This window comes from Microvirgula curvata (assembly GCF_054781615.1).
Map to the genome: position 1 here is coordinate 1 of NZ_BAAGUB010000041.1, position 57,671 is coordinate 57,671.

General features: G+C 61.4%; 48 protein-coding genes, 2 rRNA genes, 1 pseudogene and 1 riboswitch. Of the genes and pseudogenes, 27 read left to right on the plus strand and 24 right to left on the minus strand.

Annotation, left to right across the window (positions count from 1 at the left end; genetic code table 11):
* From rrf (ACYVG8_RS18995) to ACYVG8_RS19035, 9 genes are all read left to right on the plus strand, one after another.
* A 5S ribosomal RNA gene (gene rrf / locus ACYVG8_RS18995) occupies positions 1-102 on the plus strand; the annotation flags it as partial.
* Between the two features lie 94 nt (positions 103-196).
* Positions 197-312 (plus strand): 5S ribosomal RNA (gene rrf, locus ACYVG8_RS19000).
* Between the two features lie 120 nt (positions 313-432).
* Positions 433-1,197: a class I SAM-dependent methyltransferase gene (locus ACYVG8_RS19005; RefSeq protein ID WP_028500270.1), complete on the plus strand. Its 765-nt coding sequence runs from the start codon at positions 433-435 to the stop codon at positions 1,195-1,197.
* 65 nt (positions 1,198-1,262) lie between these two features.
* A complete protein-coding gene (locus tag ACYVG8_RS19010) occupies positions 1,263-2,099 on the plus strand; it encodes a ferritin family protein (protein WP_028500269.1) in 837 nt (278 codons plus the stop codon).
* Positions 2,096-2,593, plus strand: coding sequence for a D-glycero-beta-D-manno-heptose 1-phosphate adenylyltransferase (gene rfaE2, locus ACYVG8_RS19015; protein WP_028500268.1), 498 nt, complete (start codon positions 2,096-2,098; stop codon positions 2,591-2,593). Before ACYVG8_RS19010 ends, rfaE2 begins: the two co-directional genes overlap by 4 nt.
* A gap of 1 nt (position 2,594) precedes the next feature.
* Positions 2,595-3,533, plus strand: coding sequence for a biotin--[acetyl-CoA-carboxylase] ligase (locus ACYVG8_RS19020; protein ID WP_028500267.1), 939 nt, complete (start codon positions 2,595-2,597; stop codon positions 3,531-3,533).
* Positions 3,530-4,252, plus strand: coding sequence for a type III pantothenate kinase (locus tag ACYVG8_RS19025; protein WP_460746597.1), 723 nt, complete (start codon positions 3,530-3,532; stop codon positions 4,250-4,252). The genes ACYVG8_RS19020 and ACYVG8_RS19025 overlap by 4 nt, the downstream gene beginning before the upstream one ends.
* Positions 4,246-5,109, plus strand: coding sequence for an SPOR domain-containing protein (locus ACYVG8_RS19030; protein WP_460746598.1), 864 nt, complete (start codon positions 4,246-4,248; stop codon positions 5,107-5,109). Before ACYVG8_RS19025 ends, ACYVG8_RS19030 begins: the two co-directional genes overlap by 7 nt.
* Before the next feature lie 131 nt (positions 5,110-5,240).
* Complete coding sequence (locus ACYVG8_RS19035) at positions 5,241-7,193, plus strand: PhoX family protein (RefSeq protein ID WP_107888974.1); 1,953 nt, start codon at positions 5,241-5,243, stop codon at positions 7,191-7,193.
* A 24-nt stretch (positions 7,194-7,217) separates the two neighbouring features.
* Here the strand turns inward: ACYVG8_RS19035 and ACYVG8_RS19040 are convergent, their stop codons facing one another.
* Positions 7,218-7,940 (minus strand): hypothetical protein, encoded by a 723-nt coding sequence (locus tag ACYVG8_RS19040; protein WP_156952580.1) that lies wholly within the window; start codon positions 7,938-7,940, stop codon positions 7,218-7,220.
* A 380-nt stretch (positions 7,941-8,320) separates the two neighbouring features.
* Here ACYVG8_RS19040 and ACYVG8_RS19045 point away from each other — a divergent pair, with 380 nt between their 5' ends.
* From ACYVG8_RS19045 to ACYVG8_RS19055, 3 genes are all read left to right on the plus strand, one after another.
* Positions 8,321-9,514: an amino acid aminotransferase gene (locus ACYVG8_RS19045; protein WP_460746600.1), complete on the plus strand. Its 1,194-nt coding sequence runs from the start codon at positions 8,321-8,323 to the stop codon at positions 9,512-9,514.
* A gap of 336 nt (positions 9,515-9,850) precedes the next feature.
* Complete coding sequence (locus tag ACYVG8_RS19050; RefSeq protein ID WP_460746601.1) at positions 9,851-10,885, plus strand: RHS repeat-associated core domain-containing protein; 1,035 nt, start codon at positions 9,851-9,853, stop codon at positions 10,883-10,885.
* A 16-nt stretch (positions 10,886-10,901) separates the two neighbouring features.
* The gene (locus ACYVG8_RS19055; protein ID WP_460746603.1) at positions 10,902-15,086 is read left to right on the plus strand and encodes an RHS repeat domain-containing protein; all 4,185 of its coding nucleotides are present in this window, start codon (positions 10,902-10,904) and stop codon (positions 15,084-15,086) included.
* Between the two features lie 18 nt (positions 15,087-15,104).
* Here ACYVG8_RS19055 and ACYVG8_RS19060 read toward each other — a convergent pair whose 3' ends face one another.
* Together ACYVG8_RS19060 and ACYVG8_RS19065 are read right to left on the minus strand one after the other, a co-directional pair.
* A complete protein-coding gene (locus tag ACYVG8_RS19060) occupies positions 15,105-15,677 on the minus strand; it encodes a hypothetical protein (protein ID WP_460746604.1) in 573 nt (190 codons plus the stop codon).
* Between the two features lie 118 nt (positions 15,678-15,795).
* Positions 15,796-16,995: an MFS transporter gene (locus ACYVG8_RS19065; protein ID WP_460746606.1), complete on the minus strand. Its 1,200-nt coding sequence runs from the start codon at positions 16,993-16,995 to the stop codon at positions 15,796-15,798.
* Positions 16,996-17,099: 104 nt separating this feature from the next.
* On the opposite strand from ACYVG8_RS19065, the gene ACYVG8_RS19070 reads away from it, so the two are divergent.
* Entirely contained in the window at positions 17,100-17,987 is an 888-nt protein-coding gene (locus tag ACYVG8_RS19070; RefSeq protein ID WP_028500260.1) for a LysR family transcriptional regulator, read from the plus strand.
* Between the two features lie 71 nt (positions 17,988-18,058).
* Positions 18,059-18,222: riboswitch (FMN riboswitch) on the plus strand.
* Between the two features lie 158 nt (positions 18,223-18,380).
* Positions 18,381-19,043 (plus strand): 3,4-dihydroxy-2-butanone-4-phosphate synthase, encoded by a 663-nt coding sequence (ribB, locus tag ACYVG8_RS19075; protein WP_028500259.1) that lies wholly within the window; start codon positions 18,381-18,383, stop codon positions 19,041-19,043.
* Positions 19,044-19,074: 31 nt separating this feature from the next.
* Here ribB and ACYVG8_RS19080 read toward each other — a convergent pair whose 3' ends face one another.
* Complete coding sequence (locus tag ACYVG8_RS19080; RefSeq protein ID WP_028500258.1) at positions 19,075-19,638, minus strand: YIP1 family protein; 564 nt, start codon at positions 19,636-19,638, stop codon at positions 19,075-19,077.
* Between the two features lie 250 nt (positions 19,639-19,888).
* Here ACYVG8_RS19080 and ACYVG8_RS19085 point away from each other — a divergent pair, with 250 nt between their 5' ends.
* Positions 19,889-20,467, plus strand: a complete 579-nt coding sequence (locus ACYVG8_RS19085; RefSeq protein ID WP_028500257.1) for a HupE/UreJ family protein — start codon at positions 19,889-19,891, stop codon at positions 20,465-20,467.
* 30 nt (positions 20,468-20,497) lie between these two features.
* Here ACYVG8_RS19085 and ACYVG8_RS19090 read toward each other — a convergent pair whose 3' ends face one another.
* The 8 genes from ACYVG8_RS19090 to ACYVG8_RS19125 form a co-directional block, all read right to left on the minus strand.
* The gene (locus ACYVG8_RS19090; RefSeq protein ID WP_051529039.1) at positions 20,498-21,517 is read right to left on the minus strand and encodes a diguanylate cyclase; all 1,020 of its coding nucleotides are present in this window, start codon (positions 21,515-21,517) and stop codon (positions 20,498-20,500) included.
* The gene (cheB, locus tag ACYVG8_RS19095) at positions 21,514-22,575 is read right to left on the minus strand and encodes a chemotaxis-specific protein-glutamate methyltransferase CheB (protein ID WP_460746608.1); all 1,062 of its coding nucleotides are present in this window, start codon (positions 22,573-22,575) and stop codon (positions 21,514-21,516) included. Before cheB ends, ACYVG8_RS19090 begins: the two co-directional genes overlap by 4 nt.
* Positions 22,572-24,812, minus strand: coding sequence for a hybrid sensor histidine kinase/response regulator (locus ACYVG8_RS19100; protein ID WP_460746609.1), 2,241 nt, complete (start codon positions 24,810-24,812; stop codon positions 22,572-22,574). The genes cheB and ACYVG8_RS19100 overlap by 4 nt, the downstream gene beginning before the upstream one ends.
* The gene (locus ACYVG8_RS19105; RefSeq protein WP_460746611.1) at positions 24,812-25,486 is read right to left on the minus strand and encodes a chemotaxis protein CheW; all 675 of its coding nucleotides are present in this window, start codon (positions 25,484-25,486) and stop codon (positions 24,812-24,814) included. Before ACYVG8_RS19105 ends, ACYVG8_RS19100 begins: the two co-directional genes overlap by 1 nt.
* Positions 25,479-26,714: a CheR family methyltransferase gene (locus ACYVG8_RS19110; protein WP_460746612.1), complete on the minus strand. Its 1,236-nt coding sequence runs from the start codon at positions 26,712-26,714 to the stop codon at positions 25,479-25,481. The genes ACYVG8_RS19105 and ACYVG8_RS19110 overlap by 8 nt, the downstream gene beginning before the upstream one ends.
* Entirely contained in the window at positions 26,711-27,175 is a 465-nt protein-coding gene (locus ACYVG8_RS19115; RefSeq protein ID WP_460746614.1) for a chemotaxis protein CheW, read from the minus strand. Before ACYVG8_RS19115 ends, ACYVG8_RS19110 begins: the two co-directional genes overlap by 4 nt.
* An 11-nt stretch (positions 27,176-27,186) precedes the next feature.
* A complete protein-coding gene (locus ACYVG8_RS19120) occupies positions 27,187-28,812 on the minus strand; it encodes a methyl-accepting chemotaxis protein (protein ID WP_460746615.1) in 1,626 nt (541 codons plus the stop codon).
* Between the two features lie 189 nt (positions 28,813-29,001).
* Complete coding sequence (locus ACYVG8_RS19125) at positions 29,002-31,863, minus strand: RHS repeat-associated core domain-containing protein (RefSeq protein WP_051529037.1); 2,862 nt, start codon at positions 31,861-31,863, stop codon at positions 29,002-29,004.
* A gap of 224 nt (positions 31,864-32,087) precedes the next feature.
* Here ACYVG8_RS19125 and ACYVG8_RS19130 point away from each other — a divergent pair, with 224 nt between their 5' ends.
* From ACYVG8_RS19130 to ACYVG8_RS19140, 3 genes are read left to right on the plus strand one after another with little or no spacing between them, the layout of a single operon-like run.
* On the plus strand, positions 32,088-34,145 hold the full coding sequence (locus tag ACYVG8_RS19130; RefSeq protein WP_460746617.1) for a ferritin-like domain-containing protein: 2,058 nt from the start codon (positions 32,088-32,090) through the stop codon (positions 34,143-34,145).
* A 13-nt stretch (positions 34,146-34,158) separates the two neighbouring features.
* Positions 34,159-35,028 carry an MNIO family bufferin maturase gene (bufB, locus tag ACYVG8_RS19135; RefSeq protein ID WP_107888983.1) on the plus strand — a complete coding sequence of 290 codons (870 nt, stop codon included), beginning with the start codon at positions 34,159-34,161 and terminating at the stop codon, positions 35,026-35,028.
* Positions 35,025-35,870 carry an HvfC/BufC family peptide modification chaperone gene (locus ACYVG8_RS19140; protein WP_460746618.1) on the plus strand — a complete coding sequence of 282 codons (846 nt, stop codon included), beginning with the start codon at positions 35,025-35,027 and terminating at the stop codon, positions 35,868-35,870. The genes bufB and ACYVG8_RS19140 overlap by 4 nt, the downstream gene beginning before the upstream one ends.
* Positions 35,871-35,875: 5 nt before the next feature.
* Here the strand turns inward: ACYVG8_RS19140 and ACYVG8_RS19145 are convergent, their stop codons facing one another.
* The 12 genes and pseudogenes from ACYVG8_RS19145 to dnaA form a co-directional block, all read right to left on the minus strand.
* Positions 35,876-36,412 carry a flavin reductase family protein gene (locus ACYVG8_RS19145; protein WP_028500248.1) on the minus strand — a complete coding sequence of 179 codons (537 nt, stop codon included), beginning with the start codon at positions 36,410-36,412 and terminating at the stop codon, positions 35,876-35,878.
* A gap of 42 nt (positions 36,413-36,454) precedes the next feature.
* Entirely contained in the window at positions 36,455-37,075 is a 621-nt protein-coding gene (prfH, locus tag ACYVG8_RS19150) for a peptide chain release factor H (protein ID WP_460746620.1), read from the minus strand.
* Positions 37,075-38,211, minus strand: a complete 1,137-nt coding sequence (locus tag ACYVG8_RS19155; RefSeq protein ID WP_460746622.1) for an RNA ligase RtcB family protein — start codon at positions 38,209-38,211, stop codon at positions 37,075-37,077. The genes prfH and ACYVG8_RS19155 overlap by 1 nt, the downstream gene beginning before the upstream one ends.
* 360 nt (positions 38,212-38,571) lie before the next feature.
* Positions 38,572-38,802 (minus strand): hypothetical protein, encoded by a 231-nt coding sequence (locus ACYVG8_RS19160; protein WP_028500245.1) that lies wholly within the window; start codon positions 38,800-38,802, stop codon positions 38,572-38,574.
* A 66-nt stretch (positions 38,803-38,868) separates the two neighbouring features.
* Positions 38,869-39,684, minus strand: coding sequence for a type II toxin-antitoxin system HipA family toxin (locus ACYVG8_RS19165; protein ID WP_460746623.1), 816 nt, complete (start codon positions 39,682-39,684; stop codon positions 38,869-38,871).
* Positions 39,685-39,690: 6 nt separating this feature from the next.
* Positions 39,691-40,068, minus strand: a complete 378-nt coding sequence (locus tag ACYVG8_RS19170; protein ID WP_315385506.1) for a helix-turn-helix domain-containing protein — start codon at positions 40,066-40,068, stop codon at positions 39,691-39,693.
* 252 nt (positions 40,069-40,320) lie between these two features.
* Entirely contained in the window at positions 40,321-40,785 is a 465-nt protein-coding gene (locus ACYVG8_RS19175) for a cupin domain-containing protein (protein WP_460746625.1), read from the minus strand.
* Between the two features lie 50 nt (positions 40,786-40,835).
* Entirely contained in the window at positions 40,836-41,261 is a 426-nt protein-coding gene (locus ACYVG8_RS19180; protein ID WP_158537466.1) for a MarR family winged helix-turn-helix transcriptional regulator, read from the minus strand.
* Between the two features lie 456 nt (positions 41,262-41,717).
* Positions 41,718-41,843: pseudogene (locus ACYVG8_RS19185) on the minus strand (transposase); the annotation flags it as partial.
* Between the two features lie 200 nt (positions 41,844-42,043).
* Complete coding sequence (gyrB, locus tag ACYVG8_RS19190) at positions 42,044-44,437, minus strand: DNA topoisomerase (ATP-hydrolyzing) subunit B (protein ID WP_028500699.1); 2,394 nt, start codon at positions 44,435-44,437, stop codon at positions 42,044-42,046.
* A 282-nt stretch (positions 44,438-44,719) separates the two neighbouring features.
* A complete protein-coding gene (dnaN, locus tag ACYVG8_RS19195) occupies positions 44,720-45,826 on the minus strand; it encodes a DNA polymerase III subunit beta (RefSeq protein WP_028500700.1) in 1,107 nt (368 codons plus the stop codon).
* Between the two features lie 39 nt (positions 45,827-45,865).
* Complete coding sequence (gene dnaA / locus ACYVG8_RS19200) at positions 45,866-47,281, minus strand: chromosomal replication initiator protein DnaA (protein WP_107888997.1); 1,416 nt, start codon at positions 47,279-47,281, stop codon at positions 45,866-45,868.
* Between the two features lie 193 nt (positions 47,282-47,474).
* Here dnaA and rpmH point away from each other — a divergent pair, with 193 nt between their 5' ends.
* From rpmH to ACYVG8_RS19245, 9 genes are all read left to right on the plus strand, one after another.
* On the plus strand, positions 47,475-47,609 hold the full coding sequence (gene rpmH / locus ACYVG8_RS19205; RefSeq protein WP_028500702.1) for a 50S ribosomal protein L34: 135 nt from the start codon (positions 47,475-47,477) through the stop codon (positions 47,607-47,609).
* A 13-nt stretch (positions 47,610-47,622) separates the two neighbouring features.
* A complete protein-coding gene (gene rnpA / locus ACYVG8_RS19210) occupies positions 47,623-47,985 on the plus strand; it encodes a ribonuclease P protein component (RefSeq protein ID WP_028500703.1) in 363 nt (120 codons plus the stop codon).
* Positions 47,961-48,170 (plus strand): membrane protein insertion efficiency factor YidD, encoded by a 210-nt coding sequence (gene yidD, locus ACYVG8_RS19215; protein ID WP_028500704.1) that lies wholly within the window; start codon positions 47,961-47,963, stop codon positions 48,168-48,170. Before rnpA ends, yidD begins: the two co-directional genes overlap by 25 nt.
* A gap of 20 nt (positions 48,171-48,190) precedes the next feature.
* Entirely contained in the window at positions 48,191-49,846 is a 1,656-nt protein-coding gene (gene yidC / locus ACYVG8_RS19220; RefSeq protein ID WP_028500705.1) for a membrane protein insertase YidC, read from the plus strand.
* Positions 49,847-49,967: 121 nt separating this feature from the next.
* Positions 49,968-51,326: a tRNA uridine-5-carboxymethylaminomethyl(34) synthesis GTPase MnmE gene (gene mnmE / locus ACYVG8_RS19225; protein WP_028500706.1), complete on the plus strand. Its 1,359-nt coding sequence runs from the start codon at positions 49,968-49,970 to the stop codon at positions 51,324-51,326.
* A 185-nt stretch (positions 51,327-51,511) separates the two neighbouring features.
* Positions 51,512-52,714 carry a tyrosine-type recombinase/integrase gene (locus tag ACYVG8_RS19230; RefSeq protein ID WP_460746627.1) on the plus strand — a complete coding sequence of 401 codons (1,203 nt, stop codon included), beginning with the start codon at positions 51,512-51,514 and terminating at the stop codon, positions 52,712-52,714.
* Positions 52,715-53,191: 477 nt separating this feature from the next.
* Positions 53,192-54,451, plus strand: a complete 1,260-nt coding sequence (locus ACYVG8_RS19235; RefSeq protein ID WP_460746629.1) for an N-6 DNA methylase — start codon at positions 53,192-53,194, stop codon at positions 54,449-54,451.
* Between the two features lie 297 nt (positions 54,452-54,748).
* Complete coding sequence (locus ACYVG8_RS19240) at positions 54,749-56,482, plus strand: zinc ribbon domain-containing protein (RefSeq protein ID WP_460746630.1); 1,734 nt, start codon at positions 54,749-54,751, stop codon at positions 56,480-56,482.
* Positions 56,479-57,432: a hypothetical protein gene (locus ACYVG8_RS19245; protein WP_460746632.1), complete on the plus strand. Its 954-nt coding sequence runs from the start codon at positions 56,479-56,481 to the stop codon at positions 57,430-57,432. Before ACYVG8_RS19240 ends, ACYVG8_RS19245 begins: the two co-directional genes overlap by 4 nt.
* Positions 57,433-57,671: the final 239 nt, after the last annotated feature.

Sequence of the window (57,671 nt, forward strand, 5' to 3'; positions counted from 1 at the left end):
CGAGCGGGAACCACCCCTTCCCATCCCGAACAGGACCGTGAAACTGCTTTGCGCCGATGATAGTGTGGCACTTGCCCATGCGAAAGTAGGTCACCGCCAGGTCCTATACTGAACCCCTCCGTGCCATGCACGGAGGGCTTCTTTTATCCAGCATGATTCAGGCTGTGGGGACATGTCCCGGCAGCCAACCGTCTTTTCCGGCGGCCATAGCGAGCGGGCACCACCCCTTCCCATCCCGAACAGGACCGTGAAACTGCTTTGCGCCGATGATAGTGTGGCACTTGCCCATGCGAAAGTAGGTCACCGCCGGACCCCCTGCCGAACCCCTTCGTACCGAGTACGAAGGGGTTTCTTCATTTGTGGCCCCGTTCACGGGACCGACATCGGGACTATGCTAGTGTCCGGGCGTATGCCTGACAGGAGGCGGTACCGATGAGCTCATCCTTTCCCGATCATTTCTCTGCCGTGGCCGATGCCTATGCCGACTTCCGGCCGCGCTATCCGGATGCCCTGTTCGACTGGCTGGCGGCGGCGGTCGACTCTCGCCGGCTGGCGCTCGATGTGGCGACCGGCAACGGCCAGGCGGTGGCCGGGCTGGTGGACCGCTTCGAGCGGGTACTGGCCAGTGATGCCAGCGCCGGGCAACTGGCCCGCATGCCGGCGTGGACAAATGTGGAAACGCGCTGCGAACCGGCCGAACAGCTGTCGGCGGCGGACGACTGCGTGGATCTGCTGACCGTGGCCCAGGCCCTGCACTGGTTCGACCATCCGCGCTTCTTTGCCGAAGCCTGGCGCGTGCTGCGGCCTGGCGGGCTGATCGCTGCCTGGTGCTACCAGCAGTTCGCCAGCGACGATGCCGCGCTCGATCTGGTGCTGGAGACTTATTATCACGATGTGGTCGGCGCCTACTGGCCACCGCAGCGGGCCTGGGTCGAACAGGGCTATGCCACGCTGGACTGGCCGTTTGCCGAGCTGCCGGCACCCGCATTCACGCTGGAGGCCGACTGGAGCCGCGCCCAGCTGCTCGGTTACCTGGGCAGCTGGTCTGCCACCCGTCTGGCCGGGGAAGCGACCGGCCGCGATCCGCGCGCAGCGATCGTCCCGGCGCTGGAACGGTTATGGCCGGACGACGAAACGCGCCGCCTGCGCTGGCCGCTGAAGTTGCGGGTCGGGCGAAAGGGAATGAACCTTGTTTGATGTAAGTCAAATAATGTCTCATGTCCGGTAGAATAGAGCGAATACTCGACTATATGGAGTCTCAGATGCTGTACCCCGAGCTGTATGCCCAGTTGGAAAAAGCACGCTGGAACATGGCGACCGACATTCCGTGGGAGGAATTCGACGCCGACAAGCTGACCGACGAGCAGGCGCAGACCGTCCGGATGAATGCCATCACCGAATGGTCGGCGCTGCCGGCGACCGAGATGTTCCTGCGCGACAACAAGGATGACAGCGACTTTTCCGCTTTCATGTCGATCTGGTTCTACGAGGAACAGAAGCACTCGCTGGTGCTGATGGAGTACCTGCGTCGCTTCCGTCCCGAACTGGTGCCGACCGAGGCCGAACTGCATGCGGTGCGCTTCGAGTTCGATCCGGCCCCGAAGCTGGAGACGCTGATGCTGCACTTCTGCGGCGAACTCCGGCTGACCCAGTGGTACCGCTGTGCATCCGAATGGCACTCGGAACCGGTGATCAAGCATATCTACCGCACCCTGTCACATGACGAAGCGCGCCATGGCGGCGCCTATCTGAAATACATGAAGCGGGCGATCGAGCAGCATGGTGACGAAGCCCGTACTGCCTTTGCCAAAATCGGCATGCTGATGGCTGCCTCGGCCCGTGCCGGCAAGCCGCTGCACCCGACCAACCTGCACGTGAACCAGTCGCTGTTCCCGAACGATACGGTGCAGAGCCGGCTGCCGGACCCGGACTGGCTCGAAGACTGGCTGACGCAGAAGATCCGTTTCGGCAGCGAATGGGAGCAGCGCGTGGTCGGTGGTATCCTGCGCAACTTGTCGAGTCTATTCGGCGTCGAGCTGGACACGGTGCAGGCCCTCAATCGCTACCGCAAAACGCTCGGCGCAAGCCCAGCCGCATGAACTATCCATTACCTGATTTCGAGCAGAAAATCTGTCCGCCGGAGGCGCTTGCCGCCCGGCTGGACACCATGCCGAGGCCGCTGGTCTTTACCAACGGCTGTTTCGACATTCTTCACCGCGGCCATGTGACCTACCTGGCCCAGGCGCGTGCGCTTGGGCAGGCACTGATTGTCGCGCTGAATACCGATGCCTCGGTGCGACGGCAGGGCAAGGGCGACGACCGCCCGGTCAATGCACTGGAGAACCGCGCGGCAGTAATGGCCGCGCTGGCCTGCGTCGACCTGGTGACCTGGTTCGACAGCGACACGCCGGCCGATCTGATCGGGCTGGTCCGCCCGGACGTGCTGGTCAAGGGCGGCGACTGGACTCCTGACCGCATTGTCGGCAGCCGCGAGGTGCTTGCCCGTGGCGGACAGGTGCACTCGATACCGTTCCTGCACGCCACTTCCACCACGGCCACCCTCGCCCGCATTCGCGATACGCAGGGACGCTGACATGTTTGCATTGCTGCGCACGCTCGGCGACGGGCAATTCCATTCCGGCGAAGTGCTGGCCACGCAACTGGGTCGCTCGCGTTCGCACGTGTGGCAACTGGTGCAGACCCTGGAACGTGACTACGGGCTGACGCTGCAGCATGTACGCGGCCGTGGCTACCGGCTGACGCCGGCGATCGAATGGTGCGATGCCCGCACCATCTCCGCGCTGGCCGGCGGTGGCTGGAATGTCGAGATTGCCGACGAAATCGATTCGACCAATACCGCCCTGCTGACCCGGGCCGGCAACGGCTGCCCGGGCGGGCTGGCGCTGTTTGCCGAAGTCCAGACTGCCGGCCGTGGCCGCCGCGGCCGTCGCTGGCAGGCGCGGGTCGGCGAGTCGCTGACCTTTTCCGCCCTGTGGCGCTTCGAGGGCGGCATAGGTCGCCTGTCCGGCCTGTCGCTGGCGGTCGGGGTGGCCATCGTGCGGGCACTGGCCCATTTCGGGCTGCCGGTGGCGCTCAAGTGGCCGAACGACGTGCTGATGGACGGGCGAAAGCTGGCCGGCATCCTGATCGAACTGGCCGGCGACAGTCTGGGCCCGACGGCGGTGGTGATCGGCATCGGCATCAATCTGACGCCGCCGGCCGTCGTCGACCAGCCGGTGACCGGCACGCGCAGCATCCGGCCGGAACTTGGCCGCAACGCGATCGCCGGACGGCTGCTGGCCGAACTCGGTGACGTGCTGGACCTGTTCGCCCGCGAAGGCTTCGATGCGCTGCGCGACGAATGGCAGCGGCTGTTCGCCTGGCAGGGACAGGCAATTGCCGTGCATCAGCCGGACGGGAATATCGTGCATGGCATCGCGATCGGCGTCGACGCAACCGGTGCGCTGCGGGTACGCACCGCCAGCGGAGACATTGTGGTGCATGCCGGCGATGTCAGCCTGAGGATGGCATGAGCACGCTGCTGATCGATGCCGGCAATACCCGGGTCAAATGGGCCTGGCTCGGTGCTGACGGACGTCCCGGGCCGGTACACGCCTGCCCGCATGACGATCTGACCCCGCTGGGGCTGGCGGTGGCGCAGACACCGCCGCAACGGGTCGTCGGCGCCAGCGTGGCCTCGCCGGCCGACAACCGCGCCATCGCCGCGCTGGTCGGACTGCCGGTCGAGTGGCTGCAGCCGACGGCGGAGCGGGCCGGCGTGCGCAATGGCTACCGTGATCCGGCCCGGCTGGGCGCGGACCGCTGGGCAGCACTGATCGGTGCCCACCATGAGCCCGGCGGTGACCTGCTGGTGGTCAGTGCCGGCACCGCGCTGACCCTCGACTGCCTGGACCGCGACGGCATGTTTCGCGGCGGCACCATTGCCCCCGGATTTGCGCTGATGCGGCAGAGCCTGGCACGGGGAACTGCCCGGCTCGGCTACCCGGAAGGGGACTATGCCGCTTATCCGCAGCAGACCGCCGACGCAATCCTGTCCGGCTGCATCGATGCGCTGGTGGCGCCGGTGGAGCGCCGCGCCGCACGCTTTTCCGCCGACCTTGGCCGCCCGGTCCGCATCCTGATTGGCGGGGGGGATGGCATGATGCTGATGTCTCATCTCGCCGTACCGGCGGCGATTGTGGATAATCTGGTTCTTTCCGGACTGGCACTGGTCGCCCAACCGCTATGTTGAAATGGATTTTTGCCTCACTGGTCGTGGCCAACCTGGTCGCGGCGACGGTGATTTCGCTCGAAATGCCGCACGAGGTGTATACCGCCCCGTACGAATTCAATGCCCATCAGGCGAGCCGGCTCGCGCCCAGCGAGGCCGAGGCCGTGCTGGCCAGCGCGAAACCGACGGCCGATGCCGGCCCGGCACCGGCCGATACGGCGAAGACGGGTGAGGCCGCCGCAGCGAAACCGGCGGATACCCCGGCCGGGAAAGCTGCCGACAAACCGGCTGACGCCCCTGTCGCCAGCGGGACTGACAAGCCGGCAGACAAACCGGCAGACAAACCGGCAGACAAACCGGCAGACAAACCGGCCACGAAGGCGGAGAAAACCGCCGACAGCAAGCCGGCCGTTCCCCGGGTGTGTCTGGCGCTGGGTGCCTTCGGTGAGCAGGATGTGGCATCGGTACGCGCCGCACTCGGCAAGCAGGGCCTGAAGGCGAAGGAAAGCGTCAGCGAGACCGGGGGCCGTCCGACCGGCAAGCACTGGGTGTACCTGCCGCCGGCTGCCGATCGCGCCGCCGCCAATTCCCGCTCGCTCGAACTGAAGGGCAAGGGTTTCGACAATTACGTCGTTGCCAACGAACCGAACAAGAACGCGCTGTCGCTCGGGCTGTTCAGCCAGGAAAGCGCGGCCAGGGCCTTTGTCGCCAAGCTGAGCGCTGCCGGCATTACCGGTGCCGACATCGAGTCGCGCGGCAAGGGCATCAAGCAGACCCGATTCCTGTTCGACGGGCTGGAACCGGCCGAAGCCGGCGCGGTGCGCAAGATCGCCGGGCAGTGGCCGAAGGCCAGCCTGCAGACGCGTCGCTGCCAGTAGAACCGCGATTGCGGTTTCGCCCAACGGCCGGTCAATGACCGGCCGTCATCATTTGTTCATCGGTTTTTCACTGTGCAGTCATGTCATGACGATAGCGTGGCGGTCATTTCCATGACCTGAAATCGTGCGCCGTGAGCAAACTGATCAAGACCGACGACAGCATCGTCAATTCCAGCGATAACCGCGCTTTTTCCGACCTGGTCAGCGCGCAACTGTCGCGTCGCAGCCTGCTGAAGGGCGGCGCCGGCGCGGTGGCCGCCGGCCTGTTCTCGCCCTTGTTCGCGCCGCTGGCCGGCCTCGCGGAGGCGGCCACGCCGGCCCCGGTCGCCAGAGCGGTGGCGCTGGCCTTCGAGCCGGTACCGATCGCCGTGCGCGACAGCGTGGTGGTGCCGGACGGCTATACGGCCGAGGTGCTGTACGCCTGGGGTGACCCGACCGGCATCCGGGGCCGGATGCCGGCCTTCAAGCCTGATGCCAGCAATACCGCCGCCGAGCAGGCGGTGCAGGCCGGCATGCACCATGACGGCATGGCGTACTTTGCGCTGCCGTTCGGTGCGCAGAGCTCGCGCCGCGGCCTGCTGGCAATCAACCACGAATATATCGACGACGGGCTGCTTCATCCTGACGGCATGAAAGACTGGAGCGAGGCCAAAGTGGCCAAGGCCCAGGCCGCCGTTGGCGTGTCAGTGATCGAAGTCGAGCATGCCGGCGACAACTGGCGGGTGGTACGCCCGTCGTCGTTCGCCCGGCGCATTACCGCGCAGACACCCTGTGACATCGCCGGTCCGGCGCGCGGCCATGCGCTGATGCGGACCGAGGCCGATCCGAAAGGCACGACCGTACTCGGCACGTTCAACAACTGTGCCAATGGGCAGACGCCGTGGGGCACCTATCTGACCTGCGAGGAGAACTGGAGCGATTTCTTCGCCAACAACGGCACCCTGACCGAGGACGACAAGCGCTACGGCATCAAGGCGCAGGATGCCGGCTATCGCTGGAGTGAACGCGATTTCCGCTTCGACCGCCAGGTGACGCCGAACGAGCCGTACCGCTTCGGCTGGGTGGTGGAAATCGATCCGTACGACGCGAAGTCCCGGCCGGTGAAGCGGACTGCGCTCGGCCGGGTCAAGCATGAGGGCGCGACGGTCTCGCTGGCGCCGGACGGCCGGGTGGTGGTGTACATGGGCGACGACCAGCGTTTCGAGTACATCTACAAATTCGTGTCCAGCGGCAAGTACAAGCCGCACGACCGCAAGGCCAACCGCACCCTGCTCGATCAGGGCACGCTGTATGTCGCCCGCTTCGACGATGACAACGGTGGGCGCTGGCTGCCGCTGGTGCATGGCCAGCACGGGCTGACCGCCGACAACGGCTTCCGCGATCAGGCCGAGGTGCTGATCCACACCCGCCGCGCTGCCGACAAGGTCGGGGCGACCAAAATGGACCGTCCGGAGTGGATTGCCGTCCATCCGGAGCGTCCGTGGGAGCTGTACTGCACGCTGACCAACAACAGCGAGCGCGGCACCGATGGCAAGCCGGGCACCGACGCGGCCAATCCGCGTGCGAAGAATATCTTCGGCCACATCATCCGCTGGCAGGAAGCCGGCAATGATCCGACCAGCGACAGCTTCAAGTGGGATCTGTTCGCGCTGGCCGGCAACCCGACGCTGGACGGCGCCAGCAAGGGCACGGTCAATGGCGACGCGTTCGGCAGCCCGGACGGGCTGAAGTTCAGCAGCAACGGCATCCTGTGGATTCAGACCGACGTGTCGACCAGCACGCTGAACCAGAAGGAATACGCGAACATGGGCAACAACCAGATGCTGGCGACCCTGCCGGAGACCGGTCAGGTGCGCCGCTTCCTGACCGGTCCGAACGGCTGCGAAATCACCGGCCTGGCGTTCACGCCGGACAACCGCACCCTGTTCGTCAATATCCAGCACCCGGGTGAAACGTCCAGCGAGCGTTCGGACCCGGCGCAGCCGAAGGCGGTGTCGAGCTGGCCGGACGGCGATGCCGGCGGCCGGCCGCGTTCGGCGACCGTGGTGATCCGCCGCCGCGACGGTGGCGTCATCGGCGTCTGACCGGGTCCGGAGGCCGGGCGCGACCTACTTCTTGTGCTTCTTCTTCGAAGAAGACCGGGTCGCGCTGGCCTTGCTGCTCTTCTTGCCGGCACTGGCATGGGCCTTCCTGCTGCCGGCCTGATGCTTGCGGGCGGAGCCATGTCTGGCGCTGTCGGCGTGTCTGCCGGCCCGGGTGGCGGCCGGCGCGCGGGTCGGGTCCTCGTCGGCGAGCCGGGCCAGGCGGGCCGGTTCATCCGGCAGGCGGGTCGACAGCTTGTCGACCAGACCGGCAAGCTGCGGACCGGCGGCGAGCTGGTTGCCGGCGGCCAGTTGCTGACGCAGCACGTCGTCCCGCGCGTCCTTGGCCTGCTGGTAGCGGGTGGTGGCGTCGGTCACGCTGCCGCTCAGCAAGTCGGGAAACGGCCGGGCGGCCACTTCGCGCGGGGTGCCGCCGAGCTGTTCCTGCAGTGCGCGGACCTGGCGAAGTTCATTGGCCTGGGTCTTGATGGTGTCGCTCAGATAGGCCTTCCAGACCGGTGAGCGGACGCGGGGAAACAGCATGACCGAGGCGTCGATGACATCCTGGTGGTGCTGGGCGATGACTGCCAGCAGCTCGGCCTGATCGCGAGGCTGGTCGATGCGCGTGTCGGCGGCTGCTGACGGCAGCGGGCGGGCACCGGCAGAAGCGGCCGGTGTGCGGGGAGGCGTCTGGCAGGCGGCAAGGCCGAGGGCCAGTACTGCGGCGGCAAGCCGGAGCATGGGTCGCATGAGGGTCTCTCCTGGAACGTTGGGGCAACGGCGGGGACCGGATCGGGCCGGTGTGCGCCGCTGCGGAAATCCGGATGGCTGGCGAACCGGAAAGAGAACACGGAACGCCGGGCCACACGCTACACGGCGGCGGTGCCGCTGTCAGCCTTTCCACCACTTTTCACGACACAGGCATCCTGCCCGGCAGGCGGGTACCGGTAACGGCATGACGGCGCGATGCGGCAGGCGGGCACGGCCATGGCGGGACAGGTCGATGACTGATGATGGTTTTTTGCGCCGATCGGTGGCAATGTTAGGTTGATCGACGACCGGACGCGGAGCCCTCCGCAAACACCGCCCGGCGCCAAACCCGTTTTCACACCCAGCAGAGCATTCCGACCATGTTCGAACACGTTGACGCCTATCCCGGCGACCCGATCCTGACGCTCGTCGAAAAATTCCACCAGGACCCGAGACCGACCAAGGTCAATCTGGGCATCGGCCTGTACTACGACGAAGAAGGCCGCATTCCGTTGCTGCCATCGGTCAGGAAGGCCGAAGCGGCCCATGCCGGCGAGACCGGCCCGCGCCCGTACCTGCCGATGGAAGGGCTGGCCGAGTACCGCACCGCCGTCCAGGGCCTGCTGTTCGGCAGCGACAGCGCGGTGCTGCGCGACGGCCGGGTCGCCACCATCCAGACCATCGGTGCGTCCGGCGCGCTGAAGATCGGCGCTGATTTCCTCAAGTGCTACTTCCCCGACAGCGGCGTCTGGGTCAGTGACCCGACCTGGGACAATCACCGCGCCATCTTCGAAGGTGCCGGCATGGTGGTGAACACCTATCCGTACTACGACGCGGCCACTGGCGGTGTGCGCTTCGAGGCCATGCTGGCCGCGCTGGAAGCCCTGCCGGCGCGCAGCATCGTGCTGCTGCATCCGTGCTGCCACAACCCGACCGGCGTCGACCTGTCGCGCGAGCAATGGACGCGCCTGATTCCGGTACTGCGCGACCGTGAGCTGGTGCCGTTCCTCGACATCGCCTATCAGGGCTTCGGCGACGGGCTGGAGCAGGATGCGTTCGCCATTCGCGCACTGGCCGAGGCTGGTGTCAGCTACTTTGTAAGCAATTCGTTCTCGAAGAACCTGTCCTACTACGGCGAACGCTGTGGCGGGCTGTCCGTGGTCTGCCGTGACCGTGACGAAGCCGCCGTGGTGCTCGGCCAGCTGAAATTCACCGTGCGTCGCAACTACTCCAGTCCGAACACCCACGGCGCCAAGGTCGCGGCGCGGGTGATGCTCGACCCGGGACTGCGGGCGGAATGGGAAGGTGAAGTGGCCGGGATGCGGGAACGCATCAAGGCCATGCGCCAGTCGCTGTTCGATGTGCTGACGGCCAGGGTGCCGGGCCGTGATTTCAGCTATTTCCTGTCGCAACGCGGGATGTTCAGCTACACCGGGCTGACCCCGGCCCAGGTCGATCGCCTGCGTGAAGAGTTTGGCGTCTATCTGGTTCGCTCCGGCCGCATCTGCGTGGCCGGGCTGAACTCGCGCAATGTCGACTACGTCGCGTCGGCCATGGCGGCCGTACTGGCCTGATCCGGCCTGCTGCCTGACTGAAAAACGCCGCTTCCGGCCGGAAGCGGCGTTTTCTTTTGGGGCGACCGCCGGGCGGGTTGCGGTGAAAGAGCAGAAGGGAGTCTCTATAAAGATTTAAGTGGATGAAAGCATTTCAATCATCTCTATTCGGCATGAATTGACTTGCTGCGCTACCTCTTTTTTGCTGGAACTTTCAATATGGCCATGCGTCCTGGGCAGCCCGTCGTTGTTTCCTGCTATCGGGTCTTGACGACTGATGGGCCCTGTTCTGTTCAGAGGTTCCTCCTCCATTTTTCACTGTATGCGTCAGGGAGGAGGCAGAAAAAAAGAGGGGAGATGGATGTCATGCCGGGCAATCTCGCCCGGAAACTTGTCCCCTTGCATAAACATTTATTGCTTGGTTTGCATGGGGAGCGGATTCTCTGGGTAGGAGACGCTCGAGCACTGTATTTCATGGGTAATGGCGCGCGCAGCTACGACCCCTCAATCCAGCGCTTTCTCAGTATGGATCCGTACAGCCCATTCTCTGTTGGCGGGATGCATCCCTATGCTTTCTGCGAGGGTGATCCTGTCAACAATATTGATCCTTCTGGATATGCGGCGCAAAGCACGTTTTACACTGCCTGGCGCCTGTTTGCACTGGTTAGTGGATTTCTTACGCTGGGCCTGGTTATTGCCACGATGGGTGGCGCTACTGCCGTTATTGCAAGTGTGGTCCTGGCGCTGGACCTGGTTAGAAATATCACCGCGATTGCTGCCGATTCTTTGCAATATCGTGAACCGGAAGCGGCACGAACACTGAAAAACATCTCTCAGGGGATGGGGGTTGCCGCCAGTATTTTCGGGGTTTTTGGTGGTGGAACCCTGGGCTATGCGAAGCTGAAGGGGCGTGTGATACACGGCCTTGCATCAGGGCAGCGATATTACCACTATGAGAAAAAGATAAAGGACAGGAAGACGGAGATGTTTTTCTTCAGTGAAAAATTCAGGGACGGTTCACTGGTCATGACGCATGGAAGTCCACAACGTTCTCTGCAGTCACCTACGGGAGAACTTCTCAAACCCTACGAATGGGCACAGAGGCTGTTGCTGCTTCCTTCCTATGCAAATAGCAGCCAGCAAGGACCGCTTTATTTGATGTCCTGCCATGCGAGCAAGTGGGGGTATGGTTCTAATGCCGCCAAGATTTCCAGTGCGCTGGATAGAAAAGTGATTGTCTTTGATTCTCCGTGGACGCTAACAAGCCAAAGAATGGCACTACAGGTGCCGCGCATTATGTCTGGATCCATGCCTGTTGGGCTTGCGCACTTTTCATTTTATGGCAGCACATTAGGCAAGCCTTTGCGTTTTGTGAATGGGCGCGCTGTCTGAGAGAGGGGAGAGGTGTATGTTGTTTTATTCCAATGTGTTCAATATTATTGATTGGTCAGTAAATAATATTGAACCCTGCACCGGGATGTACATCCGGACAATAAAATTGGCACATGTCTCCGGCAATAAACTGCAAGGACCTGATCTGGATATCTGTTTGCGATTTAATCAATTTAATGCAAGCGATTATGGATTCGGTGTCGGTTGGGAATTGAATCTCTCCAGCGTGGAAATGCAAACCTATGAAGATGGCGAAACCTATGACATGCTGGTTTTGTCGAATGGGCAGCGCTACATTATTGAAGAAACAGAACAGGATTTTTATTTGCAATACCAGCGCACACAAACGTTTGTTTTTGAAAAAAATGGCGTAGATCCCAATGGGGGGGCGTGCTACAAAATAATAAATAAAAACGGGACTATTGAATATATAACAAATAACAAGACGACAGAAATACGAAGTCCAAACGGGTACAGTGTTTATATAAAATGGGGGGAGGGCGAAGGGGATTTTGTTATGACGGATAATGGGGGCGCCGTTCTGATAAAATCAGAGAAAATTTCCTCCGGCGATCAAAGTGCCTCTGGTGATTTTCGACAGGTTACCAGTGCGCGTTGCGTCATGAATTACATTTTTTCTCCGATTGAAGAAAAAAATGCATTGACGAAAATAACCGGGGGAAAGACAGCAAGCACACTGGCCGATACCATTTATGAGATAGCGTACCAGACACATAATGATCATTACCTTGCAATCAGCAAGGTCTCATCGTATATGCAATTTACGCAAATAGCCACGCTGGAATATCAAAAATTAAAGCACTCAGATCTACTGAGTTGCGAAGTGCTGGCGGTCTCATCGCTGGTGATATCCACAGTAAAAAATCCTGCTCTTCGAAAAATCGCTCATGTTGCATCGGAGAGTAACTATCTGGGCTCTGGTGTTGTTTCTGGCTGGGTGGAGGGTGTAGATAACCTGGACAAACTCAGTAGCACTTTCCGTTTTGTCACCACAGAAAAAACAGGGAGGAAAAGGGTTGTCTGGCGCACGTACAACAAGTTCTATCTGTTGATGCGCGAACAGATTCTGGCTGCTGGAGATCTGCCCTCGACGGTCAAGGCCGGACAGTATTCATTATATGACTATGAATTGAACGCTGCCGAAGGTACCGGTACCAATGATCAATCATCGACTTATATGCTGCCAGTCAAACATACGCTTTGCTGGCAGGATGCAAAAAAGGACGGCAGCCTGGACTTGAGGCAGCAGTGCGCTTCCTTCCAGTATGATGATGATGCAAATTTGACTCGTTTTGACGGATTTAATGGTATTCGAGAACAATATGATTACTATCCTGCCACAGGTGAGAAAAATTCCTCCGGTATTGAGCTATGTCCTGCAGACCCCAATGGGTTCATTCATTATACAAAGAAAAAAACGGTGTCGGCCATAAATCCGACTTCGAACACCATAAACAAATGCTATGGTTATACATATGAAAAAATGCCCGGTGTGGATTTGATTGTCCTAGGAACAGAAAATTTCTCAACCGGGACGACTGATCCTGATGACATTCAGGCACGCAAATCACAAAAAAAATATTCATACCAAACAGAAGGGGTGTTTATTGGGCAACTCAAACAAGTTATCGAGCAAATGCCGCCTTTCACGCAGGGCCCAGATGGAACGATCTCTGCGGACATATATAAAACAACTATCAATTATACCTATACACTGGCCAGTTCAGGACTGATCATCCAGAAAACCATAATCGGTTATGATAACGTGGAAAAAAATAACAGCCTGGTTCAGGATGTTAATACGACAGATGTTATTCGTGGTGTAGATGAAAACAGGCTGGTGACTCTTTATGAATACAACTATCTGGGGTTGCTTGAAAAAACGGTGCGTTCATACGGATCAGAAACTGAAGTCGCTGAAACAATAAGCTACTCAGCAAATACAAACACCCTCACCAGAAAAAACAGCAATGAAAAATTAACCACGAATCAGATTCTTGACATGTATGGGCGCGTTGTCAGGGAAACGGTCAAGGTTGGAGAGGGGGGGAATGAAAAAACATACCGGCTGTTCGCTTGCTTCTACAATGATGTGAATCAGCTGGTCAAGAAAAATGAATTTGATTACTCCAGTGATGGCACGGTAATTATCAAAGAGGAAACTTTATATTCATGGACACTTTTTGATGAGCCAAAATCGCAAATAAATCCTGATGGCAGCGAGGAAATATATACGTATGATTATTTGAACAACACCATTGCAGTGCTACAAATTCCTGCATATGAAAACAAAATCTCATTTTATGACGAATTGAGCAGATTGCAGACCAGGAAAACTTACTCAAAAGACAATCCTGACCCAAAAATGCTCCCGGATATCATGGAAACGTTCGTTTATGATGATTTGAACAGGCAAATAAAATATACAGCAACAGGTAAAGAGAGTCAGACTTATGCTTACGATGCATTTGACCGACCCAGTGAGCAAACAGGGAGTACCAGCGGGAAAAGAACAACCGAGTATGCTCCCCATTGCAGTGCAGACCTGGCTGTCAAAATAGCAATCGGAAGTCATGATGGTACAAGCACAACGATTGGGCTTCGTTCCTATGATGGGCTTGATCGTGAGATTTCATCGACAATCAATGGTGTGCAAAAAAGTTATGATTATTCGACTTCAGGGATTTTGACTAATCCAAACAGAATTTCCATCAGCAGTGGCAGGGTTTTTGAATATCAATATAGCAAAAGTTTTGATCGGGTTACGCTGCGAAAGGTGTCTGACAGTAAAGGATATGAACTGGCTGCCAAGACACTCAAATATGATAACAAGAGTGGCCTTTTATCTGAATCTTACGCGTATCCAGCCAATACCGATACCGGGGAGGAGGACTGGGAGGGATGTCGCCTTCTCCAGTATAACGAATTCAATAACGTAATCCATGAAAAAGTTGAGTGGAGAAATTTCATCAAAGGATATTTCGGAGTATTTGAAACCTATACGACTTCCACGATCAAGGGGCGCCCCGTTGAGATTGCCTCTTATATGGGGAATGTCAGGATTGCCATCCTGAAAATAAAATACGCATATGAAAAAAATGGTGGCGTCAAGCAAATGGACTATTACGTTAATAACGAACTTGCTTCACGGTCCATTTTTTCCAGGTACAAGAATGGAAACTTGAAAGAAATAAAAAATTTTTCAAGACTAGAAAATGGACAATACTCAGGGATCGCGCAGCACTTCCTGTATGGTAAATATGGTCTGCTGAAACGGGTTTATTATTCTTCAATTGAAGACAAGGCTGGAGAAGGTTTTATGGCATATGATCTGGAGTATGATGCAAACCAGCGCCTGGTAAAAGCCCACTATGATCTCTATGCTATTGCCAGTAAAGGCTGGACAGAAAATCTGGTATACAATGATGTTGATACACTTGTTTCATGGGGTAAAACCGGCGACCTTGATTGCCGGGATGAATATGGAAACAGTGTGATTTCCATGAAATTCAAAATGGATGATATCGGTAATATTCAGCAGCTTTCCTCGGAGTACAGTACGGGAAGTAATGTGGCCAAATATTCATACAGCAATCAGTCCAGTCTTTCTCTTGTTGAAAATAGCCGCTCTGATACAGTAAGCATGCCGGACAACATCCAGTTTTCCAGCAACAGTGAAGGCAATATTACTGGATGCGTTTCAAAAATGGGGGAAAAAACGCTCAACACAATCGCCTATGATTTTGCCGGGGAAGACAATATTTCAGACTTGACGGTTACGACGGGCCCCTCTTCCCTGCTGCATCATTACGATTATGATGCAGAAGGTCGGAATGTGATGAAGTATCAAGTTGTAAATGGCACGGAATATCTGGTTGATTTCAGCTTGCACATCAGTGATCAATTAATGGCTGAACAGCACTACTTGCTCGGGAATGAAGACAATACGACACAGTATACTGTTTTTCACCGTATCAATGGGGAGGTGATGTTTATTTCTACCGTTGATGATCCCAGAATGCGTGGAAAAAAAATGGCACGTCGTTATTATAATTTGTATATTACCGGGCAGAATGCATATGGAATGAACTATTCGCCTGCGCAGAGTCGCTATGTCATCATGAAAATCTACAACACAGCCTCGGATCAGCCCGATCCTCCTCCTCCGCCAGAGGAGTGATCGGGGAGATTCTGCTGCTCAGCGTCTGTTGCCGTGAGCGTCCAGGAGACCTGCGACCGTCGTTGCGCCCGGGTGCAGCCAGCGATGCAGTAATCGGGTGCCGAACGGGATAAAGACGAACACCATGACCGGTGTCAGCATCAGTGTACTGGCCAGCACGCGCAGCACGACCGGCAGCGAGGCCAGCGAGGTGCCGAACAGCAGCGTGAATGCCAGCGAGACCGGGAAAAACACCAGCCAGATGGTGACCGCCTGCTTCCAGCGAGGCGGCGGCGCGACCGCAAAGCCATGATCGAGCCCGCGCGCCTCATGGACCTGGCTGGCGTGCACCAGTCCGGTGCCTTGGCGCAACCAGTCGCGTCGTTCGGGGGAGTCGGCCCAGCGCGCCAGACTGGCATCGTCGCTGAAGCGGAAGACGATCTGATGGTTGTCGTCGCCGGGGGCCGGGGCGAGGGTACCGGAACCGAGATAGCCGGCAAACTGTGCCGCCAGTTGCTGGCCGCGCTGCATCCAGGCAACGAAGTCGTCATGGCGTTCCGGTGCAATCCGGCGAGTCACCAGCAGGGTGACGGGGGAAGAGGGGGCTGGCATGGGGGATCTCCTTGGCATCGGTCTGCGCCTGCCCGGGGTGGTGGGGGGCGCATCCGGCCGGCCCCCGTTCGGGGCCGGCACAGGCAGGAAGATAGCAAGGAACATGCCGGGCCGGGCATCAGGCCGCGTGGCGGTCGATCACTTTCCGTTCGGTGCTGAACCACCAGATGACCAGCCCGGTCAGGGTCAGGACGGCACCGGCGATCATGACACCGGTCCAGTCGGCGACCATGTAGATGGCGGTCGAGGTGACCGAGCCCAGTGCGCCGCCGATGAAATAGCAGGTCATATAGGCGGCGGTCAGACGGCTGCGCGCCTCCGGCCGGGTGCGGTAGATCACGCTCTGGTTGGTCACGTGCACGGCCTGGACCGCCAGATCGAGCAGCAGCACGCCGATGACGAACGCGACGATCGAGCTCTTGGCCAGTGCGATCGGCAGCCATGACAGCAGCAGGCAGCACAGACCGAAGGTGGTGGCGCGGCCGGCATGCCCGGCGTCGGCCAGCCGCCCGGCACGGGATGCCGCCAGCGCCCCGGCGGCCCCGGCCAGACCGAACAGGCCGATGGTGGCATCGGAATAGTGGAACGGGGCGCGGGCGAGCAGGAAGGCCATCGGCGTCCACAGCAGACTGAAGGCGCCGAACACGATGGCGCCGAGCAGGGCGCGCAGTCGCAGTACCGGCTCCTCGACAAACAGCAGGAACACCGAAGCCAGCAGGCGCGGGTAGCTGAGCCGGGTGTCCGGCCTGTGCGCCGGCAGGGTGCGCCACAGGGCGAAGGCCATCAGGCTCATCAGGATGGCGGCGACCCAGTAGACGGTCTGCCAGCCGCCCAGCGCGGCCAGGGCGCCGGCCAGCGTCCGTGCAAGCAGGATGCCGAGCAGCAGGCCGCTCATGATGGTGCCGACCACCCGTCCGCGCTCGGATGGCGCGGCCAGTGAGGCGGCATACGGCACCAGCACCTGGGCGACTACCGAGAACAGCCCGGTCAGCGCCGTGCCGAGCAGGATGAGCCAGAACTGGCGGCCGAAGGCGGTCAGCAGCAGGCCGGCGGCGACCAGCAGCGACATGCCGACGATCAGCCGCCGCCGTTCGAGGATGTCGCCGAGCGGCACCAGCAGCATCAGTCCGAGCGAATAGCCGAGCTGGGCGGTGGTGACCAGGAAACCGGCGCTGGCGATGCTGAGGTCAAAATAGCGGGCGATGGTGTGCAGCAGCGGCTGGGCGTAGTAGTTGCTGGCGACGGTCAGGCCGGTGGCGACGGCCATCAGTGCCACCATCGACGGCGGCAGGCGGGAGGAGGAAGCGGGGGTCGGCATCGGGATTCTGTCGTGCTGAGGAAGTACCCTATTGTTGACGCCCGGCATCGCATGACGCCAATGAATTGTTCTCATTGCATCAATCTGATTTTAAGATGAATGCCATGGACCTGAAACAACTCGCCTGTGCCGTGGCCGTCGCGGAAGAGCGCAACTTCACCCGCGCCGCCGCACGTTGCCATATCGTGCAATCCGCACTGAGCCACCAGATCGCCCGGCTGGAGGCGGAACTGGGGGTGGTGCTGTTCGAGCGTACCTCGCGCCGCGTCAGCCTGAGCGCGGCCGGCGAGGCGTTCCTGCCGGTGGCGCGGCAGGTGCTGGATGGCGTTCGCCAGGTACGCGAAGTGGTGGCGGCTGCGAGCGGCGAAGTGCGTGGCACGCTGACGGTCGGCTCGCTCTCTGCACTGGCGAATGTCGATCCGGTTGAATGGCTGGCGCGTTTCCACCAGCGCCATCCTGGCGTCGCGGCACGGCTGTATACCGGCAGCAGCGGGGATCTGCTCGACCATGTTCGCGATGGCAGCTGCGATGTGGCCTTTGTCGGCGTCAGCGTCGATGCCGGACTGGGGCGTGTCAGCAGCCTGTCCCTGTGCCGGGAGCAGCTGGTCGCCCTGCTGCCGCCGGGACATCGGCTGGGCGACGAGCCCGGTCTGTCGCTGCGGCACCTGTCCGCCGAACCGCAGGTCGACTATGCCGGCGGCTCGGCGGCGCGATGCCAGACCGACGAGGCTTTTTTGCGCAGCGGCGTCGAGCGGCGGGTCAGCTTCGAGGTCGGCAGCCTGGACTGGATTACCCGCATCGTGCGTCGCGGGCTGGCGATTGCGCTGGTGCCGGAAGCGTGTGCCGCGCAGCTCGACGGCGTGATCAGCCGGCCGATTGTCGACGCGCCGTGCCGCGCCGTGCACATGGTCTGGAGCCGGAGCCCGAGCCCGGCGGCACAGGCTTTTGTCGCCCTGTTCCGCGACGGCTTTGTGCCGGCGCCGCAAAATTGAGTGCCAACCCTTGACCCACAGGGCTAGAATCGACGCGTCCGGAGGCACCGCCATGTTGCGTCCGGACACGATTGCGTCTTCAGGGCGGGGTGAAATTCCCCACCGGCGGTAAGCCGCGCGTTTCCTCTGTCGGAAACCGCGCGACAAGCCCGCGAGCGCCCGCACCCGTGCGGGGTCAGCAGATCTGGTGAAATGCCAGAGCCGACGGTCAGAGTCCGGATGAAAGAAGATGAGTCATGCACGGATGCGCAGCCTGCGCGGTCCGGATCGACGGCACCTGCCTGCTGCAGGCGGGTGGCCTGCGTCCGGCCGGCCCGGTCGCGCCGATGGCGCATGGCTGTTCACCAGCCCTGGAACGTTTTTCGCCCCAAATCATTGCGAGGAGCGTTTCACATGTCATTGCTTGAAGAAATTGCGGTTCCCGTCCTGGGCGCCCTGCCTTTTGCCCGACGTCTCGAACAGGCCATCGCCGACCAGCAGCGCGGTCGCCCGGTCCTGCTGATGGATGATTTCGATCGCGAGAACGAGGCCGACCTGATCATCCCGGCGGAAACGCTGACTGTGCCGGTCATGGCGCAGATGATTCGCGATGGCAGCGGCATCGTCTGCCTGTGCCTGACCGACGACACGCTGGATCGCCTGCAGCTGCCGCCGATGGTCAGCCGCAACGAAAGCCGTTTCAGCACCGCCTTTACCGTGACCATCGAAGCCCGCGACGGCGTGAGCACCGGCGTCTCCGCGGCTGACCGGGTCACGACCATCCGTGCCGCCACCGCGCCCGACGCCGGTCCGGAACATCTGGCGCGGCCGGGGCATGTGTTTCCGCTACGGGCCGTGCCGGGCGGCGTGCTGGCGCGGCGCGGCCATACCGAGGGATCGGTGGACCTGGCTGTACTGGCCGGCTTCCGACCGGCCGCCGTGCTGTGCGAACTGATGAATCCGGACGGCAGCATGGCGCGCGGCGAGCAGATCGCCCGCTATGCCGACCAGCACCGGCTGACCGTGCTGACCATCGCCGAGCTGGCCGATTACCGCCGTTCGCTGACGGGCAACTGACGGGAGCGTGGCCGGCCCGGCGCACGGCCGTTCAGAAGAACGGCATCGCCAGAAAGGCCACGATCAGGGTCCAGACCAGGGCGCCGACAGCGAATACCGTGTGTGCCAGCGCCTCGGTACGGACCGAGTCGTCATGCTCGAACAGCGCATCCAGGCCATGGAAAATCAGCCCGCCCGACGCCAGCAGGCCAAGCACGGCCGCCACGACGTTGAACAGCGGCGACGGGACCAGCAGCGACAGCGACGACAGCCAGATCGGAATCGGCGCGATGGCGGCCAGCCGGTAGCAATCGGCATAGGCCGGGCGGGGGCGGGTATGCACGGCGATGCGAATGAACTGCGCCATGGCATGGACGCTGAGCCAGCAGGTCAGCAGGAAGGTCAGCGCCACCGCCTGCCAGTAGCTGAACGGGGCCAGGCTGCCATAGCTGTCGGCATGGAACCAGGCGGCATACAGGATCATTGCCGACGCCAGCAGTGACAGCGGCAGCACAATCAGCACAAAGCTGCGGAATGACGACGGGTGGGTGCGCGACAGCGCATCCCATCCCGCGCGGGAAGACCACAGCATGCGGACGGACATCAGGGGGTTCATGGTCATGCTCCGGCAAAAGGGTTAGGCAGCCAGGGTACGGCTGCCATTTAAATATATCGCAGAACGATATAATTACCAGTGCCATTCGCGAGAAAGTGCCAGCGGAATTGTCCGCGGCAGCGATTTATGTCATAGATGCAGCCCCTGACCGTTCCATTTCGCCTGCCCGGCAGGCCGGAATGGATTGCGGCACATCATTCATTGATCAAGGACAAAAGCATGCAGAAGCCAGGCCATGAGGGCACCGCCCATGCGTAAATTTCCCCTTTTCGCGACCGTTGCCCTGTTGCTGCTGAGCACCGCCGCCCAGGCGCACCCGGGGCATGGCGCCAGCGGGCTGGAAAGCGGTTTCCTGCACCCGTTCTCGGGGCTGGACCATCTGCTGACCATGCTGGCGGTCGGCCTGTGGTCATGGCAGATGGGCGGCCCGGCCCGCTGGCAGGGCCCGCTGACCTTCATGCTGATGCTGGCCGTGGGCGGCGCGCTGGGCTGGTCCGGCGTGTCCGTTCCGGGGCTGGAAAGCGGCATTGCCGCCTCGGTCGTGGCGACCGGCCTGCTGGTGGCTTTCGCCCTGCGTCCGCACCGCAGCGTGGCGCTGGGCCTGATTGGCGCCTTCGCCGTGCTGCACGGCATGGCACACGGGCTGGAAATGCCGGCTGATGCTTCCGGCATCGCCTTCGCGGCCGGCTTTGTGGTCGCCTCCGGTCTGCTGCACGGTGCGGGGCTGCTGATCGGCGCCGGTCAGCAACGGGTCGGTCTGCATACCCAGCTGGCCCGTGCGGCCGGCGTGGCGATTGCGCTGACCGGCGTCGGCCTGCTGGCCGGCTGAGGGCGGGGGGCAGCGTCCTGCCCCTTCCGCCTATTCGCCCATGCCGACTACCCGGTTCCGGCCCTCGTGCTTGGCCTGATACAGCGCCTGATCGCCGAGTTCGACCACCAGATCGACCGGCTGGTCGCGCTGCGGCACCAGTGTGGCGACGCCGATGCTGAGCGTCAGGCTGCCGGTGGTCGGTGACGCGCAGTGCGGGATGGCCATGCGCTCGACATCGAGGCGGATTTTCTCGGCGATCAGCCGCGCGCCGCCCGGCGAGGTTGCCGGCAGCACCAGGGCGAATTCCTCGCCGCCGAAGCGGGCCGCCAGATCGGTGGCGCGCGTGGCGCCGGCGCGAATGGTGGCGGCGACCTGGCGCAGCGCTTCATCGCCGGCCAGGTGACCGTAGGTGTCGTTGTACTGCTTGAACGCGTCGATATCCATCATCAGCAGCGAGAACGGCTGCTGGTCGCGGGTGGCGCGCTGCCATTCGGTATACAGGTATTCATCCAGATAACGACGGTTGGCCAGCCCGGTCAGGCCGTCGGAATGGGTCATCTGCTGCAGTTCCAGATTCACTTCCAGCAGCTTCTGCTGGCTTTCGCGCAGCGCGCGATAGGCCTCGTCGCGCTGCAGCCGGTGCAGGTAGGAACGCGAGTGATAGCGGATGCGCGCAATCAGTTCGATGCTGTCCGGCAGCTTGACCAGATAGTCGTTGGCTCCCAGCGAGAATGCGGCGCTCTTCACTTTCGGGTCGTCGCGCGACGACAGCACGATGATCGGCACATCGCGCGTCTGCGTCAGGCTGCGGAACTGTTGCAGCAGCATCAGCCCGTCCACGTCCGGCATGACCAGATCCTGCAGGATCACGGTCGGCTGGGTCAGCCGGGCGGCCTGCAGCGCCTGCTCGGCGTTCGAGCAATAGTGGAAGTCGATGTTCGGGATGTTGACCAGCATGCGCCGGATGGCTTCGCCCACCATCGCCTGATCGTCTATCAGCAGCACCATGATCGGGTCGTTGTCCTGGGCCTGTGGCGGGGTATCCAGGGGGTACAGCAGGTCAGTCATTTACTCACATCCTCGAGGGTGGGGCCGCGGCCCCGGGGTGCGCAGGCGGCACGCAGCGCCGGCGCGATCTGGTGAACCGGCAGCACGCTGGCTGCCGCGCCAAGTGCCGCCGCCGCCTTCGGCATGCCATAGACCGCGCAGGTGGCGCGGTCCTGGGCAATGGTCGGGAAGCCCCGGTCGAGCAGTGCCTTGAGTCCGGCCGCGCCGTCGTTGCCCATGCCCGACAGCAAGACGCCGATGGCGCCACGCCGCCAATGTTGCGCCACGCTGTGGAAAAAGACATCCACCGATGGCTGATAGGCGGTAGTGCCCGGCGTGCGCGCATAGTGCAGCAGGCCGTCGGCGCCGAGCGTCAGGTTGGCGCGGCCATCGGCGATCCATGCCCGGCCCGGCAGCAGGGCAGCGCCTTCTCCGGCCAGCCGGACTTCCAGCGGTGATTGTTCGTCGAGCCAGTACGCCATGCCGGCGGAGAATGCCGCGTCGATATGCTGGATGATCACCACGGCGGCGGGAAAGTCGGCCGGCAGCGCACGCAGCACCTCGGCCACTGCCGCCGGCCCGCCGGCGGAGGCGCCGATCGCCACCAGCGCCGACTGGCAGCCGCCTCCGGCCCGTGCCGTACCGGCAACCGGGGCCGGCGCCGGCGCCGGGGCGATCGGCATCACCAGCCGTCGCGACAGCAGCTCGATCTTGTCCAGCAACGGTGCGGCCAGGCGCGGCAGATCCCCGCCGGCCAGCGTGGGCGTGGCGATCACGTCCAGCGCGCCGCCGCCGAGCGCTTCGTAGACCCGGCCGGCATTTTCGCCAATGTCGGCGGTCACGATCAGGATCGGGCACGGCGTGCGCGCCATGATGCGGCGGGTGGCCTCGACACCGTCGAGACCGGGCATGACCAGATCCATCAGGATCAGGTTCGGTGTCTGCCAGGCACACATGGCGACTGCTTCTTCACCATTGCCCGCCACCCAGCAGACGCGCCACGCCGGCCGCAGCAGGATCGCACGCCGCAGCGCTTCCACTGCGAGCGGCATGTCGTTGACGATGCCGATATTCATCATTGTGCCGCTCCGATCAGGTCGCGCACCGCGTCGAGCAGGGTATTGTCATGGAAACTGCCCTTGGCCAGATAGTAGTCGGCGCCGGCGTCGAGTCCGCGCATGCGGTCCTCTTCCCGATCCTTGTAAGACAGGATCATGACCGGCAGCGATTTCAGCGCCGCGCTCTGGCGAACCAGACCGACCAGTTCGATGCCGTCCATGCGCGGCATGTCGATATCGGTGATCAGCAGGTCGAACGGCTCGGTGCGGATGGCGTTCCAGCCGTCCATGCCATCGACCGCGATCGCGACCTCGTAGCCGTTGCCGGTCAGCAGCTTGCGCTGCAGTTCGCGCACGGTCAGCGAATCGTCGACCACCAGTACGCGCTTGCGCCGCGCCTGCGCCGCACTGGCCTGGCCGGGGCGGATCGCGTCAAGCTGGCCGGCAGCCACGCGTTTTTCGATCGAGCGCAGCAGGTCCTTGACGTCGACCACCAGTACCGGCGAGCCGTCGTCCATCAGCGCGCCGGCAGCGATGTCCGGGATCTTGCCGAGCCGGGCGTCGAGCGGGTGTACCACCAGCATGCCTTCGGACAGAAAGCGGTCGACCACCAGCCCGTACTGCTGTGGTGGTTCGCCGATGACCACTACCGCCACCTCGTCGGACGACGATTCCACTGCCGGCAGCTGCAGGATCTGGGCGGCGTCGGCCAGACCGATGCGGACACCGTCCAGATTCAGGCAGGGCTGCCCCTCCAGCTGCTCGATCTGGGTCCGTGGCCACGACAGCGTGCGTTCGACGTGGGCCAGCGGGAATGCGTATGGCTCGCCGCCGATATCGACCAGCAGGCTGCGCACGGTCGACAGCGTCAGCGGCAGCTGCAGGGTGAAGCGGGTACCCTTGCCCTGTTCGCTGGTGATGCGCAAGGTGCCGCGCACCGACTTGACCATGGTATGGACCACATCCAGGCCGACGCCGCGGCCGGAAATGTCGGTTACCACATCGCGCATGCTGAAGCCGGGCAGCAGCAGAAAGTCGAGCAGTTCGGTCGTGCTCAGCAGTTCGATGGTGGCGGCGCTGGCCAGACCCCGGCGGAGGATCTGGGCGCGCAGGGCATCGAGGTCGATGCCGGCGCCGTCGTCGCTGAGCTGGATCAGCAGCACGCCGGCACTGTGGCGGGCTTCCAGCGTCAGCGTGCCTTCCGCCGGCTTGCCGGCCTGCAACCGCACGGCCGGGGCTTCGATGCCATGGTCGAGCGCATTGCGCAGCAGGTGGCCGAGCGGCGCGTCGAGCTGGCTGAGGATGTTGCGGTCGACCCGGGTCTGCTGGCCGAGCAGCTGCAGCCGCACCTGCTTGCCGAGCGAGCGGCCGAGGTCGCGAACCAGGCGGGGATAGGCGCTGACCCCGTCAGCGAACGGGCGCATGCGGCAGGCGAGCGCTTCGTCATACAGGCTGCGGGCCAGATTGCCGGAGTGGCGGTCGAACCGGTCGAGCTCGCCAAGCCGTTCCGACAGCAGGCGCTGGCATTCGGCCAGCAGTGTGCGCGCGTCGGTCAGCGCGGTGGCCTGGTGCTCATCGACCTGGCGTCCAGGCACGGTGGCGGCTTCGTGCAGCACCTCCAGCGCCTGACCGGCCGCATACTGCAGCCGTTTGACCCGCAGCAGCGCGTCGGCGAACGGCTTGAGGCTGAGCGACGACACCATGGCCTCGCTGGCCAGACCGAGCAGCCGGTCGAGGGTTTCCGCACTGACGCGCAGCGAGCGGTCGCCGCCGGTCGTGTCGGCGTCGCCGCCGGGCGGAGGGTCGGCCTCCGGTTCGACGATCGGTGCCGGTGGCGGTTTGCCGGCCGCCGGTGGCGGCGCGGCCTGCCCGGTGGCGGTCAGGGTCGTCAGCGCCTCGAGCATGGCCGCGAGTTCCGGCGCGGCGGGGGCCTGTGGCGCCGGGTCGGCGATATGCGACAGCAGGTCGACGGCGCGCAGCAGCAGGTCGATCTGGCCGCTGTCCAGTGCCAGCTGGCCATGCTGTGCGGCGACGAAGGCATCTTCCAGTACATGGGCAATGTCCACCGCCGGTTCGAGACCGACGATGCGCGCCGCGCCCTTGATCGAGTGCGCGGCGCGCATGCACGCTTCCAGCGGTCTGGCGGCGGCGGGCTGGCGTTCCAGCTCCAGCAGGCCGTCATTGAGCACCTGGGCCTGGACTTCCAGCTCCTGGCGAAACAGGTCGATAAGCGGCAACTGGCTCAGATCGTCGGCCATCAGGCAAGGTTCCGGTTCAGGGCGGCCATCAGTCGCGCTTCATCGAGCAGACCGACACCGTGGTCGCGCCAGCGGGCGACCCGGGTGGAAAAATGATTGCCATGGCCGGCCACCGTGGCCGGTGGCGGCGTGAGGGTGGCGTCGGCGAAGCGCTCGATGCCATGCACGTCATCGACCGGGAATGCCACTGGCGCCCCCTGGCGCCCGACCACCAGCAGCCGTGGCCGGGCGCGCTGGCCGGTCACGGCTGCCGGTGTGGCCGGCAGGCCGAGCAGGCTGGCCAGGCTGACGCAGACCACCAGGCTGCCGCGGATATTGACCACGCCGAGCGTGCCGCCGGTGCGGCGGTGCGGCAGGGAGTGGATGCGGCTGCTGTCGGCAATCTCGCGCAGCAGCCGGGTCGGCAAGCCCAGCCATTCCTCGCCGAGACGGAACACCAGGGTTGAATGGCGCGGGCCGCTGTCGTCATCGGCCGGTGCCGGGGTATCCGCCGCCATGACGCTGTCGACGCTGAGCCGGTCGAGAATCTGCCGGGCTGCCAGCGCATGGGTCGGACAACGGCTGCAATGGATGTAGCGGATCAGCGACGGGCAGGAGCCATCGCCGCGAATGCCGGTCCGGTTCCAGCAGTCGTCGATCTGGTCGATGGCGGCATCAGTAAACGCTTCAGACATCGTGGGTCCCCCTTGCACGGTGCGCCCGTTCCGCCAGCCGGCGGGCGCCGGTCGCATCGCCGCGGCTGTCCAGCAGCGAGGCCAGATGCAGCAGCGCCTGTTCATGGGCGGGGTCCAGGTACAGGGTCTTGCGGTAGCAGGCGTGGGCTTCGTCCGGCCGGCCGCTGGCATCGGCAATCAGCGCGAGCAGGAACAGCAGGTCCGCGCTGGGCCCCTCGCGGTCGATCAGGCGTTCGCAGACGGCCGAGGCCTGGTCGAAGTGACCGCCATCGGCCAGCCGTCGTGCGTGGTCCAGGCTGTCGGCCACGGTCGCCGGCGGGGCGGCCGGCGGCGTCGCAAACGCGATGCGCGGTGGCGTGGCGCGCGGTGCCGGTGTTGCCGGCGGCAGGTGCAGCGACCGCAGGGGGGCGGGGCGGGGCATCCGGCGCGGGGCCGGCTCGTCCGTGGCCGGCGGGTGGAAGGCAAAGGCCAGCGGGATGCCGGCCGGGCGCAGCTGCGCACGCACCAGCAGTCCGCTTTCGGCCGGGCCGACGAACAGCAGGCCATGCGGCGCCAGCCGGGCGCACAGGGTCGAGATCGCCCGTTGCTGGGCATCGCGATCGAAATAGATCAGGACATTGCGACAGAACACCAGGTCGTACGGGGCTTCGCCGGCCAGCAGGGCCGGATCGAACAGATTGCCCTGGCGAAAGCGCACCCGGGCCCGCACCGGGTCGTTCAGCCGCTGGCCGCCGGCGACGGCGGTGAAGTGGCGGGCACGGAAATCGAGCTGCCGGCCGCGAAACGCATTGCTGCCATAGATGCCGCGCCCGGCGGCGGCGATGGCCTCGGCGCTGATGTCGATGGCGTCGATATGGAAGCTGTCCGGTGGCATGCCGGCATCGAGCAGCGCCATCGCCAGCGAGTATGGCTCCTCGCCGGTCGAGCAGGGCAGGCTCAGCAGGCGCAGCGGGGCGCCGGCAAACTGCTGCCGTGCCAGTCTGGCGGCGGTGTGGAAGGCTTCGCGGTCGCGGAAGAACCAGGTTTCGCCCACCACAACCGCCTCGATCAGCGCCTGACGCTCGCCCGCGTCGGTCTGCAGCAGCGCCTGGTAGGCGGCAGCATGCGGCGACCGGGTGGCGCGCAGGCGCTCGTCGATGGCACGCTCGACATGCATGATGCCGATCGAGTCGACATCAAGCCCGATCTCCGCATTCAGAAAGTCGATGAAATAGCGGGAGACGGTCATGCACCAGCCCTGGCGGTCGGAAACAGCAGCGCGCGCACCGGCGGTGGCAGCAGTTCGTCGATGTCGACCCGCTGGATCAGCCCGTGCCGGTCATGGCATACCGGGCCGGGGTAGCGCGTGTCGCCGGTATCCACGCCGGTGGCGACAAAGGCGGCCGGATCGCAGCGCAGGGTGTCGGTGGCCTGCTCCAGCACCAGCCCGAGCAGGCGGCTGTTGCCATTGCCGAGCGGGTAGTGGACCAGGGCGGTGCGCGTGCTCAGCCGCGCGCGCGCCGGCCGGTCGAGCACCAGCCGGCAGAAATCGATGACCGGCACCGCCTGCCCGTCATGCATGAACACGCCGCTGACCCAGGGCGGCGTGGCCGGCAACGCCCGGGTCTGCACGCGTGGCAGCACCACGGCCAGCCGGCTGGCGGGCAGCGCATAGCGCGCATCGTCGAGGTGGAACAGCAGGAACAGCATGCTGTCCGGACTCAGGCCTGGACCTTGAAGCGCGACACGCCATGACGCAGGCCGTTCGACACCAGATTCAGGTCCTCGATGGCCTGGCTGGACTGGCGCAGCGATTCCACCGTCTGCTGGGCGGCTTCGGACAGCTGGCCGAGGGCCTGATTGATCTGCTCGGCGCCGGTCATCTGCGCCTGCATGCCCTCGTTGACCTGCTGGAAGCCCGGCGCCAGCGCCTGGACCTGCTGGATGATCTGCGACAGCTGGTAGCCGATGCGCTCGATATCGGTGATGCCGCGGCGCACTTCCTCGGTGAACTTGTCCATGCCCATTACGCCGGCGGACACCGAAGACAGGATCTCGCGCACCATCAGCTCGATGTCGTAGGTGGCGACGGCGGTCTGGTCGGCCAGGCGGCGGATCTCCGATGCCACCACCGAGAAGCCCTTGCCGTATTCGCCGGCCTTTTCCGCCTCGATGGCGGCATTCAGCGACAGCAGATTGGTCTGGTCAGCGACCTTGGTAATGGTGGTCACGACCTGGTTGATATTGCCGGCCTTCTCGCTGAGGATGGACAGCTTGCCGTTGACCGATCCGGCGGCGTTCATCACCTGCTGCATGGTGGCTTCCATCCGGCTCAGCCCCTCCTGGCCGCTGCCGGCCAGCGCGGCCGCCTGCTCGGACACGGTCGAGACCTCGTTCATGGTATGCATCAGGTCGCGGGTGGTGGCGACGATCTCGCGCGAGGTGGCGCCGATCTCGGCCGTGGTCGCGGCGGTTTCGGTCGCGGTCGCCTGCTGCTGCCGGGCGGTGGCCGCAATCTCGGTCACTGACGTCGAGACCTGCAATGCGGTCGACTGCGCCTGGGCGACCAGCGCGGTCAGCTCGTCCGACATCCGGTTGAAGCCGGTTTCCAGTGTGCCGAACTCGTCGTGGCGCTCCAGCCTCAGCCGCTGGGTCAGGTCGCCGGTACGCATTTCGTCCAGCACCCCGACCACGCGGGTCATCGGCACGGTCAGCGAGCGGAACAGGTGCAGGCCACAGGCCACGGCGGCGCCCAGCGCGATCAGCAGGGTGATCAGCATGCTGATGCGCGAGGTGGTCACGGCCTCGCTGATATTGGTGGCGGAGCGGTCAAGATAGCGGCGGTTCTCGTTGACGATGTCCTGGATCAGCGCGTAATTGTGCTCGCGCTCGGCGCGGAAGGCGGCGAAGCGCTGCCCGGTGGCATGCCGGTCCTGCTGCTCCAGACCGTCGAACAGCTGGCGCTGCAGGGCATGGTAGCGCGCCCGCGACAGTTCGAATGCAGCGAACTTGCGCTGGTCGCTGTCGCGGCTGGCCGAGGCCTGGTAGCCCTTGATCAGCGTATCGAGCCGCGCGGCGTTGTCGCGCATCTTGTCCAGATCGGGACGGCGCTCGGCCGCATTGCGGTCGACCAGTGCGATCCGCTGGGTCAGCATGAAGTCCTCGGTCATGTTGCCGCGGATCATGGTGCTGTAGTACAGCCCCGGCGTGGTGTCGTGCTCGACGCTGTAGGCGGCGCGGTCGATCCTGGCCAGCTGGTAGTAGGCAATGCCGGCCATCAGGGTCATCAGGGCCAGAATGATGGCAAAACTGCCGAGGATCCGGTGGCGGATGCTCAGGTTCTTCATAGGTGGGTATCCCCGCTGGAGGCGGTCCCCACCGAGGGACGCGCCTCTCGAATTGTTCGGATCCGGGCGTCAAGGATGACGGTGACCCTGGCAATTATTTCATGGTTGAACTCTCTGGGTAGAAGATTAACCATTAGTGATTGCGGTGGCGGCAGAGGTTGCCGGAAAAGCGGGGGGATACGGGAGCGCCTAGATCGCTCGCTGCCAGTGGGAACCGGCCAGATGGATCACCGGAATATCCGGCTGCTCCAGCAGCAAGGAGACGAACGGCATCGCTTCTGTCCGGGGGCCCCTGAAGATCGTCAGGCGGTCGTCGGGAGTATGCCGGCGGATTTCAATCCGGTCGCTGCCTTCTGCTGTCAGCACATGGACGGCGTCCGGTGTATGGGGAAGGGCGGTGTAGGCCTGGATCTCGATGTCGCCGCCGTACATGCCCGGGGTCTTGATCATTGCCTGCAGCGTGTCGGACGACACCTGGTGGCGGCCTTCCATCAGGGCGAGGGCCGTGAGATCGTTGCCGGGCAGCGACTGCATCAGCGTCATGGCGATTTCGTCACCGGAGACCCGCCCGCCAGGGAGCAGGGTGGCGGCGGATTGTGCGATCTGGTCCCGCAGCTCGATGCGTTCCTCGAACCCGAGGTTCCGCCCCTCCAGTGCATGCAGCAGACAGTCGCCACCTCCGCTGTTGGTGATCAGTTGCAGACCGTATTTTTCCTCCATCTTCGGGACGAAATGTTCGAAGTTGACGTGCTTGCTGGCATAGCTGGCCAGCGCCTGTTGCTGTACGTCCGCTGCTGCCGGCGGAGCCGCCCCTTCCTGTTGCAGCAGATTCAGAAACCGGTGGAAGCGATTGCCTGCCACTGCTGCATTGCTGCCGGGACCGGGGCCGGCCACGCTCTCCCTTCTGTCCCGGAACGCCAGCGAAGTGGTGTTGACGGTATGGCCCGGAACCGGCACTGCCGGGAGCGCGCCCTTTTTGATCCTGTCCAGCACCTTGCCGAATACCAGACCATTCACGTCACGGTTGACGACCGGATTGTTTCCCACCATGCAGTACAGGTTCAGTCCGTTCACCGTGCCGGCCGGATCCGGATTCAGCCAGCGGCCCAGCCACGGGGCGTAGTAGCGGAAACCGTAGTCGTACAGGCCGCTGGCATCGCGTTCCTGTCCCGAGTAGCGAAGGTATTTGTAATCGGCCTCGACGGTGCTGCGGACCGACCAGACTGCCGTACCGCCATAGGGATAGTATTCCTCGCGGGTGACGATGTCGGCCTGCCGGTCCAGCTCGATCATGGAGGAACCGGTCTGGTTGTCGAGGCTGTAGCGCCACTGGTCGTTGGCGAGACCGGCAGGGCATCCCGTATCCCAGTGCAGCAGGCGCACCGACTGGCGACCGGTATTGCCCAGCTGCACCAGCTGCAGGCTTTCGACCAGGGTGTCGACACCGTCCACGGTTTGCCGCGTCTGGCGGAGCTGGAGCCCGGGCAGATAGAGAACCCGGCTGCGGCGGATCGTCCCGCCGGTCAGGGTGACGGTCTGCTTTGCCGCCCGCCGTCCCTGGCTGTCGTACCGGTAGTCTTCGTAATTGTCGCTGGCGCCGTCACGGGACACCTGCGTGCAGCGCTGCAACTGGTTGCGGGTATTCCAGGCCAGCGGCTGGCCCGGCTGCAGCTGCAGCAGGTTTCCACACGCATCGAAAAGGCCGTCGATGTCTGCGGGCGTCAGGTCGCCGGTCTGGCGGACGGCGCGGTTCGAGGTTTGCGCCACGATCATTGCCAGCGTATAGGCGCTGGCGCCGTTATGGTGGATCGCGGTCAGGTTGCCGCCGCGATCATAGTCATGGGTCCGGGTGTAGCCACTGAGCAGACTGTCGTCGGTGCACAGCGGGACGATCGGGGATGTCAATGCCGAAGTCTGCTGGCTGGCCGTGGCATTTTCCCGGCCGACAGCCTGATGAAGCTGGTACAGGGCGTCGTATTCATACTGGCTGTCGGGGCTGATGCGACGGTTGGCGGAGAACCGGGTGGGCTGGCTGGCATCCGAGAGCGAGAGCAGATTGCCAACCGGGTCGTAGCCGTACGTCAGTGCCTGCAGTGTGGCGCGGCGCCCCGACCGTGCCGGCCGGTGGCAGACCAGCGCCGCAAGCCGCCGGGTCTGCGGCTCGTAGCTGTACTCGGTGACGACGCCGTTGCCGGCCGTCTCGGAACGGACCTGGCCGGCAGCGGTATAGTCGATGGCGGACAAAACGGCTTGCGCGGTGCTTGCACCGGGGAGCCGCAATGCACTGGCGGCCGGTCGGCCCGAGATGTCATAGTCCTGCTGCAACCGGTTGCCCGCCGCATCGATGCTCTGCCTCTGCTGGGACAGCGGATTCCAGCTCCAGCGCGTCGTGTAGATCTCTTCCGCCAGCGCGGATCCCAGGGTTGCCGGATCGCTGCCGGACCAGTCGCTGTCCACTACCGCGTCGAGCAGGAACTGCTGCCGGCTGAGCAGCGGCTGGCCGGTCAGACCGTAGGCTGGCATCTGTATCATGCCGGCCGGCGTGTACTGCTGCCAGACCCGGCCATGCAAATTGCTGCCGGCCGGGGCATCGCGGTCGGCGTAGCGCAGGCGCTCGCTGATCCGGTCGATACCATCAGTGCTTTCACGAATCGTGACCCGTCGGTGCAGAAGGTCGAACGCCTGCTCGAGTCGTCGGCTGCCATGCTGGTGCAGCCGGACGCCGCCCTCGATGTCGTACAGCGCGTGCAGGTCGCCGGCATCCTGGCTGCAGACCTGCAGCACGCGGCCGGACAGTGAGCACGCATAGCGGAAATTGGGCGGCGTTGCCGGATCAGCCTGCCAGGCGTCGCCCAGCCTGGCGTCGAGACGGGTTGCCTGCCAGCCCGGCGGCGTGAAGGTTTGCCGGGTGATGCACTCATCCGGCAGGTCGGTATCCAGCGTGCGGTTGTAGCGGATCGTGCGCACCGGCAGCCCGCGTGCATCGACAACGGTGACCGTGGGGGTGCCCTGGCAGCGCCGGGCAGTGGCGGGGTCGGCTTGGGTTGGCATGGCATCAGGTAATCAGGGGGAGCGGGAAGTGCATCCTGTGATTGTCACTCTAGACCACGTACCTGCCTGCACCGGTGCCGATCGTCGCCTGACGGCACGCGCTGCCGTCAGGCGGCCGGGGCCGTGAGAAAAAACAAGCTTTACTAAATTCATTTTAAATCTATTGTCATAAAACGCATTGCGGAATAACCCGCTCTCATCGAATCCTCCTTCGGAGAATGACAATGGAAATCCCTGTCCTCGGCAACAGCATCACCCTGGTCGACGATCGCAGCCTGGACTGTCTGGCCAGCGACACGTCCGCCGTGCGCGCCATCGTGCAGGCAGCGGTCAGTGTCGAGCTGTTCACCATCCCGCTGTACATGACCACGCTGTACTCGATCCAGGGCACGCACCAGATCAACAGCAAGCAGCTGGACTACTACCAGGGCAGGCAATGGCCGGGGGCGTCAGCCAGCGCCAGGCCGGCCACCGACAACCAGCGCGCGTTCAACCTGATCTTCAGCGTGTTCATCCAGGAGATGCTGCACCTGCAGATGGCCGCCAACCTGGCCAACGCCATCGGTGAGCAGCCGGACTTCACTCCGGCGGCGCTGGTTGACAAGACCGGCCTCGGCTGGCGCTGCTACGGACCGCAGCACTCGGTGCTGCCGCACATCATCGACCTGAAAGACACCGACACCTACCGCCATGTCCGCGTGAACCTGGAAGCGCTGAACGACAACCAGATCGCACTGTTCCGCGCCATCGAACAGCCGGAGGCCGATGCCCGCGCCGAACTGGCCAGACAGCCGCCGTCGGTACAGGAAAAATACTTCCCGACCGTGCCGTTCAGTGGCTGGACAGCGGACAAGGGCGTCAATGACCTGCCGATGTTCGGCACCATCGGCTGGATGTACGAATGCCTGGCCCAGTACATCAGCATCGAATACCAGGACGGCGAAACCTTGTGGCAGAAACTGTTCCGGGCCGATTCGGTGCAGCAGGACATGTTCAACAGCCACGCCCAGGGCTCCGGCCATCCGATGATGGAGTTCCCGCATTTCGACACCCGATTCACCGCCGAAGACGGGCTGGGCGTCGATACCTCGTTCAACAAGGCCATCGACATGATGAGCGCCATCACCGACCAGGGTGAAGGCAGCGATATCGGCATTGCCCGCTATCGTCGCGGCTTGCAGTTGCAGGTGGTGCAGGGCAAGTATCGCGAGGACTTCGCCGCGCTGAAAGTCGACTACCCGTCCTATACCGGCAGCGGCGACCCTGCACCGTCCGCCGACGCCCATGCGCGGCACGACAGCTCGGCGCTGACCCACTTCGAACGCTTTACCGCACTGGCGCTGCTGCTGCCCGGCGTCGAAACCTGGGAACAGTGGCACCAGCGCGGCAACAGCTGGAGTGCCAGCCTGCTGACCAACGCCGACTACAACCCGGCCACCGCGCCGGCCAATATCCCGGCGCCGGATGCGGTGGCCGGTGCACTGAACCGGCTGAAGCAGGACCAGACCACGATGTGGCCGGTGCTGAGCAAGGTTTCGGTCGGCGCCATCGCCGGCATCACCACGGTGCTGAACGACTACTGGCAACATCCGGGCATGGATTTCCCGTATCCGTCCATGGTCGGCTCCGGCGATCGCATCTCGCTGTGCTGGGCCGTGTTCGGCATGGCGCCGGACCTGTCGCTGGATATCGGCCAGCGCGATCCGGGCACGCTGTATCACGCCTGTCAGGGCATGAGCCTGGACGGCAGCAGCGGCGACAGCTGTGCCGCCATCGAGATCTACCATACCTGTCGCGGTTCCAACAGCTGCCGGGCGGAAGGCGGCTGTGGCTTCGTGCAGTGCGACAGTGACAGCGGGGGTGGCCATTCCTGTTCGGCGCTGGCACACCGTGCGCCGGCCACCGGGCAGGCGGCGCAGGCAATGTGCGGGCGCTCACCGACCGTGGACAAGGGCGGCCAGGTGCTGTGTGGCGGCCCGTCGCCGGATGCCGATCTGTACAGCGCGCCCGGCGACAACAAGTGCAAGAGCTTCGGTGGCTGTGCGGTGCCGATCTCGGCCTCGCAGATGTTCCCCAGGGACGGCCAGATGCAGTTGTACGACTTCGCCGGCCCGCCGTACCAGAGCGAACCGTTTGGCGAACCGCTCGATTTCGCCGTTGGCGAATCGGTGTACGACAAGGCCTGGCAGGCCTATGGCGAAGTCATGGCGCAGCGCGGGAAGACCGCCGGCGAGCCGCCGGCACCGACCGACCTGCGTCTGGCCCTGCCGCCGTCGACCTGACCGGGAGCCCCGCATGACCCAGCCCCGGCTCGGCCTGCCCCATCTCGGCTTCGGCGTCGGTCTGCGCAATGTGCATCTGTCGCACATCATGCAGCACGGCGCCGGTGCGGACTGGTTCGAGGTCATCAGCGAGAACTTCATCAACCACCACGGCTATGCCCGTCATGTGCTGGACCGGCTGCGGGAGACGCGACCGGTGGTGATGCATGGCGTCTCGCTGTCGATCGGCAGCAGCGACCCGCTGAACCGGGGCTACCTGGCGCAGCTGCGCCAGCTGGCCGACGACATCCGCCCGGCATGGATTTCCGATCATCTGTGCTGGACCGGCGTGGCGTCGGTCAACTCGCACGACCTGCTGCCGCTGCCGCTGACCGAGGAAAGCTACCGCCATGTCCGGCAGCGGGTGGCGGCGGTGCAGGATTTCCTTGGCCGGCCGCTGGTACTGGAGAACCCGAGCAGCTATCTGCAGTTTCGCGAATCCACCGTGCCGGAATGGGCATTCCTGGCCCGGCTGGCGCAGGACACCGGCTGCGGCCTGCTGCTGGACGTGAACAATGTGTACGTCTCGGCCTACAACCACGGTTTCGACCCGGAACACTATATCCGCCAGTTGCCGGCCGACCATATCGTGCAGATGCATCTGGCCGGCCCCAGCGATTGCGGCGATATCCTGATCGACACCCATGACCACCCGGTGCCGTCGCGGGTGTGGGAGCTGTATCTGCTGGCGCAGCAGCTGTGCGGTGGCGCCAGCACGCTGCTGGAATGGGATGCCGACATTCCGCCGTATCCGGCCCTGCTGGCCGAACTGGATCTGGCACGGCAGCTGTTGCAACGCGAAGCGCCCCACACCCTGCCCGGCGCCGGAGTGCCCATGACATGAGCCGAAGCGCATTGATGGACAGCCAATACTGGCTGCTGACGGTCATGACCGCCAGTGGCGGGCTGGAACATGGCCTGACCCTGGCCGCCGCCCGCGGCGCGGCAACCGGCAAGGACATGATCGCCGCCCCGCCGCGCGGCGCCATCCGCGACCGGCTTGGCGTGTATCACCATGGTTACTGGCAGCGGCTGCTGGAGTGCCTGCAGGCCGACTATCCGCTGTTGCTGCGGGTGCTGGAGGCGCCGCTGTTCGGGTTCTTTGCCCGTGCCTACCTGGCGCGCCAGCCGTCACGTTCGCCCTCGATGTACGACCTTGGTGCCGGCTTTGCCGACTTCCTCGCCGCCAGCCTGCCGCCGCAGGCGCCCGCTGCCGCGCACTTGCCGGTGGAACTGGCCCGGCTGGAACGGGCCTATACCGAGGCGCTGCGCGCGCCCGGTCCCGAGAACGATCACGCGCCGCTGGCGGACGGGCTGATGCTGGCGCTGGCTGCCGGCAGCGAACTGCCGCTGCTGGCGGTGCCAGCCTGCGTGCGGCCGCTGGCACTGTCGTTGCCGCTGCTGCCGTACTGGCGGCAACTGCAGCTGGACGGCCCGGTCCCGCCGGCCCCCGAGCCGGCCGCCAGCTATCTGGCGGTGGCCCGTCAGCACTGGCGGGTGGCACTGCACCCGCTCGACCCGTGGCAATACCATCTGCTGCAGGCACTGAATGACGGCCTGGACGGCCCTGCCGCCCTGCAGCGTTCGGCCACGCTCAGCGGGCAGCCGCTGGCGACGCTGACCGTCGAACTGCTGCTGTGGCTGCCGCTGGCGCAGCAACTGGGGCTGCTGCGGCTGGCGGGGTGACAGGCTTACCGCATTTTCGACGGCAACTGGATCGTTTCCCCGGCCTGCATGAACGCCCCGTAGCCGCGATGGTGCAGCGTGCGCGGGTCCTTGCGGTCGGCATCCAGCCAGGCCTGCACGACCTCGAGCACGAAGAAGCCGTAGCGGTTCACCAGCCGGGTATCGACCACCCGGCATTCCAGGCTGGCGTAGCACTCGGCGACCAGCGGTGCGGCGACCTGCTCCGCCGGCAGCGGCGTCAGGCCGAGGGTGGCGAACTTGTCGGTATCGCGGCCCGAGCAGTTGCCGCAGTCCACGACCTTCTGTGCCAGCTCCACCGTCGGGATATTCAGCACGCACTGCCGCGTGGCTTTCAGCGCGGCAAAGCTGAAGTCGCGGTCGCTGACGACGCAGCCCACCAGCGGCGGCTCGAACTCCATCATGGTATGCCACGACAGGGTCATGACATTGGCCCGGCCCTGGTGCGCGGTACTGAGCAGCAGCACCGGACCGGGTTCGAGCAGGCCATAGACGCGGGACAGCGGGAAGGGGGATCTGGACATGCGGGACTCCTGGGCAGTGGGCCGCGTGGCAGGGGCGTCGGTTCAGGATGAGAGGGGAACAAAGCCTTCTCCCCTGAACACCCGCCGCGGATTGCCGCGCTCGACCTGCCGATGCAGTTGCCGGCGCAGGCCGCGCTGCGCGGCATTCATTTCCTCATCGCGGCAGGCGAGCTTGTGCGCCAATAGCAGCATAGCCAGTCGCTTGTTTGCATGCTGGCTGCGTTCGGTCTGGACCTTGACGCTGATGCCGGTCGCGACGTGGGTGGCGCGGATGGCGGATTCGGTCTTGTTGACATGCTGGCCGCCGGGACCGGACGAACGCGTGGCCTCGAAACGAATCTCGTCGGCCAGCGTCGTCGACGGCGCTTCGCAGCGTGCGACACCGATAAACCAGTTCTTGCGCGGATGACGGGGACGCCACGGGCTGGCGCAGATCCACTGGATCGTGCCTTCCCAGCGGCTGGCCAGCGAGTCTTCCCCGTCACCATCCAGACTCAGCAAGACCGAGCGCAGCGTGCCCGGCTGTTCGCCGTCCTCGCGTTCGAGCTGTTCGGTGCGGATACCGGCTTGCGCCGCTTCGTGTTGCAGGCAGGCCAGTGCCCTGGCCACGGCCAGGCAGCATTCGGCCGGCCCCTGCGCGGCAGAGAGTTGCAGCAGGATCATCAGCAGCACTCCCCGTGAGTCTTGTAGGTCAGTACCGGGCGCAGGCGCGCCAGCACCGTGACCAGTCCGGCCTGAACCAGCGCGTCGATGATGCTGTCGATCGGCTTGTACGCCTCGGGCGCTTCCTCGTACATCAACTGCTTGTCGCGGCAGATGACGTGGCTGCCCAGTCTGGTGCGGCTGAGCTGGGCAGGCGTGAAGCGCCGGGCCAGCCGGTCCTTGCACTCGCTGCGCATCCACTTGCGCCCGGCGCCATGTGCCAGCGAGAACAGACTGTCCTCGCTGGGCCGGGGGGCGACCAGATAGCTGAAATCCCCGCGCGAACCCGGGATCACCACCGGTCCGGCGCTGGACGGGGTGGCGCCCTTGCGGTGCAGCCAGCCGGCTTCGCCGCCAAGGGTCGCCGGCACCACCAGATTGTGGTGGATGTCCAGCACCGGTTCGCCGTCTGCATGCAGGCGTGCCAGCATGCGCCGCGCAATCAGTTCGCGGTTTGCTTCGGCAAAGTGCAGGGCGGTGGCGTGCCGGGCCAGATAGTCCGCGCATGCCGGGCTGCCCTGCTCCAGACCGCGATGGCCGAACTGGCTGACCTGTTGCTGCAGAATGCACTGGCCAAGCCCGCGCGAGCCGCTGTGCACCAGCAGGAGCAGTTGCCGCGCATCGAGCTGCAGTGCCTCCAGCGCGGCCGGCTGGTAGATGTGGTCCAGCCGTTGCAGCTCGGCGAAATGGTTGCCGCCGCCGATCGTGCCCAGTGCCGGGTCGAACCCGGTGTCCGGCGGCGCGAGGGTGGACACCAGTGCTTGCCAGTCGTCGTCGAGCGGGGTGTCGATATTGCCGAGCCGTTTTTCCAGCTTGTCGAGGCTGACTTTCCTCGCATCGAGGTCGGTGGTCCACAGCGCCATGCCGCAGCCGATATCACCGCCGATCAGGGCCGGGTACAAACGGCCGAGCGAGAAAAAGGCGGCGCCGACCGGATAGCCCCGGCCAGGGTGGAGGTCTGGCATCCCGGCAACGTGGCGCATGCCGGGCAGAGTGAGGGTGGTATGAAGTTGCTGGATCGCGTCGCCGTCGATCCAGGTGTTGTCCGCGGCGATCAGGGTGACGCCGGCGGCCAGGTGCTGAATGCAATTGCCCATGAAAATTCCAGATCAGAAAGAAAAAAGACTGATATGGCAGGCCGGGGCCCGGGCAATGCGAAGACGCTGAATGGCAGCGGAGGTGTTTCGATCAACCCAGGCGGGGTCTGCGGAGAGGTAAAGGTTGGCGCATGATTTTTCCTCCTTTGCAGTGCGGGTTGAGTGGGACAGAGCGGCGCATGGTAACGCCAGTGTATTGGCATGGCAACAGGGGGCGTTGCCATGCCAACGCGCGGGTGGCAGCGTTGCAGGCGCAAACACCTCGCGGCATGGCTGGCGCGACAGCCCGCAGGCGATCAGGCCTGGTTGCCCGGTTTCTACTTGAATATCGTGGGAAACGAGAGGGATTATCGGGGCAAGTCATCCTCTCGTAACCCAATCAATCAGCTCTTCTATTTCCTCAGTGTTTTCATGCAAGTAATTAGCCAAGACATGAGTTGCAATATTTTCTCCGTCGATCTTGGTCAATTTGTCTTGCTCTACGTGCAGGATCAATAATTCAAGGTCTTGCTGGATTAAAAAACCGGGCCCAAGGCTTATTTCCTTGGTAAGGATGCTGATTAACTTGCTTTTTATTTCTGATAATCTCATGGTTGATTCCCGTCTGAGCTTGCCTTCGCCGCTGAATGAGTGTTTTTGCGAGATGAGGAAAATCAGTCAGTACCTGAGGAGTGAAGGTGGGTAGCGTCGGGCAGCAGGATTGCGGTCAAACCGTTTTACGCAGAAGGTATGGTCGCCCTTCCCGAACGACAGCAATTCCGACTCCGGGACGTCAATGCCGGCTTTGCGTGCAAGCTGGTGGGTAAGATATTCCCAGAGGCCCCAGTCATGAGTGTCATTTCTTCCCGGGAACTTGGCCAGCCATAGTGAGTGGTCCCTCTCCGCGAAGACGGCCTTGGGCCGTGTGCCGCCCAGGGATGAACCTGGCGCAACCAGTATGCTCAGCCAGTGTTCATACTCCGGTTTGTCTTCCGCGTTATCGTCGTCCAGCTCCAGGGCAATGGCAGAGAGTGTTTTCAGGCTGGTGACAGGGGGCACTGCATAGGTGGTGTCATCATCCAGAAAGTTTCCCCCCGGGTAGCAGAACCGGAGTGCACCGCTACGCGTGAAGTCGTGAACCCCGAGCATCAGTTCCAGACCCGATAGCAGCTTTGGGCTGCGCTGTACTGCTTTTGCCTTCAGTACTTCCTGGCGCTGAATCAGTTTGCTGCCCCAGCGGTCAGGCGCCGAGTCCAGGAATACGCCGAAGCCTCGTTCTGAAGCCGGATGTTGGTCACCGACGCACAGGTCAAGGCGAGGGTCCAGCATGAAGCAGTTTTTGTTTCCCAGCCAATCTTCGGTATATGCAAACGGTGGAGCAAGGCCTGTCTGCTGCATGTTTGGATACAGCGTGCCGATCTGAATGCGCTCGCAGATTTCCGGCGCATCGAGCCAGACCTGCAGGCCAACCCTTGCTGTCCTTTGTGTCGGCATCGGTGTTCAATCCTTTTTCCTGTCGCGGATTCGTGGCGGCGGGGGGATCGCCGGACAGGAGGGGTGTGGTTCAGCCGGGGCTTGCCCGCGTAGCCCGCCCATCGACGCCATGTCCTGCAGCTTGCGGCCCAGTTCATCATCCCTGGCCAGCGCATCGAGATTGTCCTCCAGACCCAGCACGCGCAGGGCGCGCAGGTAGGTACCCAGCGACACGCCGGGGTCGCCGTCTTCCACCCTTTGCAGGGTATTCCTGGAAACGCCGATGCGTTCGGCAAACAGCGTTGCCGACAGCTTGCGGCGGTTACGTGCCAGCTGCAGTCGCTCGCCGAATGATCTGGCGATTCTCTGCAGCGCCGGAGACAGGGGGGGATGTGTGCGGGCCATGGTGTCACCTCACGGCAGAGGATGAAGACGCTTTCATCATACGGGGCAGCAAGAGTATTTGCTAAATACATTGAGCAAAAACATGATTTTTGCTCAATGTATTTAGCAAATCAGTGTCAAAAACCAGATCGCCACCAGCTCGAATTTGACGATTGAAGCGAACGCTTCGGTCAGGGGGTGACTCCTGATCCGGGCATGGAACGGGCGCCGTCAGCCTTGCGCCTGCCAAATCGGCCCCCCGTTCATAACCCCTCAGTCTGGCCAGACGGGCTTGTCCGCACACATCACGCCGTCTTCGATGGTGCGGGTCGACATGCTGCCGGCCATTGCCTGAATCACGATGTAATGGAGATCTTCCCGCGACTGGTTGCGCCAGGAGCGAACCCCTTCCGGTGCGACGCGAATTACGCTGCCTTCCTGTACGTCGATGACCGTGCCGTCAACCAGGAACTGGCCATGCCCCTTGAGGAAGATATACAGCTCCTCATGCGCAGTATGCGTGTGGCTGAACGGCATGCTTTGCCCAGGCCCCAGCTTGTTGATCGAGACTTCCATACTGCCCAGGGCGAGCGCTTCTTTCAGGAACAGCTTGCCCGGATAACCACGCCCCTTGCCCCGCGGGTGAAAGAACTGGTAGTGATCGAGGTCGCTGAATGCGCCGATATGCGAGCCGGAGAAGTGCTGGCCATGGGTGACGTCGAGTTGGGTAGCGCTCATGGTTTTCCTTGCATGAAAAAGTATGCATATACACATATCTGGAGAAAAAATTACTCTCCCACTTTTTGCACCAGCTGAAACACGGTACGGGTCAAGCTGTCCAGATCCACGTCATGCGCGAGCCTGGCGAACTCCTGTTGCGCGCTTTTCCACAGCGGTTCGGCCTGTTCCAGATGTTGCCGGCCGGTGGGGGTGATGCTCCAGCAGCGCTTGCGGCGGTCGTCTCCCGTCGTGACGGCGATCCAGCCATTTTCCTGGATGATCTTCAGGGTCCGGGTGAGGGTGGTGCTGTCCATCGCCAGGGCCTCGGCGAGGCTGCCTGTGCTCAGGCCGGGGCATGCCGCCAGCAGCTTCAGGATGCCGAATTGCGTGATGGTGATGCCTGAAGGCTTGAGCTTCTGGTCGTACAGCTGGGTGACGACTCGCGATGCTTGCCGGAGGGAGCCGCAGTAGCAGGGCAGGCGGATGGCTTTCATGTCGCACTTCTTGTCGATGTTGCCATGGATTGTATGTGCATATACATATATTTCACAACAACAGGCGGAAGCCTGCATTTCGCTGCGCCGGTCAGGCCATCGAAGCCCGGTGTGGTGGCCGGGAAGGCCGGGTTCAGGAAGTTGACGACGCTTTGACCTGCAGGGAGACAATCAGGGGGGTATGTCAAAGATCCCCCGCCTTGGCTGTTACATAAGCCTGATGCGGGTGTTTGGCGCTTTCCGGGTAACGGAAGCGCAGTTCGCCATCGCGCACCATGGGAATCAGATGCTTGTTGCGCAGATAATGCCGATCCTGGCCAGGCAGGGTTGCAAGCTGGTCCCCCGTCATCGGAGCCCAGGCGCAGAGGCTGCGGATAGCTTCTCGCAGGGCTGTCCCCGTGGTGCGGCCTTTCAGGGTTGCAAGAAAGGTTGCAAGCTCAAGGTTGCAACCCTCACCTTCCCGTTGCAGAAGGTGACCTCGGAGATGCCCACCTTGCGGCAGACCTCCGCGACCGTGGCGCCCGACTCCGCCTGACGCAGCGTGAAGGCAATCTGCTCTTCCGTGAACTTCGATTTTTTCATGACAAATCTCCTGCCCGGATGGGCTCAAATTTGCCAGAAATCCCTACTTCTCACCGCTACGGTTTTTCGGGAGGAGGTCACATGATGGGCCAAAGAAAGTGAAGAAAGCCACCTTTGTAGGTGGCTTTCTTCATGAGCAAATCCCGCGAAATTTAGGTTTTTGGGAAAAACCTGGAAGATCGCGGGATGATCCTTCACCCTCAAATATCAATATTCCGCGCAATCAGCGCATTGCTCTCGATAAAGGCCCGGCGTGGTTCGACCTGGTCGCCCATCAGCGTGGTGAACACGTCGTCGGCCGCCATGGCGTCCTCAATGCGCACCTTCAGCAGGCGGCGCACGGTCGGGTCCATGGTCGTATCCCACAGCTGGGCCGGGTTCATCTCGCCCAGGCCTTTGTAGCGCTGGATATTGATGCCGCGACGGACTTCGTTCATCAGCCAGTTCAGTGCCTCGTCGAAGCTGGCGACCAGGCGGCCGGCGGTTTCGCCGCGCTTGATGGCGGCGCCGGGGCCGATCAGGCCGGCCAGCATGTCGCTGGTCTTTCTGACCTGCGCGTAGTCGGCGCTGTCGATAAAGCTCTGGTCGAGGTAGGTCGTGATCGCGTTGCCGTGCAGGTGGCGGATGATGCGCACCAGCCAGCCGTCGTTCTTCTCGTCATGGACGGCTTCGAGCGAGATCGGAGACTCGGCCAGCACCGGCGTCAGCGCGGCGATGGCCGCGCGGGTGTCGGCCTCGGTTTCCAGGCTGATGCTCGGCACGTGCAGCAGGGCATTCAGCACCAGCGTGTCGATGACGCGGCTTTCGCGTTCGATGACTGCCTGTGCGACCAGGAACTGGCGTGCCAGCGCACCGAGTGCGTCACCGCTGATCGGGTCGGCGCCTTCGCGCGGGATCAGGCGGGCGTTGTCGAGCGCCAGTTCGAGCAGGAACTGGTTCAGTTCGCTGTCGTCCTTCAGGTAGCGCTCCTGCTTGCCGTGCTTGAGTTTGTACAGCGGCGGCTGGGCGATGTAGATGTGGCCGCGTTCGACCAGCTCCGGCATCTGCCGGTAGAAGAAGGTCAGCAGCAGCGTGCGGATGTGGGCACCGTCGACGTCGGCGTCGGTCATGATGATGATGCGGTGGTAGCGCAGCTTGTCCGGGTTGTAGTCGTCCTTGCCGATCGAGGTGCCCATGGCGGTGATCAGCGTGGCGACTTCCTGGCTGGCGATCATCTTGTCGAAGCGCGCGCGCTCGACGTTGAGGATCTTGCCCTTCAGCGGCAGGATGGCCTGGAACTTGCGGTCGCGGCCCTGTTTGGCCGAGCCGCCGGCGGAGTCGCCCTCCACCAGGTACAGTTCGGACAGCGCCGGGTCCTTCTCCTGGCAGTCGGCCAGTTTGCCCGGCAGGCCGAGTCCGTCCATCACCCCCTTGCGGCGGGTGATTTCACGCGCCTTGCGCGCCGCTTCGCGGGCACGGGCGGCCTCGACGATCTTGCCGGTGACGATTTTGGCGTCGACCGGGTTTTCGAGCAGGAACTCGGACAGCGTCTGACCGATGATTTCGTTGATCACCGGACTGATTTCGCTGGAGACAAGCTTGTCCTTGGTTTGGGAGCTGAACTTCGGATCAGGCAACTTGACCGACAGGACGCAGGTCAGGCCTTCGCGCATATCGTCACCACTGGTCTCGACCTTGGCCTTCTTGGCGATCTCGTTGTGCTCGATATACTGGTTGAGGGTTCGCGTCATCACCTGGCGCAGTGCGGTCAGGTGCGAGCCGCCGTCGCGTTGCGGGATGTTGTTGGTGAAGCACTGGACGTTCTCCTGATAGGAGTCGTTCCACTGCATTGCCACCTCGACCGTCATGCCTTCCTTCTCGCCGATGGCGTGGAACACCTTCGGGTGCAGCGCGGTCTTGTTGCGGTTCATGTACTCGACAAAGCCGGCCACGCCGCCGCAGAAGGCGAAGTTCTCTTCCTTGCCGTTGCGACGGTCCGCCAGCGTGATGCCGACGCCGTTGTTCAGGAAGCTCAGTTCGCGGATGCGCTTGGCGAGGATGTCGTAATGGAACTCGACCGTGCCGAAGATTTCCTGGCTGGCGTAGAAGGTGACTTCGGTGCCGCGATGGGTGGTCTGGCCGGTGACCTTCAGCGGTGCGACCGGTTCGCCATGGCGGAACTCCATTTCATGGACCTTGCCGTCACGCCAGATCTTCAGTCGCAGCCAGTCGGACAGTGCGTTGACCACCGACACGCCGACGCCGTGCAGACCGCCGGAGATCTTGTAGCTGTTGTTGTCGAATTTGCCGCCGGCATGCAGCACGGTCATGATGACTTCGGCTGCCGAGCGGTTTTCTTCGGTGTGGATGTCGGTCGGGATGCCGCGGCCGTTGTCCTCGACCGAGATCGAGTTGTCCGGGTTGATGGTGACGCGCACCGTGTCGGCGTGGCCGGCCAGCGCCTCGTCGATGGAGTTGTCCAGCACCTCGAACACCATGTGGTGCAGGCCGGTGCCATCCGAGGTATCGCCGATGTACATGCCAGGACGCTTGCGTACCGCGTCCAGCCCCTTCAACACCTTGATACTGTCTGCACCGTATTCCTGTTCACTCATCACTCTACTCGATTCGGTCGGTTGTTCATGGACAGCGCGCGGGCGTCCGTGGCTTGGCGGGGCAGGCCCCGCCGGGATTCCGCAATGGTCGTTGCGACGGCCGGGCACTGCGCCCCGCCTGCGTTCACCGCGGTCTGTCCGTTGCTGTCCTTGTGCCTGGCGGCTGCCCGCTCAGGCGATACATCGCCCGGGTCGTTGACCAGAGCCCGGGCGGTTGGGGCAGGGCGGGGCGGAAAATCCGCCGCCGCACCTGCTCGATGCTGTCGATGGTCTGACGGCGGGCTAGATGCGCATCGGCATCACGATGTACTTGAAGTTCGGGTTTTCCGGGATGGTCACCAGCGTGCTGCGGTTCGCATCGCCAAAGGCCAGCTGCAGCGTGTCGACGTGCAGCGCGGCCAGCGCATCCTGCAGATAGGCGATGTTGAAGCCGATCTCCAGGCTGTCGCCGACGTAGCCGATTTCCAGTTCTTCCTCGGCTTCTTCCTGCTCGCTGTTGTTGCACTGGATCGACATCTTGCCGGTCTGCAGGGCGATGCGGACGCCACGGAACTTCTCGTTGGCCAGAATCGCCGCCCGGCCCAGCGCCTGCTGGAATGCCTGACGTTCGATCAGGAAAATCTTGTCGTTGTCGAGCGGGATCACCCGGTTGTAGTCCGGGAACTTGCCGTCGACGACCTTGCTGATGATTACCGTGCCGCCAAAGGCGAAGCGCACCTGGTTGGCCAGCAGCTCGATCTGGATTTCCTCGTCGTTGTCGGCCAGCAGCTTGGCCAGTTCGAGGATGGTCTTGCGCGGCAGGATCACTTCGGCCTTCGGCAGGTTTGCCTCGACCGTGGTCTGCGCGAACGCCAGACGGTGGCCGTCGGTGGCCACCAGCTTGACCAGATTGCCGTCGGTCACGAACAGCAGTCCGTTCAGGTAATAACGGATGTCCTGCACCGCCATCGCGTACTGGACCTGCGACAGCAGCGCCTTGAATTCCTTCTGCGCCAGCGTCAGGCTGGCCTGGGCGTCGTGCGACACCGACAGCAGCGGAAAGTCGTCGGCCGGCAGCGTCTGCAGGTTGAAGCGGCTCTTGCCGGCCTTGACCGTCAGGCGGCCGTCGTCATGATCGAGCGATACGGTCTGGTGATCCGGGATGGCGCGCAGGATGTCCGAGAATTTCTTCGCCGAGGTGGTCAGGCGGAAGTCACCACCGGCCAGTGAGTCCGGGCTGGCGTGGGTGATCTGGATTTCCAGGTCGGTCGCGAGAAAGGTCAGCGTGTCGCCTTTCTTTTCGATCAGCACGTTGGCCAGAATCGGCAAGGTATGGCGCCGCTCGACGATGCCGGTGACGGCCTGGAGCGGTTTTAGCAGGGCGTCGCGATCGGCTTGCAAAATCTGCATGTCAGTTGACTCCTCGTCTGGAGATGGAATTCAGGGGGCTCAGTTGCGCAACATCTGGAGCAGAACATTGTAATCGCGGGAGATGTCACTGTCCGACTCGCGCAAGTCGGCCACGGTGCGGCACGCATGCAGCACCGTGGTGTGATCCCGTCCGCCAAAGGCGTCACCGATATTCGGCAGGCTCAGCGGCGTCAATTCCTTGGCCAGCGCCATCGCGACCTGGCGCGGCCGGGCGATGTCACGGCTGCGCTTCTTGCTGTGCATGTCGGACAGCTTGATCTTGTAGTAGTCGGCAACCGTCTTCTGGATGTTGTCGACGGAAATCTGCCGGTTGCCGGCGGCCAGGATGTCTTTCAGCGCTTCCTTGACCAGTTCCAGCGAAATCGGCTGGTTCGAGAAGCGCGAATAGGCGACAACGCGCTTCAGCGCGCCTTCAAGCTCGCGCACGTTCGAACGCACGTTCTGGGCGATGAAGAACGCCACATCGTTGCCGAGCTTCAGGTTGTCGGCCTCGGCCTTCTTCATCAGGATGGCGACGCGCATTTCCAGCTCAGGCGGCTGGATCTCGACCGTCAGGCCCCACGAGAAGCGCGAGATCAGGCGTTCGTCCATGCCTTCTATCTGCTTCGGGTAGGTATCACAGGTCATGATCACCTGCTTGCCGCCTTCGAGCAGCGCGTTGAACGCGTAGAAGAACTCTTCCATGGTCCGGTTCTTGCCGGCGAAGAACTGGATATCGTCGATCAGCAGCAGGTCGAGCGAGTGGTAGTAGCGCTTGAACTCGTCGAAGGCCTTGTGCTGGTAGGCGCGCATGATGTCGGCGACGTAGCGCTCGGCATGGATGTAGCGGATCTTGGCCTGCGGGTTCTTCTGGAATACGTGGTTGCCGATGGCCTGGATCAAGTGAGTCTTGCCGAGGCCGACGCCGCCGTAGACGAAGAACGGGTTGTAGGTCGAATCACCGGGATTGTCGGCGATCTGCAGCGCAGCGGCGCGGGCGAGCTGGTTGCCCTTGCCGGTGACCAGGCTTTCAAAGGTGAAGGCCGGGTTCAGCCGCGTGCTTTCGTGCCCGCCGCCGATGGCCGGTTTGGGCGCGGTCATCCGTGGCTGCTGGGTGTGGGTGGACTCGGCCGGGATCTGGACGTCGCCGGTTTCCGAACTGACGGCGGCGCGGCGCGGGGCTTTTTCGCCCGGGGTCGTCGTGGCGGCGGCACCGCCGATACGCAGTTCCACCGACACGGCGTCGCCGAACAGCGCCTCCGCCAGGGTCTCGATGCGGGCCAGGAAGCGGTCCTTGACGAAGCCGAGCGAAAAGCGGTTTTGCGCGTACAGCACCACGCCCTCGTCGCTGACGACGCAGACGAGAGGCTTGATCCAGGTGTTGAACTGCTGCGGCGACAGCTCGGCCTCGAAACGGGCCAGGCACTGTGGCCAGAAGGCGGAGAGATCGGTCATTGGCAAACGTTCGGCGTTACGGGAACGCGGGGAAACAATCGGCAGGTGTTGTGGCATACCGCCGGTCAATCAAGCATTCTACCTTGTAACCGGGAAGTTATCCACAGCCATGAATCCGTTAAATGGTTGACAAGACAGCGATCTCCGGCTGTAATCTCTCGTTTATTTTCTGTTCCGAACATAGGGTATCGAGATGAAGCGCACCTTCCAACCGTCCGTCGTGAAGCGCAAACGCACCCACGGCTTCCGCGTCCGTATGAAGACCCGTGGTGGTCAGAGCGTCATTGGCGCCCGCCGTGCCAAGGGCCGCAAGCGCCTGGCCGTCTAAGCGTTCAGGCCCCGTGGCCTTTCGCTTTCGCCGCGCGCAGCGTCTGCTGAAAACGGATGAATTTTCATCCGTTTTTCGTTTGCGCCAGATGCGAACCAACGCCTGGTTTCAGGTCTACGTCAGTCCCAACACGCTCGGGCATGCCCGGCTGGGGCTGGTCGTCGGCAAGAAGACGGCCAAGCGGGCAGTACGCCGCAACTACATCAAGCGCTCAGTCCGCGAGATCTTTCGCCAGCACCCGGCCCGCCTGACGTCGTTCGACTTTGTCGTCCGCGCCAGAACGGCGTTCGGTCCCGCCGAACGTGCCGAGGTGGAGCAGGCGTTAGCGGCTTTGTTTGCCAGGTTGTCGACATGTCGCGTATCGTCCTCGCGCTGATTCGTTTCTACCAATTGGCCATCAGTCCGCTGATCCCGCCGCGCTGCCGTTTCCAGCCCACCTGTTCGCAGTACGCGATCGAGGCGGTCCGGAAATACGGCGTGCGCAAGGGTGGCTGGCTGGCGCTTAAACGGCTCGGCCGTTGTCGCCCTGGTGGCGGCTGCGGCTACGACCCGGTTCCTTGAATCCCTCACCCGGTTACGAGATGGATACCAAACGTCTTATCGTTTTCATCGCGTTGTCCTTCGGCCTCCTGTTTGTCTGGCAGGAATACTTTGCGCCGAAGCCTGCGCCGAAACCCGCCGTCGTGACGACGCATACCGCATCCGGCGTGACGACGACGTCCGGCGCACCGGCTGCGACGGCTGACGCGTCCGCGAACCTGGCCAGGGGCCAGAGCGTGGAAGTCACCACCGACATGGTGCGCGCGCGCATCGATACCGCCGGTGGCGATGTCCGCAGCCTGGACCTGCTGCAACAGGGTTCGGTCGACGACCCGTCCAAGCCGCTGACGCTGCTGACCGACCAGGGGGGACGCACCTATGTCGCCCAGAGCGGCCTGCTGTCGCCGGTGGTCGGCCTGCCGACGCACAAGACCGTGTTCAGCGTCGAAAAGACCCAGTACACGCTGGCCGATGGCCAGAACAGCGTGTCGGTCACGCTGGTTGCGCCGCCGGAAAACGGGGTGCAGGTCAGGAAGACCTTCACCTTCACCCGTGGCTCGTACCTGATCGACGTCCGTTACGACATCCATAACGAAACCGGCCGGCCGCTGCCCGCCAGCGCCTACTACCGGCTGCTGCGCGACGGCAAGGCACCGGAAGGCGAAGGCCGCTTCGCGCACACCTTCACCGGCCCGGCGGTCTATACCGACGCCGGCAAGTTCCAGAAGGTGGCCTTCGAGGACCTGGACAAGCACAAGGCCAGCTACGAGAAGAACTCGGACAACGGCTGGGTGGCCATGCTGCAGCACTACTTCGCCAGCGCGTGGATCCTCAAGACCACCGACGGCAAAAGCGTCTGCATCAACGCCCAGAGCTGCCAGTTCGAGCTGAAGCCGGTTGCGGGCGGCCTGTACTCGGCCGGCGTGGTCGTCAACCTGCCGGTCATCGCACCGGGGGCGACGCAGACCATCTCGGTGCCGCTGTATGCCGGTCCGGAAGAGACCAGGGTGCTGAAAGCTACCGCGCCGGGTCTGGAACTGACCAAGGACTACGGCTGGGTGACCATTATCGCCACGCCGCTGTTCTGGCTGCTGCAGACCCTGCATGGTCTGGTCGGCAACTGGGGCTGGGCGATCGTGCTGCTGACGGTCATCGTCAAGGCGGTGCTGTATCCGCTGTCGGCCACCAGCTACCGCTCGATGGCGAAGATGAAGGCGCTTGCGCCGCGCATGGAACGTCTGAAGGCGCAGTTCGGCGACGATCGTGCCAAGTTCCAGCAGGCGATGATGGAGATGTACAAGGCCGAGAAGGTCAACCCGCTCGGCGGCTGCCTGCCGATCGTGGTGCAGATCCCGGTGTTCATCGGCCTGTACTGGGCGCTGCTGGCGTCGGTGGAACTGCGTCAGGCGCCGTGGCTCGGCTGGGTGCATGACCTGACCCGTCCGGACCCGTTCTACATCCTGCCGGTGCTGATGGCTGCGACCACCTTCGCGCAGACCTTCCTCAACCCGCCGCCGACCGATCCGATGCAGGCGAAGATGATGAAGATCATGCCGCTGGCGTTCTCGGTGATGTTCTTCTTCTTCCCGTCGGGCCTGGTGCTCTACTGGCTGACCAACAACATCCTGTCGATCGCCCAGCAGTGGTTCGTCAACAAGAACATCGAGAAGGCCGCTGCGGTCGAGCGAAACTCCTGATGCGTGACGTCCGCGCGCCGGTCTGACCGGCGCGACCGCAAACGCCCGTTCCCTTGCCGGAACGGGCGTTTGCCATTCATTTCCTTGTGCCGTGCCGCACGGCCCATGAAACAATAAGACCATGAACACCCTCTACGCCCCCGAAACCATCGCCGCCGTCGCCACCGCCCCCGGGCGGGGCGGCGTCGGCGTCATCCGTGTGTCCGGCCCGTCGCTGCAAGCGTTCGCCCAGGTCATTTCCGGCGGCAAGTCGCCGCTGCCGCGCCGGGCGCTGTATGCCAACTTTGTCGACGCCGATGGCCGCGCCATCGACAGCGGACTGCTGCTGTACTTCCCGGGGCCGAACTCGTTTACCGGCGAGGACGTGATCGAACTGCAGGGCCACGGCGGCCCGGTGGTGCTGAAGATGCTGCTGGCGCGCTGCATGGAACTGGGCGCGCGGCTGGCGGAGCCGGGCGAGTTCACCAAGCGGGCGTTCCTGAACGAGAAGCTCGATCTGGTCGAGGCCGAAAGCGTGGCCGACCTGATCGATGCGCAGAGCGAGGCCGCCGCACGCTCGGCGCTGATGTCGCTGAAGGGGGCGTTCTCGCGTGACGTGAATGCGCTGGTCGACACGCTGATCGAGCTGCGCATGCTGACCGAGGCCACGCTCGACTTCCCTGAGGAAGACGATGTCGAGTGGCTGGAAAAGGCCAATGCGCTGGGCCGGCTGGCGGCAGTGCGCTCGCGCCTGGATGGCGTGCTGGCCACCGCCCGTCAGGGTGCGCTGCTGCGCGAGGGCATGCGGGTGGTGCTGATCGGCCAGCCGAATGTCGGCAAGTCCAGTCTGATGAACGCGCTGGCCGGCGACGAGGTCGCCATCGTCACCGAGGTGGCCGGCACCACTCGTGACACCGTGCGCGAACAGGTGGTGCTGGACGGGGTGCCGGTGCACATCATCGACACTGCCGGTCTGCGCGACACGGCCGACGTGGTGGAAAAAATCGGTATCGAACGTACCTGGGCCGCCGTGGACCAGGCCGATCTGGCGCTGCTGCTGATCGACGGTCGCGACGGCGTGACCGCCGACGATGCCGCCATCCTCGCCCGCCTGCCGGACCGCCTGCCGCGGGTGGTCGTGTTCAACAAGATCGACCTCAGCGGCGAGGCCGCCGGCCTGAGCGAAGGCGACGGCCATCAGATCGTCCACCTGTCGGCCCGCTCGGGGGCGGGGGTCGACGTGCTGCGCCATGTGCTGCTCGATGCCATCGGCTGGCAGGGCGAACGCGAGGGCCTGTACCTGGCCCGCGAGCGCCACCTCGACGCCATCCGTCGCGCCAGCGCGGAACTGGACGCCGCCCAGGACGCCTACGGGCTGGCCGCCGAGCTGTTCGCCGAGCACCTGCGCCGCGCGCAGGAGGCATTGTCGGAGATCACCGGCGAGTTCCGGGCCGACGACCTGCTCGGGGTGATTTTCAGCCGGTTCTGCATCGGAAAATAATTTTATGTCCCATGGGATCCCGGGACATCCATTAATCCTGTGAAAACCAGCGACTAGTCGGCCTATTTGTCCTGCAGAATCCCGGTATGTCCGTGGACATCCAGCCACTTTAGGTACACGCTTTGGTACACAAATGACTGGGTTTTGGTTATTGTGTACCTACGAGTGAGTAACCGAGAGCTGCCATGCCACGCCAGTCTACCCCGCTGACCGATACCAAAATTAAGGCGCTGAAGCCCCGGGCTGAACGTTACCGGGTTAGCGATACCGGTGGGCTGTTGCTGGAAGTCATGCCGAGTGGTTCCAGAATCTGGCGATACCGCTACCAACAGTACGGTGTCCGCCAGCCGGCACTGACCATCGGTAGCTATCCGGATATCAGCCTGGCTGCTGCCCGCAGGCAGAGGGATGCCTGGGCTGCTCTGGTGGCTAACGGGGAGTCACCCAAACGAGCAGTGCAGAAAGACAAGCTTGAGCGGCTGAACACGGTTGCTGCTTTTGCAGAGGCATGGATTGCTGAGCAGTTACCAGGCAAGTCTGATAGTTACCAGTCGACCATGCGACGTATTCTGGTCAAGGACGTCTTACCCAGACTGGGTGACATGCCTCTGAGAGAGGTAAAACCCGCTGACATCCTTGAGCTGTGTGACCGGATCAAGTCCCGTGGAGCACCCAAAATGGCGCTACTCACCCGCAATGTACTCAAGCGGATGTATGACTTTGCTATCGCCAGGCAGTTGGTGGACTACAACCCCGCTGCCTCCCTGGTGGCTCGCTTCATCGCAACGGAAGAAAGCCGGACTCGGGTTTTGTCTGGAAAAGAGATTGGTGAGGTCCTGCGAGGGGTGTATGCCTCGGATATTCGCCGGTCGCTGAAACTGGCCCTTCACCTTCTGGCCATCACGATGGTGCGTAAAACCGAGCTGACAAACTCGAAGTGGGAAGAGGTCGACCTTGAGGCCGGGGTCTGGGACATTCCGGCCGAACGCATGAAAAGAGACCGACCTCACCGGGTCTATCTGTCACAACAAGCCAAAGATCTGTTGCAAGAGCTGCGAAATCTGTCTGGCCGATCTGCCTATTTGTTCCCCAGCTCTCGCGGGGCGGTAGACCGTCCGATTTCCAGTAGCACGTTGAACCAGGCCATCCGGGCCCTGGCACTGGAAGTACAGCACTTTGTCCTGCATGACTTCCGTCGCACCGCTTCGACTCACCTGCATGAGATGGGTTATCCATCCGATGCCATAGAGAAAGCTCTTGCCCACAAGATCCCTGGTATCAAGGGCGTGTACAACCGTGCAGAGTATGCCGAGCAACGTCGGCTCATTTTGCAGGCCTGGGCTGACTTTGTTCAGGGGCAAGTCGAGGGAAGTAGGATCGTGCCTTGAGTGCTTTGGGGTCCTTTCCCACAGGTGTGGGCAGTTCTATGACCTCGCACGTGCTATGGTGCTCGTGGCGCTGGTCTTCCTTCCCGCCGACGAAGGTCAATTCAAGTGCAGCACCAGGAGTGGGCCAGTAAGCGTTAATGACCTCTCGCCTTCCCTCTGTATGGTGGCTTGGCCACCATGCCAGCGAGGGCAAGATTGCCGATGTTGCGGAGACCACCGGCCGGTGGTCTGCCAAAGCAGCCTTCTGAACTGGATGGGTACGTCGGCTGCTATATGATGCTCACCAACCATGGGATAAATCGCCCCATCCTTGGACCTCAGGAAAAGTGCAGTTACTATAGGGGCTATCCTCTTGCATTGGGCGTGGGTCTTGCCTGAAAATCACTCGCATTTTGAATGCCAATGACATAAAATCAACAATCAATAAAGTGAACTTGGCACTTGAAACAATTTTATTGAACACTTCCTGTATACAAAATGCTCTCGCTACAAGCAGACCTTTCTCGCCCAAGCTCTACGTCTGATAGTTGGGGGCGCTACTACACTGTGGACTGGGTGAGCCAGTGTCTTATAGGCGAAATGCATATTCATGACCCCAGTGTCATAGTAGAGCTCGGCGCTGGCCGTGGCGCACTGGCAACTGCGGCTGGCGACAAGTGGCACAATGCCGAGATCATCACTGTTGATATGGATTATTCTTCTGCGCATTTTCTAAATCAATTGGCTAAGCGTAAGCTTGGCAGCTTTACGCATTATGTACATGATGCGTTAGATGATGATCTGGCAAATCAAATTGGCCTTCCACTAGGCAGTGTTGATGTAGCAGTTTGCAACCCTCCCTACGTTAGACCACGCTGGCGCTCAAGCTTTAGCCACATTCTTGAGGATGCGGGTTTGTCTGGTGCCTTGAAATCCATCCACGATGCTGGGGCTGACTTATTGTTTATCGCCCAGAATTTGAGGCTCCTCAGGCAAGGTGGAAAGCTTGGTTTAATTCTCCCTGACGGACTAATCACGGCAGAAAAATTCGCGGGAGTTAGACGTAACTTATTGCGCGAGCATTTTGTTGAACAGGTCGTACAGCTCCCACGACGGGTGTTTGCTGGTACTGAAGCTCAAACCTATCTTGTCGTGCTGGCAAAGAAGAGTGGTGAAACAGACGCCGTTACACTTCGCCAAGTGGGTATGGATGGCATGGTGTCTGAACCGATTGCAATTACTGCTGACTTGGCTCAACGGCGCTTGGACTATGCATACCATGTGTCGGCTAGAGATCAGCCCCACCCCTACAGGGAGGGGAGTATTCAGTGTATCCGTGACATAACTTTAAACTTAACACGCGGGTCAATCAGCTCACACCAGATTTCGCAGTGCGGCTGGCCGGTATTTCACTTAAATGATTTTTCTGCTGGGGATTTAGTTGTGCCGAAGCGGTTCCGGCTGACTCAGCATATGCAAAATGGATTGCCAACACGCATAAGAGTTTCAATGCCTGGGGACATCTTAATTGCAAGAATTGGGCGAAACCTTCATGAGAAAATTGCCCTCGTTCAGCATGGCCCCTGCGTAGTCAGTGACTGCGTGTTTACTCTACGTGTAAGGGAGAAAGATCGGCTGCCTTTGATGGTATTTCTGACTAGTAAAAGCGGGCGTCGTGCGCTGGAGGCATCTGCGCACGGGGTCGGGGCTAGGTATTTGTCAACCTCTGACATACTAGATCTGGTGATAATAAAGTAAGCGGTCTGCTTAGTTGTTAGGGTTGAGCCGGTAGTTTATTTTTTCTTGTATTGACAAAGTGATTCACGCGTATCACTTTGTTTCTTTTTGGATTGTTTCAATGAATTTCAAAAAAGAACAGGTGGTCAGATGCATTTATGGCCAGATGCATTTAGTGCTTTGAGCTATCTATGTCAGGGTATTTTTTTGATTTCAGATAAATAAAAAAATAATGGCAATGTGTTCGGCTCTAGGCTGTTAGTATATTTATCTATCTATAATTAATTGAATGAAAGCAGCCTTTTCAGGGGAATCATAATGAGTGATTTGAATCTTATCGAGGCAGATGATTTAGATATCGCGCTAGAGCAACGGGCGGATTTTATTACAAATGATGAACTAAAGCGCGACACTGCAACAAGTGATTTTTTCGATGGGATTGTTGAATCGCTAATAAAAAGACAGACCACTCTAATTGTCGGTCCGCGTGGATGCGGAAAAACGCACATGATGCGTTATGCAGCCCTTTTATGTAGAGACGACTCAAAAAAACCTCTTGCTATTTATGTTTCCTTCAATCGCTATTATCGCCTTGAGCCTATGCTCGTCTCAAGAGCAAATGCAATAACTCTCTTTCACTCATGGGTTCTTGCTCGTATAATTTTAGCAGCATACGAAACAATAGCTGACACCAATGAATTTAATCAAGATGATATCTATGGATGCCTCAACTACCTTAATATAAAAGAATTAGAAAAATTAGTTGGTCGACTTGAGAAGAATCTCCCTTTAACGACTCAAGAGCAAGACTTGGCAAATGAACTTACTATCTACAATACAAAAAATATCATAGATAATTTATTGGAAATAAGCTGCCGTCCGCGTTGTATATTATTGTTAGATGATGCTGCGCTAACATTGACGCCAGAGTACATGGGGGAATTTTTTGATATATTTAGAACACTAAAAACAGCAAAAATTTCTCCTAAAGCATCTGTCTATCCTGGGACCACTGAGTACGGAGCTCGTTTTCACCCAACTCAAGAAGGTGGTTTTCATTCTGTCTGGCTATCTGTAGAGGATAGTTCATATAGTGACACAATGTCGGCAATAGCCTCTAGACGAATTGAAAATTATACAGAAATTGCCGAGGACGTAAAAGAGTATTTAAAGTTTGCGGCATTTGGAATTCCCAGGGCATTTCTTTTTATGCTAAAAGAATATCAAACGGGTGGATTTAAGACGCCTCAACAGGGTCTTAATCGAATTATACAAGCTCACGTAGAAGCTAGGCTAGAAGAGTTTCGTTCGATATCACTTAAGTCCCCCAAATTAAGAACACTTATAGAGCAAGGAGAGACATTATTTTCCAAAATTGTGATTGCGCTTAAAGAATTTAACGATACCCAGTTGGAGAAGGGAGTTAAACAACTCCGCGTTGGGATATCAGGGATTGACGAAAAGCCACATGTCGAAAGAATGTTTAACCTTTTGATTGAAGCTGGTCTGCTATATGAAGTGCCAGAGAAAGTTTCTCACGGGGCCGATAGAAATTATAATCGTTACGTGCCTCATATCGCTGCCCTGCTTAATCAGCGAGCGTTTTCCGCCAACGAAAGGGGGTGGTCCCCTCGTATAATAGTAGACAAACTAAATTTAAAATCTGGAAAACAGCCTCTCAGGCGTGCAATTTCTTCTCTGCTAAATAAAGACGAATTGGATTCATTAAAATTCGACCTGCCGCCTTGCAGTTCATGCGGTACCGAGAGAGTGCAGCAATCGCAGAAATTTTGCCACAACTGTGGCTCTGAGTTAATTGATAGCTCAACCTTTGAAAGCTGTATCTCTTTGCCTCTACATGAAGTTCCAGGCTTAACCAAGTGGCAAACAGAGAAAATAAAAAAGGAACTTACCAAGTTCAAAACAATTGGTGATTTTTTGTCTGCACAAGATCCAGGGGCAGAACTAAGAAGGATGCACCGCATTGGTCAGGCAAGAGCGGAAAAAATAATAAATGTTATTACTGGCTTTGTGGATGATTTTTTGCAATGAGCGCTTCCAATCAAACCGTTTCTACTGCTGATTATTCAGCAATTGTTGCCGTTCCAGCAATAACCACACCAGTGAGCACCGAGAGACTTTTCGATAGAAACTATAAGGAAAATGGTGATTCCCCAATAGACCAGTTCCTGAAAAACTCGAATGCACTTAATTTGCTATGGATAAATGGTGATAATATATCTCGTGAGCTGGCTACCGTAGCATTTCTTGGATATATGTCTGCTGTAGAAAGTTATGTCCGATCATTGGTGCGAGGCTTGATTCTGATTGACCCTCATTCATTAAAGGTCGCAGAAGAAAAAAATATCACCTTTGGTGCAGCTCTGCATCATAGCAAACAGCTTTTGCCGGAGGCTCTTATGGATGAGTACTCCTTTGTTCACTCGGGAAATATAAAAGAAACCTTCAAAGGCTTAATTGGCATTGATCTTAGCCTAGACGAAAGGGTTGTCAAGGAGTTCGACAAAATATGTCAACTCAGGCATTGTTGTGTTCATCGCTTTGGAAAACTTGGCGCTAAGAATGCAATGAAATTAGGTTTAAATACTCATAATTCTTTATTTGAAAAACCGCTTATCCTTGGCAAGGATGAGTTAAATTTAATTGCGGGAAATATTCGATCCGTAGTGAAGTCGATAAACAATGCTGTGTATCGCTCTATTATGGATAGAACATTTCCAATACCAAAAAACAAATCAGAGCGAAAAGAGGCTGTGCGACGTTCAATTGATACTTTTTGGAAAAAAAACTACAATGATGACAAAATTACATATATAAAATATTATAATTTATTTGCAACAAAAGCTGATAGCATTAAATCTCAAAAAGCCAAGGAGATGTATGATAGGTTTATTTCAGAAAAAAATGCTGATTTAGCAGAACTTCAAAGGGAAGCTTCTAATCAAAGACAAGAAGCACAACCTGCGAACCAAAAACAATGATCTAATTATTTTAGGCTAAGCGGCCTTGTTAACAACTAAATCCTAGGTGAATAAATAGCCTCCCATTTACTAGATACTTTTGTGGCTGCTTCCAACAAGGAAGCAGCCATTCTTATCTGGGGTACGAAAGACCGCTTTGGCCGAGTAGCGGCCTTTCGTGCCGGCCATGCCAGGCAACCGTGGTCTGCACCCACTGGATGATGCCACAAGAAAAAAGTGCCAATAAAATAAACAGCAGC

Coding starts and splice junctions, on each gene's coding strand:
- ACYVG8_RS19050 (WP_460746601.1), top strand. CDS start 9,851: ATGGATGTCATGCCGGGCAATCTCGCCCGGAAACTTGTCCCCTTGCAT.
- ACYVG8_RS19080 (WP_028500258.1), bottom strand. CDS start 19,638: ATGAACCCCCTGATGTCCGTCCGCATGCTGTGGTCTTCCCGCGCGGGA.
- ACYVG8_RS19055 (WP_460746603.1), top strand. CDS start 10,902: ATGTTGTTTTATTCCAATGTGTTCAATATTATTGATTGGTCAGTAAAT.
- rfaE2 (WP_028500268.1), top strand. CDS start 2,096: ATGAACTATCCATTACCTGATTTCGAGCAGAAAATCTGTCCGCCGGAG.
- ACYVG8_RS19170 (WP_315385506.1), bottom strand. CDS start 40,068: ATGGCCCGCACACATCCCCCCCTGTCTCCGGCGCTGCAGAGAATCGCC.
- ACYVG8_RS19230 (WP_460746627.1), top strand. CDS start 51,512: ATGCCACGCCAGTCTACCCCGCTGACCGATACCAAAATTAAGGCGCTG.
- ACYVG8_RS19070 (WP_028500260.1), top strand. CDS start 17,100: ATGGACCTGAAACAACTCGCCTGTGCCGTGGCCGTCGCGGAAGAGCGC.
- ACYVG8_RS19110 (WP_460746612.1), bottom strand. CDS start 26,714: ATGACCGTCTCCCGCTATTTCATCGACTTTCTGAATGCGGAGATCGGG.
- cheB (WP_460746608.1), bottom strand. CDS start 22,575: ATGATGAATATCGGCATCGTCAACGACATGCCGCTCGCAGTGGAAGCG.
- dnaN (WP_028500700.1), bottom strand. CDS start 45,826: ATGCAGATTTTGCAAGCCGATCGCGACGCCCTGCTAAAACCGCTCCAG.
- rpmH (WP_028500702.1), top strand. CDS start 47,475: ATGAAGCGCACCTTCCAACCGTCCGTCGTGAAGCGCAAACGCACCCAC.
- dnaA (WP_107888997.1), bottom strand. CDS start 47,281: ATGACCGATCTCTCCGCCTTCTGGCCACAGTGCCTGGCCCGTTTCGAG.
- ACYVG8_RS19235 (WP_460746629.1), top strand. CDS start 53,192: ATGCTCTCGCTACAAGCAGACCTTTCTCGCCCAAGCTCTACGTCTGAT.
- ACYVG8_RS19125 (WP_051529037.1), bottom strand. CDS start 31,863: ATGCCAACCCAAGCCGACCCCGCCACTGCCCGGCGCTGCCAGGGCACC.
- ACYVG8_RS19020 (WP_028500267.1), top strand. CDS start 2,595: ATGTTTGCATTGCTGCGCACGCTCGGCGACGGGCAATTCCATTCCGGC.
- ACYVG8_RS19005 (WP_028500270.1), top strand. CDS start 433: ATGAGCTCATCCTTTCCCGATCATTTCTCTGCCGTGGCCGATGCCTAT.
- gyrB (WP_028500699.1), bottom strand. CDS start 44,437: ATGAGTGAACAGGAATACGGTGCAGACAGTATCAAGGTGTTGAAGGGG.
- ACYVG8_RS19130 (WP_460746617.1), top strand. CDS start 32,088: ATGGAAATCCCTGTCCTCGGCAACAGCATCACCCTGGTCGACGATCGC.
- ACYVG8_RS19115 (WP_460746614.1), bottom strand. CDS start 27,175: ATGCTGTTCCTGCTGTTCCACCTCGACGATGCGCGCTATGCGCTGCCC.
- ACYVG8_RS19155 (WP_460746622.1), bottom strand. CDS start 38,211: ATGGGCAATTGCATTCAGCACCTGGCCGCCGGCGTCACCCTGATCGCC.
- ACYVG8_RS19085 (WP_028500257.1), top strand. CDS start 19,889: ATGCGTAAATTTCCCCTTTTCGCGACCGTTGCCCTGTTGCTGCTGAGC.
- yidC (WP_028500705.1), top strand. CDS start 48,191: ATGGATACCAAACGTCTTATCGTTTTCATCGCGTTGTCCTTCGGCCTC.
- yidD (WP_028500704.1), top strand. CDS start 47,961: ATGTCGCGTATCGTCCTCGCGCTGATTCGTTTCTACCAATTGGCCATC.
- ACYVG8_RS19065 (WP_460746606.1), bottom strand. CDS start 16,995: ATGCCGACCCCCGCTTCCTCCTCCCGCCTGCCGCCGTCGATGGTGGCA.
- ACYVG8_RS19100 (WP_460746609.1), bottom strand. CDS start 24,812: ATGGCCGACGATCTGAGCCAGTTGCCGCTTATCGACCTGTTTCGCCAG.
- ACYVG8_RS19010 (WP_028500269.1), top strand. CDS start 1,263: ATGCTGTACCCCGAGCTGTATGCCCAGTTGGAAAAAGCACGCTGGAAC.
- mnmE (WP_028500706.1), top strand. CDS start 49,968: ATGAACACCCTCTACGCCCCCGAAACCATCGCCGCCGTCGCCACCGCC.
- ACYVG8_RS19175 (WP_460746625.1), bottom strand. CDS start 40,785: ATGAGCGCTACCCAACTCGACGTCACCCATGGCCAGCACTTCTCCGGC.
- ACYVG8_RS19165 (WP_460746623.1), bottom strand. CDS start 39,684: ATGCCGACACAAAGGACAGCAAGGGTTGGCCTGCAGGTCTGGCTCGAT.
- ACYVG8_RS19090 (WP_051529039.1), bottom strand. CDS start 21,517: ATGACTGACCTGCTGTACCCCCTGGATACCCCGCCACAGGCCCAGGAC.
- bufB (WP_107888983.1), top strand. CDS start 34,159: ATGACCCAGCCCCGGCTCGGCCTGCCCCATCTCGGCTTCGGCGTCGGT.
- ACYVG8_RS19025 (WP_460746597.1), top strand. CDS start 3,530: ATGAGCACGCTGCTGATCGATGCCGGCAATACCCGGGTCAAATGGGCC.
- ACYVG8_RS19120 (WP_460746615.1), bottom strand. CDS start 28,812: ATGAAGAACCTGAGCATCCGCCACCGGATCCTCGGCAGTTTTGCCATC.
- ACYVG8_RS19105 (WP_460746611.1), bottom strand. CDS start 25,486: ATGTCTGAAGCGTTTACTGATGCCGCCATCGACCAGATCGACGACTGC.
- ACYVG8_RS19245 (WP_460746632.1), top strand. CDS start 56,479: ATGAGCGCTTCCAATCAAACCGTTTCTACTGCTGATTATTCAGCAATT.
- ACYVG8_RS19145 (WP_028500248.1), bottom strand. CDS start 36,412: ATGTCCAGATCCCCCTTCCCGCTGTCCCGCGTCTATGGCCTGCTCGAA.
- ACYVG8_RS19040 (WP_156952580.1), bottom strand. CDS start 7,940: ATGCGACCCATGCTCCGGCTTGCCGCCGCAGTACTGGCCCTCGGCCTT.
- ACYVG8_RS19060 (WP_460746604.1), bottom strand. CDS start 15,677: ATGCCAGCCCCCTCTTCCCCCGTCACCCTGCTGGTGACTCGCCGGATT.
- ACYVG8_RS19240 (WP_460746630.1), top strand. CDS start 54,749: ATGAGTGATTTGAATCTTATCGAGGCAGATGATTTAGATATCGCGCTA.
- ACYVG8_RS19140 (WP_460746618.1), top strand. CDS start 35,025: ATGAGCCGAAGCGCATTGATGGACAGCCAATACTGGCTGCTGACGGTC.
- ACYVG8_RS19160 (WP_028500245.1), bottom strand. CDS start 38,802: ATGAGATTATCAGAAATAAAAAGCAAGTTAATCAGCATCCTTACCAAG.
- ACYVG8_RS19180 (WP_158537466.1), bottom strand. CDS start 41,261: ATGAAAGCCATCCGCCTGCCCTGCTACTGCGGCTCCCTCCGGCAAGCA.
- ACYVG8_RS19045 (WP_460746600.1), top strand. CDS start 8,321: ATGTTCGAACACGTTGACGCCTATCCCGGCGACCCGATCCTGACGCTC.
- prfH (WP_460746620.1), bottom strand. CDS start 37,075: ATGATCCTGCTGCAACTCTCTGCCGCGCAGGGGCCGGCCGAATGCTGC.
- ACYVG8_RS19030 (WP_460746598.1), top strand. CDS start 4,246: ATGTTGAAATGGATTTTTGCCTCACTGGTCGTGGCCAACCTGGTCGCG.
- ribB (WP_028500259.1), top strand. CDS start 18,381: ATGTCATTGCTTGAAGAAATTGCGGTTCCCGTCCTGGGCGCCCTGCCT.